The sequence below is a fragment of the Curtobacterium sp. MCBA15_001 genome (assembly GCF_001864835.1).
Lineage (GTDB): Bacteria > Actinomycetota > Actinomycetes > Actinomycetales > Microbacteriaceae > Curtobacterium.
This window is the reverse complement of sequence record NZ_MJGI01000023.1, coordinates 11673-69191: the sequence shown is the minus strand read 5'-3', so window position 1 is coordinate 69191 and position 57519 is coordinate 11673. Positions and strand designations below refer to the sequence as shown.

Annotated in this window: 51 protein-coding genes (1 of these 51 cut by a window edge); 24 read left to right on the top strand and 27 right to left on the bottom strand. The window is 72.6% G+C overall.

What is annotated here, in order from left to right:
* Positions 1-177, top strand: partial view of a LacI family DNA-binding transcriptional regulator gene (locus tag BIU90_RS09715; RefSeq protein WP_071300032.1) — the end only. Its footprint begins 849 nt before the window's first position; the window shows 177 of its 1026 coding nt (coding positions 850-1026); its start codon lies beyond the left edge, outside the window; it ends in the stop codon at positions 175-177.
* Positions 178-334: 157 nt separating this feature from the next.
* On the opposite strand, the gene BIU90_RS09710 is transcribed toward BIU90_RS09715, so the two are convergent.
* The gene (locus BIU90_RS09710) at positions 335-1063 is read right to left on the bottom strand and encodes a triacylglycerol lipase (RefSeq protein ID WP_254787000.1); all 729 of its coding nucleotides are present in this window, start codon (positions 1061-1063) and stop codon (positions 335-337) included.
* Positions 1060-1833 carry an alpha/beta fold hydrolase gene (locus BIU90_RS09705; RefSeq protein WP_175470181.1) on the bottom strand — a complete coding sequence of 258 codons (774 nt, stop codon included), beginning with the start codon at positions 1831-1833 and terminating at the stop codon, positions 1060-1062. The genes BIU90_RS09710 and BIU90_RS09705 overlap by 4 nt, the downstream gene beginning before the upstream one ends.
* Before the next feature lie 87 nt (positions 1834-1920).
* Here BIU90_RS09705 and BIU90_RS09700 point away from each other — a divergent pair, with 87 nt between their 5' ends.
* The 3 genes from BIU90_RS09700 to BIU90_RS09690 all read left to right on the top strand — a co-directional run bounded on the left by BIU90_RS09700 (position 1921) and on the right by BIU90_RS09690 (position 4396).
* The gene (locus tag BIU90_RS09700; RefSeq protein ID WP_139195212.1) at positions 1921-2427 is read left to right on the top strand and encodes a hypothetical protein; all 507 of its coding nucleotides are present in this window, start codon (positions 1921-1923) and stop codon (positions 2425-2427) included.
* 16 nt (positions 2428-2443) lie between these two features.
* The gene (locus tag BIU90_RS09695; protein WP_071300030.1) at positions 2444-2992 is read left to right on the top strand and encodes a dihydrofolate reductase family protein; all 549 of its coding nucleotides are present in this window, start codon (positions 2444-2446) and stop codon (positions 2990-2992) included.
* Positions 2993-3097: 105 nt separating this feature from the next.
* A complete protein-coding gene (locus BIU90_RS09690) occupies positions 3098-4396 on the top strand; it encodes an NAD(P)/FAD-dependent oxidoreductase (protein ID WP_071300029.1) in 1299 nt (432 codons plus the stop codon).
* 243 nt (positions 4397-4639) lie between these two features.
* Here the strand turns inward: BIU90_RS09690 and BIU90_RS09685 are convergent, their stop codons facing one another.
* Positions 4640-5545 (bottom strand): SDR family oxidoreductase, encoded by a 906-nt coding sequence (locus tag BIU90_RS09685; protein ID WP_071300028.1) that lies wholly within the window; start codon positions 5543-5545, stop codon positions 4640-4642.
* A 130-nt stretch (positions 5546-5675) separates the two neighbouring features.
* Here BIU90_RS09685 and BIU90_RS09680 point away from each other — a divergent pair, with 130 nt between their 5' ends.
* The 3 genes from BIU90_RS09680 (at position 5676) to BIU90_RS09670 (ending at position 8780) form a co-directional block, all read left to right on the top strand.
* On the top strand, positions 5676-6248 hold the full coding sequence (locus BIU90_RS09680) for a TetR/AcrR family transcriptional regulator (protein WP_071300027.1): 573 nt from the start codon (positions 5676-5678) through the stop codon (positions 6246-6248).
* A 34-nt stretch (positions 6249-6282) separates the two neighbouring features.
* Positions 6283-7542, top strand: a complete 1260-nt coding sequence (locus tag BIU90_RS09675; RefSeq protein WP_071300026.1) for an acyltransferase — start codon at positions 6283-6285, stop codon at positions 7540-7542.
* A gap of 77 nt (positions 7543-7619) precedes the next feature.
* Complete coding sequence (locus tag BIU90_RS09670) at positions 7620-8780, top strand: NAD(P)/FAD-dependent oxidoreductase (protein ID WP_175470180.1); 1161 nt, start codon at positions 7620-7622, stop codon at positions 8778-8780.
* 12 nt (positions 8781-8792) lie between these two features.
* Here BIU90_RS09670 and BIU90_RS09665 read toward each other — a convergent pair whose 3' ends face one another.
* Together BIU90_RS09665 and BIU90_RS09660 are read right to left on the bottom strand one after the other, a co-directional pair.
* Entirely contained in the window at positions 8793-9647 is an 855-nt protein-coding gene (locus BIU90_RS09665) for a UbiA family prenyltransferase (protein WP_071300025.1), read from the bottom strand.
* A gap of 108 nt (positions 9648-9755) precedes the next feature.
* On the bottom strand, positions 9756-10124 hold the full coding sequence (locus BIU90_RS09660) for a VOC family protein (RefSeq protein WP_071300024.1): 369 nt from the start codon (positions 10122-10124) through the stop codon (positions 9756-9758).
* A 62-nt stretch (positions 10125-10186) separates the two neighbouring features.
* Between BIU90_RS09660 and BIU90_RS09655 the strand changes: the two genes are divergently transcribed.
* The 4 genes from BIU90_RS09655 to BIU90_RS09640 all read left to right on the top strand — a co-directional run bounded on the left by BIU90_RS09655 (position 10187) and on the right by BIU90_RS09640 (position 12897).
* Positions 10187-10726, top strand: a complete 540-nt coding sequence (locus tag BIU90_RS09655; protein WP_071300023.1) for a MarR family winged helix-turn-helix transcriptional regulator — start codon at positions 10187-10189, stop codon at positions 10724-10726.
* 76 nt (positions 10727-10802) lie between these two features.
* Positions 10803-11474, top strand: coding sequence for a CoA pyrophosphatase (locus tag BIU90_RS09650; RefSeq protein WP_254786999.1), 672 nt, complete (start codon positions 10803-10805; stop codon positions 11472-11474).
* Between the two features lie 41 nt (positions 11475-11515).
* On the top strand, positions 11516-12064 hold the full coding sequence (locus BIU90_RS18310) for a hypothetical protein (protein ID WP_139195211.1): 549 nt from the start codon (positions 11516-11518) through the stop codon (positions 12062-12064).
* Positions 12061-12897, top strand: coding sequence for a zeta toxin family protein (locus BIU90_RS09640; RefSeq protein WP_071300021.1), 837 nt, complete (start codon positions 12061-12063; stop codon positions 12895-12897). Before BIU90_RS18310 ends, BIU90_RS09640 begins: the two co-directional genes overlap by 4 nt.
* A gap of 188 nt (positions 12898-13085) precedes the next feature.
* Here the strand turns inward: BIU90_RS09640 and BIU90_RS09635 are convergent, their stop codons facing one another.
* Positions 13086-14006, bottom strand: coding sequence for a DMT family transporter (locus tag BIU90_RS09635; RefSeq protein ID WP_071300020.1), 921 nt, complete (start codon positions 14004-14006; stop codon positions 13086-13088).
* A gap of 70 nt (positions 14007-14076) precedes the next feature.
* Between BIU90_RS09635 and BIU90_RS09630 the strand changes: the two genes are divergently transcribed.
* The 6 genes from BIU90_RS09630 to BIU90_RS09605 all read left to right on the top strand — a co-directional run bounded on the left by BIU90_RS09630 (position 14077) and on the right by BIU90_RS09605 (position 20941).
* Positions 14077-14925, top strand: a complete 849-nt coding sequence (locus BIU90_RS09630; RefSeq protein ID WP_071300019.1) for a LysR family transcriptional regulator — start codon at positions 14077-14079, stop codon at positions 14923-14925.
* Positions 14926-14959: 34 nt separating this feature from the next.
* The gene (locus BIU90_RS09625; RefSeq protein WP_071300018.1) at positions 14960-15772 is read left to right on the top strand and encodes a fructosamine kinase family protein; all 813 of its coding nucleotides are present in this window, start codon (positions 14960-14962) and stop codon (positions 15770-15772) included.
* Positions 15773-15876: 104 nt separating this feature from the next.
* Positions 15877-18024 (top strand): glycosyltransferase family 39 protein, encoded by a 2148-nt coding sequence (locus BIU90_RS09620; RefSeq protein ID WP_254786998.1) that lies wholly within the window; start codon positions 15877-15879, stop codon positions 18022-18024.
* 11 nt (positions 18025-18035) lie between these two features.
* On the top strand, positions 18036-18752 hold the full coding sequence (locus tag BIU90_RS09615; RefSeq protein ID WP_071300017.1) for a response regulator transcription factor: 717 nt from the start codon (positions 18036-18038) through the stop codon (positions 18750-18752).
* A gap of 65 nt (positions 18753-18817) precedes the next feature.
* Positions 18818-20299 (top strand): cell wall metabolism sensor histidine kinase WalK, encoded by a 1482-nt coding sequence (locus tag BIU90_RS09610; RefSeq protein ID WP_139195210.1) that lies wholly within the window; start codon positions 18818-18820, stop codon positions 20297-20299.
* Positions 20300-20392: 93 nt separating this feature from the next.
* Positions 20393-20941 carry a hypothetical protein gene (locus BIU90_RS09605; protein WP_254786997.1) on the top strand — a complete coding sequence of 183 codons (549 nt, stop codon included), beginning with the start codon at positions 20393-20395 and terminating at the stop codon, positions 20939-20941.
* Between the two features lie 73 nt (positions 20942-21014).
* Here BIU90_RS09605 and BIU90_RS09600 read toward each other — a convergent pair whose 3' ends face one another.
* Entirely contained in the window at positions 21015-21758 is a 744-nt protein-coding gene (locus tag BIU90_RS09600) for a helix-turn-helix transcriptional regulator (RefSeq protein WP_071300015.1), read from the bottom strand.
* A 179-nt stretch (positions 21759-21937) separates the two neighbouring features.
* On the opposite strand from BIU90_RS09600, the gene BIU90_RS09595 reads away from it, so the two are divergent.
* The 4 genes from BIU90_RS09595 to BIU90_RS09585 all read left to right on the top strand — a co-directional run bounded on the left by BIU90_RS09595 (position 21938) and on the right by BIU90_RS09585 (position 31203).
* Complete coding sequence (locus tag BIU90_RS09595; protein WP_071300014.1) at positions 21938-23212, top strand: glycosyltransferase; 1275 nt, start codon at positions 21938-21940, stop codon at positions 23210-23212.
* A 284-nt stretch (positions 23213-23496) separates the two neighbouring features.
* Positions 23497-23652 (top strand): hypothetical protein, encoded by a 156-nt coding sequence (locus BIU90_RS18680; protein WP_175470179.1) that lies wholly within the window; start codon positions 23497-23499, stop codon positions 23650-23652.
* 211 nt (positions 23653-23863) lie between these two features.
* Positions 23864-29425, top strand: a complete 5562-nt coding sequence (locus BIU90_RS09590) for a glutamate synthase-related protein (protein WP_071300013.1) — start codon at positions 23864-23866, stop codon at positions 29423-29425.
* Positions 29422-31203: a sulfite reductase subunit alpha gene (locus BIU90_RS09585; protein ID WP_083403841.1), complete on the top strand. Its 1782-nt coding sequence runs from the start codon at positions 29422-29424 to the stop codon at positions 31201-31203. Before BIU90_RS09590 ends, BIU90_RS09585 begins: the two co-directional genes overlap by 4 nt.
* Before the next feature lie 285 nt (positions 31204-31488).
* On the opposite strand, the gene BIU90_RS09580 is transcribed toward BIU90_RS09585, so the two are convergent.
* Genes BIU90_RS09580 through mvk form a run of 6 tightly spaced genes read right to left on the bottom strand, consistent with a single transcriptional unit; the run spans position 31489 to position 37239 of the window.
* Complete coding sequence (locus BIU90_RS09580; RefSeq protein WP_071300012.1) at positions 31489-31872, bottom strand: ATP-dependent DNA ligase; 384 nt, start codon at positions 31870-31872, stop codon at positions 31489-31491.
* Between the two features lie 8 nt (positions 31873-31880).
* Positions 31881-33110, bottom strand: coding sequence for a hydroxymethylglutaryl-CoA synthase (locus BIU90_RS09575; protein WP_083403840.1), 1230 nt, complete (start codon positions 33108-33110; stop codon positions 31881-31883).
* Positions 33107-34189 carry a hydroxymethylglutaryl-CoA reductase gene (locus BIU90_RS09570; RefSeq protein WP_071300011.1) on the bottom strand — a complete coding sequence of 361 codons (1083 nt, stop codon included), beginning with the start codon at positions 34187-34189 and terminating at the stop codon, positions 33107-33109. The genes BIU90_RS09575 and BIU90_RS09570 overlap by 4 nt, the downstream gene beginning before the upstream one ends.
* Positions 34182-35264: a phosphomevalonate kinase gene (locus tag BIU90_RS09565; RefSeq protein ID WP_071300010.1), complete on the bottom strand. Its 1083-nt coding sequence runs from the start codon at positions 35262-35264 to the stop codon at positions 34182-34184. Before BIU90_RS09565 ends, BIU90_RS09570 begins: the two co-directional genes overlap by 8 nt.
* Positions 35261-36262 carry a diphosphomevalonate decarboxylase gene (gene mvaD / locus BIU90_RS09560; RefSeq protein WP_071300009.1) on the bottom strand — a complete coding sequence of 334 codons (1002 nt, stop codon included), beginning with the start codon at positions 36260-36262 and terminating at the stop codon, positions 35261-35263. The genes BIU90_RS09565 and mvaD overlap by 4 nt, the downstream gene beginning before the upstream one ends.
* A complete protein-coding gene (mvk, locus tag BIU90_RS09555) occupies positions 36262-37239 on the bottom strand; it encodes a mevalonate kinase (RefSeq protein WP_083403839.1) in 978 nt (325 codons plus the stop codon). The genes mvaD and mvk overlap by 1 nt, the downstream gene beginning before the upstream one ends.
* Before the next feature lie 95 nt (positions 37240-37334).
* On the opposite strand from mvk, the gene BIU90_RS09550 reads away from it, so the two are divergent.
* From BIU90_RS09550 to BIU90_RS09540, 3 genes are read left to right on the top strand one after another with little or no spacing between them, the layout of a single operon-like run.
* The gene (locus BIU90_RS09550) at positions 37335-37793 is read left to right on the top strand and encodes a MarR family winged helix-turn-helix transcriptional regulator (protein WP_175470178.1); all 459 of its coding nucleotides are present in this window, start codon (positions 37335-37337) and stop codon (positions 37791-37793) included.
* Positions 37794-37815: 22 nt separating this feature from the next.
* Entirely contained in the window at positions 37816-38238 is a 423-nt protein-coding gene (locus BIU90_RS09545; RefSeq protein WP_071300008.1) for an organic hydroperoxide resistance protein, read from the top strand.
* 27 nt (positions 38239-38265) lie between these two features.
* Positions 38266-39240, top strand: a complete 975-nt coding sequence (locus tag BIU90_RS09540) for a zinc-binding dehydrogenase (RefSeq protein WP_071300328.1) — start codon at positions 38266-38268, stop codon at positions 39238-39240.
* Positions 39241-39297: 57 nt separating this feature from the next.
* On the opposite strand, the gene BIU90_RS09535 is transcribed toward BIU90_RS09540, so the two are convergent.
* From BIU90_RS09535 to BIU90_RS09470, 14 genes are all read right to left on the bottom strand, one after another.
* Positions 39298-41070: a chloride channel protein gene (locus BIU90_RS09535; protein ID WP_217640910.1), complete on the bottom strand. Its 1773-nt coding sequence runs from the start codon at positions 41068-41070 to the stop codon at positions 39298-39300.
* A gap of 60 nt (positions 41071-41130) precedes the next feature.
* Positions 41131-41595: a MarR family winged helix-turn-helix transcriptional regulator gene (locus BIU90_RS09530; protein WP_071300007.1), complete on the bottom strand. Its 465-nt coding sequence runs from the start codon at positions 41593-41595 to the stop codon at positions 41131-41133.
* 74 nt (positions 41596-41669) lie between these two features.
* A complete protein-coding gene (locus BIU90_RS09525) occupies positions 41670-43127 on the bottom strand; it encodes a sugar porter family MFS transporter (RefSeq protein ID WP_071300006.1) in 1458 nt (485 codons plus the stop codon).
* 142 nt (positions 43128-43269) lie between these two features.
* The gene (locus tag BIU90_RS09520; RefSeq protein WP_071300005.1) at positions 43270-43803 is read right to left on the bottom strand and encodes a hypothetical protein; all 534 of its coding nucleotides are present in this window, start codon (positions 43801-43803) and stop codon (positions 43270-43272) included.
* A 46-nt stretch (positions 43804-43849) separates the two neighbouring features.
* A complete protein-coding gene (locus BIU90_RS09515; protein ID WP_071300004.1) occupies positions 43850-44758 on the bottom strand; it encodes an NmrA family NAD(P)-binding protein in 909 nt (302 codons plus the stop codon).
* 48 nt (positions 44759-44806) lie between these two features.
* Complete coding sequence (locus BIU90_RS09510) at positions 44807-45874, bottom strand: formylglycine-generating enzyme family protein (protein WP_254786996.1); 1068 nt, start codon at positions 45872-45874, stop codon at positions 44807-44809.
* 119 nt (positions 45875-45993) lie between these two features.
* Positions 45994-46863 carry an ATP-binding cassette domain-containing protein gene (locus tag BIU90_RS09505; RefSeq protein ID WP_071300003.1) on the bottom strand — a complete coding sequence of 290 codons (870 nt, stop codon included), beginning with the start codon at positions 46861-46863 and terminating at the stop codon, positions 45994-45996.
* On the bottom strand, positions 46860-48683 hold the full coding sequence (locus BIU90_RS09500) for a dipeptide/oligopeptide/nickel ABC transporter permease/ATP-binding protein (RefSeq protein WP_071300002.1): 1824 nt from the start codon (positions 48681-48683) through the stop codon (positions 46860-46862). Before BIU90_RS09500 ends, BIU90_RS09505 begins: the two co-directional genes overlap by 4 nt.
* Positions 48680-49621, bottom strand: coding sequence for an ABC transporter permease (locus BIU90_RS09495; protein ID WP_071300001.1), 942 nt, complete (start codon positions 49619-49621; stop codon positions 48680-48682). The genes BIU90_RS09500 and BIU90_RS09495 overlap by 4 nt, the downstream gene beginning before the upstream one ends.
* 72 nt (positions 49622-49693) lie before the next feature.
* Positions 49694-51223 carry an ABC transporter substrate-binding protein gene (locus tag BIU90_RS09490; RefSeq protein ID WP_071300000.1) on the bottom strand — a complete coding sequence of 510 codons (1530 nt, stop codon included), beginning with the start codon at positions 51221-51223 and terminating at the stop codon, positions 49694-49696.
* A 59-nt stretch (positions 51224-51282) separates the two neighbouring features.
* On the bottom strand, positions 51283-53115 hold the full coding sequence (locus tag BIU90_RS09485) for a sulfatase (RefSeq protein WP_071299999.1): 1833 nt from the start codon (positions 53113-53115) through the stop codon (positions 51283-51285).
* Between the two features lie 158 nt (positions 53116-53273).
* Entirely contained in the window at positions 53274-53876 is a 603-nt protein-coding gene (locus BIU90_RS09480) for a TetR/AcrR family transcriptional regulator (RefSeq protein ID WP_071299998.1), read from the bottom strand.
* A 39-nt stretch (positions 53877-53915) separates the two neighbouring features.
* Positions 53916-54917 (bottom strand): NAD(P)-dependent oxidoreductase, encoded by a 1002-nt coding sequence (locus BIU90_RS09475; RefSeq protein WP_254786995.1) that lies wholly within the window; start codon positions 54915-54917, stop codon positions 53916-53918.
* A partial coding sequence (locus BIU90_RS09470; protein WP_071299997.1) for an alpha/beta fold hydrolase occupies positions 54914-57519 on the bottom strand: 2606 nt, incomplete at its 5' end. The genes BIU90_RS09470 and BIU90_RS09475, both read right to left, overlap by 4 nt.

Sequence of the window (57519 nt, the reverse complement as noted above, 5' to 3'; positions counted from 1 at the left end):
GTCGACGGTGCGGCGTTCGCGATCCCCGCCCTGACGACGGTGGCCTTCGACCGCCGGGCCTTCGCGGACGCCGCCCTCGACCTGCTGGCGTCGCGCATCGCCGACCGCGACGCTCCCCCGTCCACGGTCGTCATCCCGCACCGCATCGTCGAGCGCGCGAGCGTCCGCCCGCGCTGAGCGCGCTCGCACCGTGCAGATTCCCGCCGTGCGAGGTCGCACCGTGCGAGGTTGCGCGGGTGGTGCGAGGTACCGACGCCGCACCACCCGATCACGCTCGCACGGGCCCGCAACCACGCACCGTGCAGAGTCTCGCCGGCCCGCGCGGCAGCGCGGGCTAGCGCGCGGCGGCGAGCACAGCGTCGCGGGTCCGCCGGTCGCCGAGGATCCGGAAGTGCCCCCCGACGGGCACCCGCACGTTCGTGGCCCCCGCCAGCTCGCTGCCGCCCGGGATGAGCGTGTCGAACACCCCGTACACCGAGGTGATCCGCCCGTTCACGTCGCGCTCCTGCGCCAGCGCCGCCAACACGGGGTCCGCGGCCCGGAACACCCGCAGGTGCGCCACGGGTGCCAGGTTCGCGTACACCGACCCCGCGAACGGCGTCGACACCGCGACCATGCGGTCGATCCGGCCGTCGGGGTCCAGCTCCGCCATCGCGTACTTGCCGATCAGCCCGCCCTTGCTGTGGGTCACGAGCAGCACGCCGCGCAGGTCGAGCTCGTCGATCGAGGCCATCACCTCGGCGGCCGAGACCGGCACGGGTCGCAGGTTGTGCCGCAGCGAGGCCAGCACGTGCACCGGGTGCCCGGCGTCGTGCAGCGCGTCCATCAGGGGCCGCATGAAGTGCCACGTCTCGTACACGCCCGGCACCACCACCACGGGTGCGCCGTCGCCGCTCAGGTAGTCGTCGGCGGTCGTCGGTCCCAGGCTGCGGACCTGCCACACCGCGGCGTAGACCCAGTCCAGGACAGCCCACCAGGACCGCCGCACCACGCCCACCCGGGTGGGAGGCTTGACCCACCCCGTCCGCGTCGGCTCGCCACCGTCCGTGGCCGGGCCGGTCATCGGGTCGCCTGCAGCGACTGCGCGCGGCGGAACTCGTCGACCAACTCGGCGAACGCTCCGGGCTGGTGCTCCTGCACGTGGTGCGCCCCGTACAGCTCGACCATCGCGCCGTCGCGGGCGGCCCGCGCCAGACGTCCCGCCCACGCGCTGCGCGCGATCGGGTCCCGGGTGCCACGCACGACGAGCACCGGGACGCGCAGTGAACCGACGGCGTCGGCCATCGGCCACCGGAGCATCGGGCGGAGTTCACGGACGTACTGCCGCAGGCTCCGGAAGTAGTCGGTGAGGAGCACGACGTTCATCCGGGCGTCCTCGACCAGGCCGTCGCGCCCGAGTGCGCCCGCGAGCCAGAGGAGCGAACGGTGTCGGTCGTCCACGACGGGCCCGACGAGGACCACGGCGAGGACCTCGTCCGGGTGGTGCAGCGCCGCCGCGACGACGACCTGCGAGCCCATCGACTGTCCGACCAGCACGCTCTCGCGGACACCGACGGCTCTGATCGCCCGCATCACGACGTCCCCGAGCTCCGGTACCTCGAGCCGTCGCCCCACCGCGGGCAGGCCACCGAAGCCCGGCAGGTCGACCGCGACGGTGCGGTGCTTCCGGGCGAGGACCCGCTGCGACCGGGCGAAGGACCGGTGCGACATCCCGATCCCGTGCACCAGGACGATCGTCGGCGCGAGCGCGTCACGACGACGGCCCGCGGGCGCCATCGTCCGGAGCCGCACGGGCATGCCGTCCACCGAGACCGTCTCCACCAGCGCGCGCACACCTCGAGCGTACGCAGGCGCTCCTCCCCAGGTGCTCGACAGCTTCGTCATCGGGTCCTCTTGCCTGGAGGGCGTGGGATGTCGGGCATGAACGACCTCCCCCGCGCGGACGCCCCCGCTCCCCAGGACCACGAACCCGTCCGCACCGACGCGGGCTGGGGAAGCACCCCCACCGGGCCGAGCGACCGGTACGGCACCGCCGCGCCGGCCGCGCCGAGCGCCTGGTACGGCACCGGGGCGCCGGCCGGGCCGAGCGCCTGGAACGGCGCCGCCGGGCCGGCCGGTCCACAGGCAGCACCGCAGGCAGGGCCGCCGGCCGGTCCGTACGCCGGGCCGCCTGCCTGGTCGACCTGGTCGGGTGCGCCGACACAGCGCACGACGAAGCCCCGGCCGCCGTGGTTCTGGCCGGTGGTGGCGGTGGCCGTCGGCGTCGCCGCGGTGCTGACCGGCGGTGGTGTCGGCTTCGCGATCGGGCACGCCATCGGCTCCCACCAGTCGCAGTCGACCCCGCAGTTCCCCGGCGGCACGAACCGGTTCCCCGGGCAGGGCGGCGGCACCGAGCGGTTCCCGGGCAGTTCCGGTCAGGACGGCTGAGCGCTACCCTCCGAGCATGCGCAAGGTGACATCGGGGTTGTTCGCGTCGGTCGACGGCGTCGTGCAGGACCCGTACAACTTCCAGTACGACAGCTTTGACGACGAGCTCGGCGCGGCGATGGGCACGTTCATGGGCCGGACGGACACGGTGCTGCTCGGACGCAACAGCTACGCGGAGTGGTCCGAGTGGTGGCCCGCCCACCCCGACGACCCCTTCGGCCAGTGGATCAACCCGATCGAGAAGCACGTCGCCTCGACCACGCTGACCGGCGACCTGACGTGGCAGAACGCCGCGCTCATCCAGGGCGACGTCCACGCCTTCGTGCGGGACCTGAAGCAGCAGGACGGCGGCGACATCGCGGTGTGCGGCAGCGTCACGCTCGTCCGCAGCCTGCTGTTCGCCGGGCTGCTGGACGAACTGCAGCTCATGGTGCACCCGGCGATCGCCGGCTCGGGACGGAAGCTCTTCGAGCCGACCGACCCGCCCACGCGCCTGCGCCTGGTCGGCAGCACCGTGACGAGCAAGGGCAACGTCCTGAGCACCTACGGGCCGTTCGGGGACTGACGGAGGCGAGCCGGGCCTCCCGTCCGTCGCCCGCGCGTCATCGGGAGGTGCCGGACGCGCGTACCGTTGGTGCTGCCGTTGACCGCATCACCCACGGAGCCCACCATGCCGCAGGACACCCGCCCGCACGTCGTCATCGTCGGCGGTGGATTCGCCGGCATCGCCGCGATGCGCGAGCTCGCCGACGCACCGGTCCGCATCACGCTCGTCGACCGGCACGTCTACAACATGTTCCAGCCCCTCATGTACCAGGTGGCGACGGGCGGCCTGAACGCCGGCGACGTGACCTACTTCCTGCGCTCGCTGCGGGCACGACAGGACAACGCCGAGTTCCGGCACGGGCTGCTGACGAACATCCGGCCGGCCGAGAAGATCGCCGAGATGTCCGACGGCGAGCACCTGACGTACGACCACCTCATCCTGGCGAACGGCGTCAACACGAGCTACTTCGGCACCCCGGGCGCCTACGAGTACGCGTACTCGATGTACTCCCGGTCGCAGGCGCTCCGCATCCGTGACGAGCTCTTCACCCGGCTCGAGCAGGCCGCCGCCAAGCAGGGTCCCGACGAGATCCGCGTCGTCATCGTCGGCGGCGGCGCGACCGGCGTCGAGATGGCGGGGGCGCTCGCCGAGCTGCGCGACCAGGCGCTCGAGGGTGCGTACCCGGAGATCCTCCGCGGCAACATCACCATCACGCTCGTGCACCGGAGCGGTGAGCTGCTGAAGCCCTTCGCACCGCGGCTGCGGCGGTACGCGGCGAAGGTGCTGCGGAAGCGCGGGGTCGTGCTGCGCCTGAACACCGGCGTGTCCGAGGTCCGCCCCGACGGCGTGATGACGGCGAGCGGCGAGTTCATCCCCGCCTCGCAGGTGATCTGGGCGACGGGCGTGGCCGCGCACAAGGAGGTCTCGAACTGGGGCATGCCGCAGACCCATGGCGGACGCATCCAGGTGAACGACGACCTGAGCGTGAAGGGCGTCGAGGGCATCTGGGCCGCCGGCGACATCGCCGCGCAGGACGACGCCCTCGCGCAGCTTGCCCAACCGGCGCTGCAGGGCGGCAAGCACATCGCCAAGCAGATCGTCCGCACGCTGCACGGCAAGCCGACCGAGCACCTGAAGTACTTCGACAAGGGCACGATGGCGACGATCGGCACGAACGCCGCCGTCGCGCAGCTGCGCGGTGGGATCACGATGGTGGGGCCGGTGGCGTGGGCCGCCTGGGTCGCCGTGCACATCGCGTCGCTGCTCGGCAACGGCAACCGGCTGTCGACGCTGTCGCACTTCTTCGTCCGCTACCTGTGGTTCATGCGGAAGCGCTCGATCCCGATCGTGGGCGACGTCCGGCCGGTGCGGCCCAACGGCGACCGCGAGCCCGAGCCCTGGCAGATGCAGAAGGCCGAGTAGGGGCGCTGCGGGCGCGGGCGCGCTGCGGGCGCTGCGGGCGCGAGGCGGGGCGGGCGCTGCCGACTCGGAACGACATCACCGCTGTCGTACGACATCGATGATGTCGCGAGGGTCGTGCGGCGCCGGGCGTGGGCGGGTGCCGCGACAGATCCGACGTCGTACGACATCGAATCTGTCGTTCGGGGTCAGCGCTGGCGCCGCCCGCCCGCCCGCCCTACCGCCCGCCCGCCCTACCGCCCGTCCCTACCGCGCGGCCGCACCCGCGTACGCACCGGCGGCGATGTCCTCGACGAGCGTCGGCCCGACCGGATCCCACCCGAGCAGCGACCGCGTCGCGGTGGAGTCGCCCGACATCTCCATCCCGAAGAACTGCCCGACGAACCCGAAGTGCGCCACGGCATCGGCCGGGTCGATCGACCGCACGGGCAGCCCGAGCGACGCACCGATGGCCTCGGCGATCTCCCGCGTGGGGACCGCGGTCTCCGCCGTGGCGTGCAGCCGGGTGCCGGCAGGAGCCTGCTCGACTCCGAGCCGCACCAACCGCGCCGCATCCGAGCGGTGCACGGCGGACCAGGAGTTCGTGCCGTCCCCGACGTACGCGGCGAACCCGTGCGTCCGGGCGGCAGCGGTGATGAGCGCGATGAAGCCGTGGTCGCCGACGCCGTGCACCGTCGGGGCGAACCGGGCCGCGATGGTGCGGACGCCGTCGGCGACGAAGTCGAACGCCCGGGCCTCACTGCCACCGCGCGGCGCGTCCGGACCGGTGAAGGGCGAGGCGTCGGACTCGACGGCGGGCCGGTCGGGTGCCAGGCCAGCGATGCCCGAGGCGACGACGAACGGTCGGTCCGTGCCGACGAGCGTCTCGCCGATGGCCTCGACCGCGGCACGCTCGGCGGCGTTCGTCGCAGCCGAGTTCGACCAGTCGTGCTTGTTGGCGAGGTGCACCACGGCGTCGGCCTCGGACGCACCCCGGCGCAGGGCCTCGAGGTCGTCGAGGTCACCGCGCAGCGGGGTCGCCCCCGCTGCCGAAACGGCTCGGGCGGAAGCGTCCGACCGGGCGAGCCCGACGACGTGGTGTCCGGCGGCGACCAGGTCGTCGACGGTGGCTGAGCCGATCCAGCCGGAGGCTCCGGTGACGAACACGTGCATGCTGCAGTCCTTCCAGGTGCCGCGTCACGCCGCTCATGAGTGCGAGACGCGGGGTGTGCACAACCTGATGTCATGCACTGACATCACCGTACACCCGGATGTCAGCCGCTGTCATCAGTAGACTCTCCCCATGGCCCGTTGGCAACCCGGCACCCGAGATCGCCTGCAGGCCGTCTCCCTGCAGCTGTTCGCCGAGCACGGGTTCGAGCAGACCACCGTCGCCGAGATCGCCGCAGCGGCCGAGGTCACCGAACGCACCTTCTTCCGGCACTTCGCCGACAAGCGCGAGGTGCTGTTCGCCGGCCAGGACGACTTCGTCGCCCTGTTCACCGACCCGATCGACCAGGCGCCGGCGGACACGCCTCCGTTCGACCTGGTCGCCCGGGCCCTGCAGCACACCGGTGCGTTCTTCGCGGACGACCGCCGAGCGTGGTCGCGCCTGCGGCAACCGATCATCGAGGCCGAACCGTCCCTGAGGGAACGTGAACTCGGCAAGCTGGCGATGGCCACGGTCCGGATCGGCGAGGTCCTGCGCGCACGGGGTGTCCCCGAGCCGGCCGCCACACTCGCCGCGGAGACGGGGATCACGGTGTTCCACCTGTCGTTCCAGCAGTGGATCGCGCCGGGTGAGACGCGGTCGATGGAGGCCATCACGCACGAACGCCTCAGCGCGCTGACGGAGCTCGTGCACCCCGGACACTGAGGTCGCTCATGGGCGGGCGGAGCATCCTGGGCCGATGTCCTCGAGCACGCTGGAGAACGGCACCGCGACCACGCGGACCATCGCGCCCGCACCGACCACGCGGACCATCGCGCCCGCACCGACCACCGCGCCCGCGACCGGCACGGGCACGACCACCGGCAAGGGCACGGCCGCGCCCCTGGCCACCCGCGCCACCGCACTCGACGGGCTGCGCACCGTCGCGATCGTCATCGTGATGCTCTACCACCTGCACGTCACCGGGTTCGAGGGCGGCTTCATCGGCGTCACCGTCTTCTTCGTGCTGTCCGGCTTCCTCATCACCACCCTGCTGCTGGGCGAGCACCGTCGCACGGGAACGGTCCGGCTCGGCTCGTTCTGGGTGAAGCGCCTGCTCCGCCTGTACCCAGCGCTGCTCGTGATGGTGGCCGCGGGCCTCGCCCTGTGGTCCTGGGTCGGCGGCTACAAGGGTGCGTCGTTCTCCCCCGGCGAGGCCGCCTTCATCGCGCTGAGCTACACCGGCAACCTGTTCCGCTCGTTCTGGGACACCACGCAGGGCGTCTTCGCACACACGTGGAGCCTGTCGATGGAGGAGCAGTTCTACCTCGTCTGGCCGCCGGTCCTGGTGCTGCTCTTCGCACTCCGCGCCCGTCGCCGCGTGCTGATGGCCGGCCTGGCCGTGGTGATCGTGGCCGCGTCGATCGGGTCGTGGGCGAGCTACCGCACGCCGAACGGCGGCTCCACCCCGGACGTGTACTTCTCCCCCGTGCTCGGCCTGGTGCCGCTCGCGACCGGGTGCCTGTTGGCGCTGCTGCTCGACGACGAGCGGGTCCGCACCTGGGCTGCCGGCATCGCCGGACACCTCGGGACCTGGCTCGGGATCGGCATGCTCGCCGCGGTGCAGTTCTGGATCGACGACGACTGGACGCAGCACGCGTGGACCTTCGGCGTGCTGCTGCCGGCGACCGGGCTGGTGTCCGCGCTGCTGATCGGCGGCCTGGTGTCGGTGCGCAGCCCGCTGTCGATCGCGCTGTCGTGGACGCCGATGGCCTGGTTCGGCCGGCGCGTGTCGTACTCCGCGTACCTGTGGCACCCGCTCGTGATCGCCCTGCTCGGGACGGTCACGTCGAGCCTGTTCGGCGCGTTCGACTGGGTCTGGCTGCTCGGCGCAGCGGTCCTGGTGGCCGTCGGCGCGGCCTACGCGGTCGAGGTCCCGGTGGAGAAGCTCCGCCGTCGGTTCCGGGAGGCCCGGCGCCTGATGGCAGCGGAACGCTCGGCCCGCCACACCGCCAGCTGAGGCGCGGGGCGCCCCGCACCGGCTCCGCCGGGCCGCCACCTGCGTCCCGGCGTGGACCGGTCCGTAGGCTCGGGCGCGTGACCGTTGCGCGGACCGGAGTCCTGGTGGTCGGCGGCGGCCCCGTCGGGGTGTTCCTCAGCGCACTCCTCGCCCACGCGGGGGTCGACGTGCAGGTGTGGGAGCGTCGCGATGCCGCGCCGTCGGGGTCGCGGGCGATCGGCATCCACCCGCCGTCGCTCGACGCCTTCGCCGCGATCGAGGCCGCCGTGCCGCTGCTCGCCGAGGCCGTCCTCGTCCGTCGGGGCGTCGCCACGAGCCGCGGGCGGACCCTCGGCACCCTGTCGTTCGCCGGCGCCTCGGACACCCACCCCTACGTCGCGACGCTCGACCAGCACCGGACGGAGTCGGTGCTGCGAGGACGACTGGCTGCCCTGGCTCCCGGAGCACTGCTGCCCGGGACGCAGGTCACGGCACTGCACCGGCACCGCGACCACGTCGACGCGGTCGGCACCGGCCCCGAGGGGACGCCCGCGACCGTGCGGGCGTCGTTCGTCATCGGCGCGGACGGCGCACGGAGCACCGTGCGGGACCTGCTCGGCATCGGCACGACCGGCCGCGAGTACCCGGGCCGGTACCTGATGGGCGACTTCGCCGACCCGGAGCCGTCCGCGGCACGGTCGGACGCGCTCGTCGACGTCGGACCGGCAGGCGTGGTCGAGTCCTTCCCGCTGCCCGGCGGGCGGCGGCGCTTCGTCACGCTGGCGGGTCGTGGCGACCCCGCGACGCCGGACGCCGCGGGCGTCGCGGACACCGTGCAGCGTCGAACCGGAGCTACCGTGGACGCGTCGACCAGCACGATGACGAGCGCGTTCCGGATCCGTCGTCGACAGGCCGTGCGGGTCGGCGTCGGCCGGGTCGTCCTGGTCGGGGACGCCGCGCACGAGATCAGTCCGATCGGCGGACAGGGCATGAACCTCGGGTGGCTCGACGCCGCGGAACTCGCACCGCTGCTCGTCGAGGCCGTCCGCACCGGTGCTGCCGGGCCGTGGCCGGCGTACGCCGCGCGCCGCCAGGCCGCGGCGCGCCGGGCCGCGTGGCAGGCCGAGGCGAACATGGCACTCGGCGCGCGGGCCGTGGGACCGGCCGTCCTGGGACGCGAGCTGCTGTTGCGGGCGGTGTTGGGCCTCCCGGCTGGTGGCGGTCTGCTCGCGCGGCAGTACGCGATGCGCTGGGCGTGAACGACGCCGCGCCTAGGCCACGAGCCGTGCGCCGGCGAGGCCGAGCTCGACGACCAGCACCAGCGAGGACGCGATGACCAGCCGGAACAGCGTGCGGGTCGGCGGCCCGGTCAGCACGAGACGGATCCCGACGGCCGCCAGCACGACGACCACCACCGTCCCCACCACCGCGAGGACGACGCCAGAGCCGCGCACCGGGTCGCCACTCGTCAGCTGGCCGACGAGGACCAGGCCGGCCGCGACCACCAGCGCACCGAAGGCGACGACGCCCGACGCGTGCAGGCCGAGCCGGTGCGGGAAGCCCCGGACCCCGGTGGCCGCGTCGTCGACCAGGTCGGGCAGCACGTTCGTGCAGTGGATGGCGACGCCGAACACCGCACCCGTCGCGATCGCCCAAGCCGCCGGCAGCTGCGCCTCGGGACCGGCCGCGACCGCCACGACGGGCAGCAGCCCGAAGGCGACGACGAACGGCACGACCGACGCGACCGACCGCTTGAGCCCGGCGTCGTACGCCCAGCCGGCCGCCACCAGGACCAGGTGCGCGACCGCGGCGAGCGGGCCGAGGAACAGCGACAGCACGACCGAGGCGGCCGCCGTGCCGAAGGCCGCGTTCCGGACGGTGCTCGCGGCGATCAGCCCGCGTGCGACGGGCTTGTCCGACCGCCCGACGGCTCGGTCCCGGTCGGCGTCGATCCAGTCGTTCGCCAGGCCGATCGACAGCTGTCCCGCCACCACCGTCAGCGCGACGAGGACGACGAGTCCGACCGGGTGCCCGACCGCGGCGGCGATCACCGCGGCGAGGACCGTGACCGTGACCGTCGGGCCGGGGTGCGACGAGGCGAGGAGCAGGCGCACCGGTGACGACATGGTCCGAGCCTACGGACGCAGCATCAACGCGGGGCGTCGGACGCGGCGGGTCGGCGGCGCGCGGTGGCGCGGGCGGCGGGTCGGCGCGGCGCTCCGCCTGCGCGCTGGTCAGGCGCGGTCGTGGAGCGTGACGTGGTACCCGTCGGGGTCGGCGAAGGTGAACGTGCGGCCGAAGGGGCCGTCGATCGGATCGGCGACGATGCGGTGCCCGTCGGCCACGAGTGCGTCGTGGATCGCCTGGACGTCCGTGGCGTGGAGCCAGAGCGCCGCACCGATGCCGGGCTGTGCCTGTCCGGCGATGTCGGTGCCGGCGACGACGTCGCGCAGCGCGAAGGCGATCGGGCTGGTGGTGAAGACCACGGCGTGCGGCGGGCCGGCCGGTGAGCGGACCAGGCCGAGGTACTGCTCGTAGAACGCCTGCGAGGCGTCGAGGTCGGTGACCTGCAGCGAGATGAAGTCGGGGCCGGTGGCGGGCATGAGGTGCTCCTTCGATCTGTGTCAGTTGTCTGACACAGGAAAACCTATGTCAGACTACTGACATGCGTCAAGACCGTGCGGGGATCGACCTGGACCACTCGATGGGCTACCTGCTGAAGGAGGCCGCGAGTGCGCTGCGAACGGCGATGGAGGCAGCCCTCCGACCGCTCGACATGACCATCACGCACTACTCGTGCCTGGAGCTCCTGGCGCAGCGGCCCGGCCTGTCGAACTCGGACCTCGCCCGCGGCGCCTTCGTCACCCGGCAGTCGATGAACGTGCTGCTGCAGGCACTCGAGCGTGCCGGCGAGGTCACCCGGCCCGCCGAGGCCCCGGTCGGCAAGGCCCTGCCGGCACGCCTGACCCCGGCGGGGGAACGGAAGCTCGCGCAGGCGACGGCAGCGGTGCGTGCGGTCGAGGTGCGCATGCTCGGCGGGATGAGCCCGGACGAGCAGACCGTCGCGACGGCGGCGCTGCGGAGCATGGTCCACGCGCTGCGCACCGACGGGGTCACCGGGGACGCCGGGGGCGCTGGGGTCGCCGAGGGTGCGGGGGGCGCCGGGGTCGCCGGGGGCGCCGGCTCGGACGCTGGCAGGTCGTAGGCTCCGGACGTGACCACCGCACATCCGCACCGGGCGACCGCACGCAGCGCACGGGCCGAGCTCGCCGCCCTCGCTCGTGACGACCGGCGCGCGCTCGTCACCGACGTGCCGGCGGCCGAGTCACCCCGTCGCGCCGGCGGCCGAGTCACCCCGTCGCGCCGCGGTGCTCATGCTGTTCGGCGTCCTGGACGACGTCCCGAGTGACCGCCCTGCCGACCACGACGCGGTCTCGCGGGACCTCGACGTCCTGCTGCTCGCGCGGGCAACGACCCTCCGTGCCCACCCAGGGCAGGTCGCGTTCCCCGGCGGACGCATCGACCCCGGGGACACGGACGCCACAGCGGCCGCCCTGCGCGAGGCCCGGGAGGAGACCGGGCTGGACCCCGCCGGCGTCGAGGTGCTCGGTGCGATGCCCGCCGTGCCGCTGGCGTTCTCGCGCCACCTGGTCACGCCGGTGCTCGGCTGGTGGCGTGCTCCCTCGCCGGTCCGGGTCGTGGACGCTGCAGAGTCCGCCGCGGTGTTCCGGGCTCCGGTGGCCGACCTGCTCGACCCGGCACACCGCGGGGTCACGGTGCTGCGCCAGGACGGCCGGGAGTGGCGTGGACCGGCGTTCACGGTCGACTCGGACTCCGGGCAGCACGTCGTCTGGGGGTTCACCGCCTCGTTGCTCGACGCGCTGTTCACCCGACTCGGGTGGGCCGAGCCGTGGGACCGGTCGCGCGAGATCGCGCTGCCGCCGGGCGCTTGAGACCTGACGGTACGATCGGCGGCAGCGGGAACGGAGCCAGCATGGAGCACCTCGACCCCCGACGCGGAGCCGGGCGACGGACACGACACGACGTTGAGACACTGGTCGATGCCCTGACCACGCGGATGGACGGCGACACCGCCTCGGTCCGCGCGGCGGTGTTGAGCGTGCTGCACAGCCGCGAGCAGCAGCACCTGGCCGAGATGGAACTGCGGCGCGGCATCTTCGAGCTGGCCGACCTCGGGGTGGCCGAGCGCGACATCGCCCGACTCGCCGGCATCTCGCAGGCCGAGGTCGCACGGCGGCTGACCCGCCGGGGGCTCACCGCATCACGCCCGAGTCCGCGCGAGGTGATCTCGCAGCGACAGGCGGGACTGATCGACTCCGACACCATGGTGCGCGAGCTGTCGACGATGGCGATGACGCACCGCATCCCGGCCCGCGACTCCGGGTACGACAGCGCCGCCGCACAGACGGGCACCGCGAAGGAACTCGCGGCCGCGTTCCAGGACGGCCTCATCAGCGAGGGCGAGTACGAGACCGTCCGCAAGGCCATCGCCGGGCGCCTCGGCCGGGCCCGCACCCGGTGAGCGCGGCGCAGCAGTCCGAGGATGCGGACCGTGTCCTGCGCGACCGGACGGCCGCCGACCTCGCCGCGTTCCTGCAGGCGTCCTGCCTCGACGACCCCTGGACCGAGGACCCGAGCGGCAGCACCCGCCTGCGGTACGCCCCGGACGGGTTCCTGTACACCGCCGAGCGCCTGCGGCTGCACGAGTCGCTGCTCGCCGCGCACGCTGCGCGGACGCCGGCCCCGTCGGACGACGGCACCCTGGCGGTGGTGGTGACGGCCGGGCCTCCGGGCGCGGGCAAGACGACGGCCCTCGCGCGGATGCCCGAGCTCGACACCTACCGTCACATCGACGCCGACGACTTCAAGGACGCACTGCTCGAACGCGCTGCGGCCGACGGGCTGCTCGACGCCTGGACCGCGCACGAGCTGGCCGACGGCGCCCCGGTCCGGCCGCGCGAACTCGCCGCCTTCGTGCACGCCGAGTCCACCGCCGTCGCGGACACCCTGCGCCGGCGGTCCCTGCGCGACGGCGAGAACGTCGTCGTGCACGGCACCCTGTCGAGCGTGGACTACCTGGACGACCTGCTGTCCGAGCTCGACGACGCGGGCTACGACCGGCTGCGGATCGTCGACGTCGAGGTGTCCTTCGACGCCGCGCTCGAACAGGCCACGGCGCGGTGGTGGCAGGTGCGCCGGACGGACGACCCGTTGGGCGGCCGGTTCGTGCCCGCATCGGCCATCCGTCGGTACTACCCCGGCGCGGGGTCGTCGTTGTGTCGGTCGAACGTCTCCGAGCTCGAGCGTCGCGCCGTCGACCTCGGCTGGGACGTCCGGGTCGAGCGGGTCGGCTGACGCGCCGCGGTCACACGGTCGCGCCGTCGTACCTCGCACCGTGCGAGATGCGTCAGCCGACCGTGCGAGGTTGCGGCCTCCGTGCGGAGTCGCTGCCTCGCACGGAGCGCAGAACCTCGCACCGAGCGCCAACAGACTGAGCGCCAGCGCTCCGACCGCCAACACACCGAGCGCCAGCGCACCGGCCGTCAGGCGCCGCGGGCCGCCGCCGGCACCTCGACCGCCGCACGGCGCCGGAGCAGCACCCCGGACGCCAGGGCGATCCCGACCAGGATCACGACCCCACCGACCGGCTCGTTCCACCGCACGCGCTCCCCGAGCACCAGCACGCCGAGCACCACGCCCACGACGGGCGTCAGGTACGTGACCGTCGAGGCCCGCGCCGCGCCCCACGCCTGCACCAGCCCCGTGTTCCACATGTAGGCCAGCCCCGTGCCGACGCAACCGAGGGCGACCATCGCGGCCACGATCCTCCAGTCCAGCTGCATCGGCGCGGTCGCGGTCACCGGCGCGATCAGCAGCATCAACCCGGCGGCCAGCGTCAGCTGGACCGCGGTGAGCGTGACCGCGTCGTGTCCGCTGCCCGCGACGAAGCGCCGCATGTACGCCAGACCGAACCCGTAGCAGGCGGTCATGCCGAGCAGTGCGACCTGGGCGGGGACCGTCGCCAGCACCGCCGGGTCGCCGATCAGGTCCCACGGGCCGACCAGCACGAGCACGCCGACGATCCCGATCAGGACACCAGCGAGCTGCCGCCCGCGCAGGCGTTCCGCGGGCAGCAGCAACGGCAGCGCCAGCAGCACCATGATCGGCGTCGTGGCGTTGTAGATGCTCGCCAGCCCGCTCGGCACGGTCTGCTCCGCCCACGCCACGAGCGACGACGGCACCGCGTTGAGGAACACCGCGAGCACGAGCAGGTGCCCCCAGAGCGCCTTCGTTCGGGGCCACCGACGCCGCGTCGCGAACAGGATCACGAGCAGGGTGAGCGCCCCGAGGAGCACGCGTCCGAGCGCGACCTGCTGCGGTGAGAGGCCCTCGAGACCGATCTTCATGAAGAGGAAGCTCGACCCCCAGGTCAGCGCCACGAGGACGAACAGGATGCCGTTCATGCCGCTAGTGTCGAGCCACCGACCGACATGAGGCAAACGCATCCGCCTCATGTCCCCATGAGGAGGACGCATGGCCGTCACGATCGCGCAGCTCCGGGCCCTGGTGACCACCGTGGACTCCGGTTCGTTCACCGCTGCGGCGCGCGACCTCGGCGTCGGCCAGTCCGCGGTCTCGCACGCCGTCGCCGGGCTCGAGCGCGAACTGGGCGGCCCCGTCGTGGTCCGCGGCGCGGTCGCCGCCGCCACACCCCTCGGCGAGCGCCTGCTCGGTCACGCCCGCAGCGCGCTCGCCTCGGTCGACGCCCTGGAGGCCGTGGTCCGGCCCGGCACGGCGCGCGGCACCGTGCGGCTCGCCGCCGTCCCCACCGTCTGCCAGGGCCTGCTGCCGCGGCTGCGCGAACTCTGGGCGGTCGTGTTGCCCGACGTCGACGTCCAGGTCTACGAGGGTGACGACGACGAGATGCCCGAGTGGCTCGAGGCCGGCACCGTGGACGCGGCGGTCCTGGTCGACCCGTCCGTCGTGCCCGACGGCGGCGTCGTCGTCGCGAAGGACGAGATGGCCGCGGTCGTCCGGCGGGACCACCCGCTCGCCGACGCGGCGGCCCTGACGCTCGACGACCTGCACGAGGACGGCCTGGTCGCCGGGGGCGGCGGCTGCGAGTACCAGATCGAGCGGATGCACGAGCTGGCCGGGCAGCCGTTCCGGTACGCCCACCGCGTGCGGGAGATGAGCACGATGTTCGGCATGATCCAGCGCGGCGAGGGGGTGTCGATCGTGCCGTCGCTCGGCCGGGTGATGCTGCCGGACGACCTGGTGATGGTTCCGACGACGCCGCGACTCGAGCGGACGCTGGTGTTGAGCGGGCCGTCGTCGCGGCCGTGGCACCCGCTGGCGAAGGCCCTCGTCGACGCGGTCTGACGATCCGCGGAGGGTGGGTCGGCAGGATGGAGTGATGCCCGAGACCTACGTCAAGACCTTCACCGACCCGGACGAAGCCGCTGCCGAGGCCGCTGGGCTCGAGTGGCTCGCCGAGGCGTCGGACGCCGGCGGGACCCGTGTCGCCCGGGTGCTCGGCAGGCCGCGACCGACCGTGCTCGAGCTGGAGTTCGTCTCCGACACCGCGCCCACCGCTGCCCAGGCAGAGCGCTTCGGACGGTCGCTCGCGCACACCCACGCAGCCGGTGCCTCGCACTGGGGCGCACCCTCGCCGGGGTTCCCCGCGGTCGGGGCGCTGCGGGTCGGGCGCTCCCGGACGCCGTTCGTCGCCGCGGTCGACGCCCCGGACACCTGGGGCGCGTTCTTCGCCGAGTACCGGATCCGGGACTTCGTGGCGCGCATCGTCGACGCCGGCGGGTACGACGGCGCCGAGGCCGCGGTGTTCGAACGAGTGTGCGCCCGGCTCGAGGACGGCACGCTCGGTTCCCCGCAGCCGGCGCTGGTGGGCGACGGCCCCGCGCGGCTGCACGGCGACCTCTGGGCGGGGAACGTCCTGTGGCCGCGGGACCAAACCGAGCCGACGGGAGCCGTGCTCATCGACGCGACCCCGCACGGTGGGCACGCCGAGACGGACCTGGCACTGCTGGCGCTGTTCGGGCTCCCCCGACTGGAGACCGTCCTCGCCGCGTACGACGCCGAGTCGCGGTTGGCCCCGGGGTGGCAGGAGCGCGTCGAGCTGCACCAGCTGGCACCCCTGCTGCTGCACGTGCTGCTGTTCGGCGGCTCGTACACCGACGCTGCCCTGCGCGCAGCACGTCGCTACGCCTGACGCGCGCACCGTGTGCGCGCGGGCAGCATTCTGCGCCACACTCCTTACCCGGCCCACAGCAGGCGCATGGCCGCGTTCGGGGAACGCCCCGGATGCTCACTGCCATGACCACGTACCCGATCCCCGTGACCGACCGTCGCGACCGCCGGCACCCGTCGGAGCCGACCCGTCGCCGAGCCGTCCCCCGGCTCTTCCTCGGCGAGCGCACCGACGCCCGCTGGCTCCGTCCGGCGTTCTGGCTGCTCCTCGTCGTGACCGCCGTCGTGTACTGCTGGGACATCGGCATGTCCGGGTACGCGAACTCCTTCTACGCCGCCGCCGTGCAGGCCGGCACGAAGTCGTGGGAGGCGTTCTTCTTCGGCTCGCTCGACTCGTCGAACTTCATCACCGTCGACAAGCCCCCGGCGTCGCTGTGGGTGATGGTGCTGTCGGCCCGGCTGTTCGGCTTCTCGAGCACGAGTCTGCTGCTCCCCCAGGCGCTGATGGCCGTCGGGTCGGTGGCGCTGGTCTGGGGCACGGTCCGCCGCACCCTCGCACGCACCGGCTCCACCACTGCGAACGTCGGTGCGCTCCTCGCCGGGTTCGTCGTCGCGGCCACCCCGGCCGCCGCGCTGATGTTCCGGTTCGACAACCCGGACGCGCTCCTCGTGATGCTGATGACCGCCGGCGCGTACTGCACGGTGCGGGCACTCCCCCGCGGCAGCTGGCGGTGGATCGCCCTCGCCGGTGTCGCCCTCGGGTTCGCGTTCCTGACGAAGATGCTGCAGGGACTGCTCGTGCTGCCGGCGTTCGGCCTGGTCTCCCTGGTCGCTGCCCGCACCACGTGGCCGAAACGCATCGTCGGTCTGCTGATCGCAGCGGGTTCGCTCGTGGTCGCCGCCGGGTGGTGGGTGCTCGCCGTCGCACTCTGGCCGGCGTCCGCCCGGCCGTACATCGGCGGGTCGACGAACAACACCGTGCTCGACCTGGTGTTCGGCTACAACGGTCTCGGCCGGATCTTCGGCGGCTCGGGCAACGGCGGCGGAGGAGGCGGCGGCACGACCGGCGGCACCGCTGGATCGTCGTTCGGCGGATCGACCGGCCTGGACCGGCTGTTCTCGTCCGAGATGGGCCTCGAGGTCTCGTGGCTGCTGCCCGCTGCCCTCGTCGCACTCGTCCTCGGCCTGGTCGTCATCGGCCGTCGACACCTCGCCGATCCGGCCCGCGCCGGACTCGTCCTCTGGGGCGGCTGGCTCCTGGTGACCGGGCTCGTGTTCTCGTACATGTCCGGCACGATCCACCCGTACTACACGGTCGCCCTCGTCCCCGCGATCGCCGGACTCGTCGGCACCGGCGGCGCACTCCTCTGGAACGCCAGGAACCGGATGACCGGACGGCTCGGCCTCGCCGCGATGATCGGCAGCACGGCGTTCTGGGGCTGGTGCCTGCTCAACGAGAACCCGACCTGGCTGCCGTGGCTCCGGTGGGTGATGCTCGCAGGAGGCCTGCTCTCCGCCATCGCCGTCGTCGTCGGCAGCGTCCCGTCGCTCCGCAAGCTCGTCGCCGTCGGCGTCCTCGCGGGGACCCTCTTCGGACTCACCGGCACCACCGCCTCCGCGCTGGCCACCACGACCGTCGCGCACTCCGGCTCGATCCCGAGTGTCGGCCCGTCGGGCTCGTCCGGTGGCGGGATGGGCGGCGGCATGCCGGGAGGCTCGGGTGAACCCGGCGGGACCACGTCCGGTTCCGACAGCGACCGTTCCGACAGCACGGACTCCGGTTCGCAAGCGGGTCCCGGTGGGACGCCTCCCGGCGGCACCTCCGGCACAGCGCCGGACGGCACAGCGCCGGACGGGACGACCGAGGACGGGACGTCCGGGTCGGAGTCGGGGACGAGCCTCCCGTCCGGTGGTGGGATCGGCGGCGGCGAGGGCGCCTCGACGTCCTCGGCCCTCACGAAGCTGCTCGCCGCGACGGCCACGAAGTGGGCGGCAGCGGTCAACGGATCGCAGTCCGCGGCGCAGCTCGAACTCGACTCCGACACCGCGGTGATGGCGATCGGCGGCTGGTCGAGCGACCCGACGCCGACCCTGGCCGAGTTCCAGGCGGACGTCGCTGCTGGCGACATCAGCTACTACATCGCCTCCGGGAACGGCGGCGGCATGGGCGGCGGGTCCTCCACGGCGAGCGCCATCCAGGAGTGGGTCGCGGCGAACTACGCGTCATCCACAGTCGGCGGGCAGACCGTCTACGACCTGACGAGCGGGAAGTAGGCTCGGCGCCGATGGCCGACCGACCCCTGCAGCGCACCGACGGATCCCCCGTCCGTGCCCTCGTCGTGGACGACGAGCACGCGCTCGCCGAAGCCGTCCGCCTCGCGTTCGAGGCGGACGGCTGGTCCGTGCGCGCGGTGCACCGTGGGCGGGACGTCCTGTTCGCCGCGCGGGAGTTCCAGCCGGACGTCATCGTGCTCGACGTGATGCTGCCGGACCTCGACGGGTTCCAGGTGCTCGACCGGTTGCGTGCGGGGCGCGACGACGTCCGGGTGCTGTTCCTCACCGCGCGGGACGCGTCCGAGGACCGTCTCGCCGGACTCACCCGTGGTGGCGACGACTACCTGACGAAGCCATTCGGCGTCGCGGAGCTGCTGGTGCGGGCGCGGATCCTGGCGCGGACCTCGGCCCGGGTCGCGGCTGCTGCCAGTGGGATCCAGGTCGGCGACATGGTGCTCGACGAGGACAGCCGGACCGTGACGCGTGCGGGTTCCCCCGTCGACCTGACCCCGACGGAGTTCGCGTTGCTGCGCTACCTCGCCAGGAACGCGAACCGGGTGCTGTCGCGCGAGAACATCCTGACGAACGTGTGGGGCATGGACTTCGGGTCATCGTCCAACCTCGTGGACATGTACGTGTCGTACCTCCGGAAGAAGCTCGACGCCGGGCGGACGCCACTCGTGCAGACCGTGCGCGGGGCCGGGTACGTGCTGCGGCCGGCGCCGTGACGCGTGTCGGGGCCTCCGCCGGAACCCGGCGGGTGCCGTCGCTGCGGTGGCGGATCGTCGGGGCGGTGGCGCTGCTGCTCGTGCTGACGAACGTCGTCGTGGGGGTCGTCACCGTCGTCGCCTACCGGGGGTACCTGGTGGGACGGCTCGACGCCGAGCTCGCGACGGCGGCCGGTCGGACCCTGGGCCCCGGGAACGGGCAGCCGCCGCCGGAGAGCGGGTCGTCGTCGTCCGGGTCGTCGTCGTCCGGTTCCGCGTCGTCCGACCGGCCGGACCCGGGGAACGACGTCATCGGGGCGCCCGGTCAGTCCGCCGACACCGTCATCGCGATCTTCCGCGGAGCGCGCACCGTGCTCGCCGGGTACACCGACGCGCACGGGCAGCAGCACAGCCTCACCACCGCGCAGGAACGGACCCTGGCGGCGGTCGCCACCGACGGCGAGCCGGTCACGGTGTCGCTCGGGTCGCTGGGGTCCTACCGCGCCGAGGCCGTCGGCTCGGACGGGGACGTCTTCGTGACGGCGCTGCCGCTCGGGGACCTGCGGGCCTCGGTCGTGCAGCTCGTGGTGGTGGTCGGCAGCGTGACCCTCGTCGGACTGCTCGTCGCCGTCTGGGCGGGCGCGATGCTCGTCCGACGCTCGCTCCGGCCGCTGGAGCACGTCGCTGCCGTCGCGTCGAGCGTCACCGCGCTCGACCTCGAGCGCGGGGACACCGACATCGCCGCCCGGGTGGCGGACTCCGACCTCGTGCGCAACCGCGAGGTGGGCGCCGTCGGCACCGCCCTGAACCGGCTGCTCGGGCACGTCGGGCGGGCGCTCCGGGTGCGCAGCGACGCCGAGGCCGGGATGCGGACCTTCGTCGCCGACGCCTCCCACGAGCTCCGGACGCCCATCGCCACCGTGCGTGCGTACGCCGAGCTGTCCGCCACCTCGTCGGACGTCGACGCGATCCACCGCAACGTCGCGGGGATCGAGCGGGCAGCCGTGCGGATGGGCGACCTGGTCGAGGAGCTGCTGCTGCTCGCGCGTCTCGATGCCGCAGCGCTCGCGGCGGGGCCGAGCACGGCCTCCCGTCCGGACCGCGCCGGACCGGTCGACCTGACCTCGATCGTGGTGGAGGCGACCATGGACGCCCGCGCGACCGCGCCCACGCACCGGTGGACGCTGCAGGTCGACGACGAGCCGCTCGTCGTGCCGGGCGACGCCGGCGAGCTGCACCGGGTCGTCACGAACCTGCTCGCCAACGCCCGGACGCACACTCCGCCGGACACGGCCGTCGTGGTGTCGCTGCGACGGTCCCACGAACCGGACGGCACGGCGACGGTCCGGTTCGTCGTGACGAACGACGGGCCGACGATCTCCGCCGACGCCCTGCCGACGCTGTTCGACCGGTTCACCCGGGGCGCTGCCTCGCGCTCACGGGAGGTCGGCACGAGCGGCCTGGGCCTGGCGATCGTCCGCGCGGTCGTCGAGGCGCACGGCGGCACGGTGCGGGTGTCCTCCGAGCCCGGGCGGACCGCGTTCACGGTGGCGTTGCCCGCGCAGTAGCACGCCGCGGGCGCCGTCGCCCCGGTGTCAGACGATCGTCCAACGTCCGGGCCGATCACGTGCACCGGCGCCGGGCGGCTCGCAGGATGGGTCATGTCCGAGCACGACGGCCACACCGGCCACACCTGCAGAGATGGGAACCAGATCATGAACTCCTTCCAGTCGAAGACAATGAAGACCCTCGCCGGCACCGCCCTCGGCGGCGCACTGGTCGCTGGCGCGTTCGTCGCCGCACCGGCCCACGCGGCAGAGCCCGCACCCACGTCCTCCCCCTCGAGCAGCGTCGGCGGGAGCGTCAACGTCAACCTCGACCCGGTGGCGATCGTCAACGCCATCAAGGACGCGGTGAACGACCAGAGCGACCGCAGCGGGGCCGTCCAGGCGGCGCTCGACGTCGGCTACTGGAACGCCGGCAACCCCGACCGCCTGACGGTCGCGGTCGTGAACAAGGACCAGCCGATCACCGTCGAGGGCGACGTCGCCGACGCGCAGTCGATCGACATCAAGGGCGGCAACTACGTCATCTACTGGTTCAAGGGCCCCGGCAAGGTCACGAACAACGGCGACGGCGGCTACCTCAACTGGGGCGTCTTCGGGAACATCTCGCGCACCGACAACGTCATCAGCGTCAACGGCGGCTGACCCGCGCACCACGCCGACACCCCCTGGGGCCTCGCGGTCCCAGGGGGTGTCCGTGCGTCCGGAGCGCCGGGTCTCACGGGGTGTCCGTGCGTCCGGGGCGTCGCCGGGCCCGGAGCCAGCCCCGACAGAACGCCACCGAGACCAGGGCGGTGCGGTTCGGAGCCCCGCAGGCACGCATCAGGCGTCCGAGGTGCCACGCGACCGCCTGCCGGCTGTACGCGGTCTCCTGCGCGATGGCATCGTTCGACATCCCCTCGGCGGCGAGCGCCAGCATCTGCTCCTCGGTGGCGTCGAGCCCGGGCACCCGCGCGACCAGGTCGACCGTGGTCTCCGCCGCGTCCGCGACCGGTGCCCGCCGGCGCTCGTGAATCCACGCCTCGAACCAGCAGGTCCCGAGCTCGTGCGCGACCAGGGAGGCACGGCCCATCGCCAGCATCGAGCGGCCGACGTGCTCGTGTCCGGCCGAGCGCATCACCAGGGTGAAGACGCGCAGGGCGGGCAGTGCACCACGGAGCGCGACGGGGGCGGCCGCCCGGGGGTCCGATGCCCGGTCGGCCGCGAGTGCTCGGAGCGCCAGGACGGCCTCCGGCGCCACCGGCGTGCCATGCTCCACCGCGTGCAGCGCCGCCGGCAGGACCACCGGGACGATCTCGGCGTACCGCTCGTGGAGCCAGGCTCGGCCGTCCGGGTCGATGCCGTCGAGGGGCGGTTCGAGCAGCAGGCGCGCGAACTCGTCGCACCGGTCGTCGAGCCCGAGGCCCAGGCGTTCCCCCGGCAGCAGCGCCGGTGTCCGGCGGTCGTCGTCTGGTGCGGCCACGGTGCCCCTCCGTCAGCACCTGCCCGCTGATCGACAGGTGTCGCATGTCGGAGCGTACCGATCGGTCCACCCCCTGTCCGCGCGGCAGGTGAACACCGGCGGAACGGTCGCTCGGCGTTCTTACCGCCACCACAGCCGGGTGCTCCGGTCCCCACTGCCCCGCTGCCGAGCATCGGGACATGACGGAGACGGACCAGACCCTCGACATCGACATCGTCGTCCCCTGCCACGACGAACAGGACACCCTGGCGGCGCACGTCCGCCGGCTCCACGCGTTCTGCCGGAGCTCGTTGCCCGGATCGTGGCGGATCACGATCGCCGACAACGCCTCGACGGACGACACGCCCCGCATCGCGGACGACCTGGCGGCGATGCTCGACGGCGTCCACGCCGTCCACCTGCCGCTCAAGGGCCGCGGTCGCGCGCTCAAGGCCGTGTGGGGAGCGTCCCCGGCGCGGGTGCTCGTGTACCTCGACGAGGACCTGTCGACGGACCTGGCCGCGCTCGAGCCCCTGGTGGCCCCGCTGCTGTCCGGTCACTCGGACCTGGCGATCGGCACGCGGCTGGCCGGGTCGTCGCGGGTCGTCCGCGGTGGGAAGCGGGAGTTCATCTCGCGCTCGTACAACCTGTTGCTGCGGAGCACGATGGGCGTCTCGTTCTCCGACGCGCAGTGCGGCTTCAAGGCGATCACGCGCGAAGCCGCCGAGCACCTCCTGCCGCTGTGCGAGGACGACGCGTGGTTCTTCGACACCGAGTTGCTCGTGCTCGCCGAACACGCCGGACTGCGCGTGCACGAGGTGCCGGTGGACTGGGTGGACGACGTGGACTCCTCGGTCGACATCACCTCGACCGCGACCGAGGACCTGCGCGGCATGTGGCGGGTGTCCCGGGGACTGGCGACCGGGCGCATCCCCATCGCACCGGTGTACCGGGCGATCGGGCGGCAGCCGTTCTCCACGCCGCACGTCGGGATCCTCGAGCAGGTGCTGCGCTTCGGCGCGATCGGGGTCGTCTCGACGATCGCGTTCGCGCTGCTCTACGCGCTGTTCCGCCCGGCGATCGGCGCGCAGACGGCGGACTTCGTGGCGCTGCTGGTCACCGCCGTGGGGAACACCGCGCTCAACCGCCGGTTCACCTTCGGGATGCGCGGCCGAGCTGGCGCCGGACGGCACCAGGTGCAGGGGCTCGTCGTCTTCGGGATCGCGTGGGCCATCACGGCGGGGTCGTTGGTCGTGTTGCACGCCACGGCGCCGGGAGCCTCGCACGGTGCGGAGATCGCCGTGCTGACGGCAGCGAACCTGCTCGCCACGCTGGTCCGGTTCGTGCTGTTCAAGGCCTGGGTCTTCCGGACGCGGCGGCGGCCGGAGCTCGTGACGCCCGGGACGGCAGCCGCGGCCCCGGTGACCGTCGTGGCGGACCCGGCCACGGCCTCCCGTCCGGCCCCGCGCGCCTGAGGACCGCGCACCGTGCGAGGTCGGCGCCCCCGTGCGGAGCGCGCACGGTGCGGGGTTCTCCATCGGTGCGCGGTTGGCGGCCCCGTGCACGGGAACGACCTCGCACCGAGCCGCTCAGCGCGCACCAGAGGGCAACCGCGCACGGTGCGACCCCGTGCGATCCCGCCCGATCTCGCACCGTGCGAGGTCCGGCCACCCACGCAGCGGAACAGGCACCGCGCAGCACCCCGGCAGCACGGCTGAGTACCGTGGCGGCTCCACCCCTCGCAGCGAAGGAGCCGCACATGACCGACACGAGCACACCCGACCCGGACGGCACCGAGAAGCCCGGCGGCCTGGGGAAGGACAGCACGATCCCGGACCACCCCGAGGGCGTCGCGGCCGGGTTCTCCGACGACGACTCGCACTTCAACCAGGAGGAGGACGAGGGCTCCGAGTAGCCCCTGTCCGACCGGCGCCGGTCCGCCTCGCGAACTCCGCGAGGTGGACCGGCGTCACTGTGTTGCGGCGGCGGTATACCAAGCCGTAGCATCGCCTCACCGCACCACACCCCCACAGGGCCACGCCGTCACCACCGGTCCGCCCGCGGCGAGCGCTCCAGAGTTGCAGCCTCCGTCGTCCGCTGCCGGCACACGCCAACTGGACCCGCTCGTGAACCCCTCCCCCTTCGGTCTCTACGACCCTGCCCGCGAATCCTCCGACTGCGGCGTCGGCTTCATCACGCGCCTGGACGGCACCCCGAGCCACGACGTCATCCGCAAGGGCGACGAGGCGCTGTGCTCGATCCCGCACCGCGGTGGCAAGTCGGCCGAGGGTGTCGGTGACGGCGCCGGGATCAGTGTCGACCTGTCGGTGGAGTTCTTCAGCGCCCTGACCGGTGTCGAGCTGGTCAGCGGCCACTTCGGCGTCGCGAACTGCTTCGTCCCGAGCGAGACGCGCGAGCGCGACCGCGCCGTGCAGACCGTCACCGAGCAGCTGGCAGCCCAGGGCTTCGAGCTCCTGCTGGTCCGCGACGTCCCGGTCGACCACACCGTCGCCCGTCCCGAGGCCGAGCAGTACCAACTGCCGATCGTGCAGTGGGTCTTCCGCGCCCCGTCGGACTGGACCCGCACCGAGGTGGACGCCGCCGCGAACCGTGCCCTGCTGGCGATCGAGTCGATCGCGTACGGCGAGGCCGCCGAGCGCCACCTGCCGCACGCCGCCCTGTCGCCGCTGTCGTTGAGCGCCCGGACGCAGGTGCTCAAGGGCCGCCTCAACTCGAGCGAGGTCATCGGCTACTTCACCGACCTCGCCGACCCACGGCACTCGGTCCGCACCCTGTACTTCCACACGCGCTTCTCGACGAACACCGAACCGCACCCGACGATGGCGCAGCCGTTCCGCCTGATGGCGCACAACGGCGAGCTCAACACCGACCGCAAGAACCGGCTCTCCGACGAGGCGCTCGCGCAGGCCCGCACGCGCAGCATCGTCCGGCCGCCCGGGCAGTCGGACTCCAGCCGGCTCGACCAGATCCTGCAGAGCCGCGTGTTCGACGACGGCCTCGAGATCGTCGAGGCCGTGGTGTCGCTCATGCCGCCGGCGTGGGAGAACGACCGGACCCTGACCGACGACGTCCGCGCGATGCTCGAGTACTTCTCGCTGTACGAGGAGAAGAACGACGGCCCGGCAGCGGTCATCTTCAGCGACGGCGACGTGGTCGGCGCCCGCCTGGACCGACTCGGACTCCGTCCGCTGCGCACCGTGCAGACGGACGAGTACCTCATCGTGGCGTCCGAGGCCGGCCAGGTGACGTTCGCGGACGACGAGGTCACGCACCGCGGCCGCATCGAGGCCGGCGGCATGCTCGTCGTCGACCACCGCACGGGCACGCTCATGCGCACCGACGAGGTCCTGGCGATGCTCGCCGCCCGCCGTGACTACGGCACGCTGCTCGAGGCCGCTCGGGTGGACCTGGACGACCTGCCCGCACCGGACTACGACCGGACGACGAACACGCTCGGCTACGACGGCGACCTGACGCTGCAGGGCCGGTACGTGGCGTGGTCGCTGAACCAGGAGAGCTTCCGGTTCATGCTCGACCCGATGCTGCAGAACGGGTCGGAGCGGATCTCGGCGATGGGCTACGGCAACGCCATCAACGCCCTGAGCGACACCGAGGGCGGCATGGCGAAGTACTTCTCGCAGCGCTTCGCCCAGGTCACGAACCCGCCGCTGGACTCCATCCGCGAAGCCGACGGCATGAGCATGCGGGTGGCCCTCGGGAGCAAGCCGGACGGCACGGGCACGGGCACCCCCTCCCGCCAGCTCGTGGTGCAGTCGCCGATCCTCGGCCACCTCGACATGGTGCGCCTGCGTGACCAGACCATCGTCCCGCTCGAGCGCTTCGACATGCTCTACGTCCCGGTCCTCGGCGACGAACAGGCGAACGCCGACGCCGTCCGCGACGCCGTGACCGCACTGAGTGACGCCGTCGAGCGTTTCGCCCGCACCAGCGGTGGCATCGCCGTCGTCACCGACCGCAGCGTGTCGAGCACGCACGCCGCCCTGCCGGTGATCCTGGCGGTCGCGGCCGTCAACCAGCGGCTCATCGAGACCGGGCTCCGGCTGCGCGTCTCGGTCGTCGCCGAGAGCGGGCAGCTGCCGTCCTCGCACCACGTCGCCACCGCGCTCGGGTTCGGTGCGTCGGCCGTCTACAGCCTGTCCGCCAGGCTCCGCGCCGAGGAGCAGTACCCCGCCGCCCCGGCCCCGGCCGGCGAGCTGACCGCCACCGACGAGGCCCTGAAGCGCTTCCGCAAGGCCGCCGAGAAGGCCCTCGCCAAGACGATGGGCCGCGTCGGGCTGTGCACCGCCGAGAGCTACATCGGCGGCGAGTTCTTCGAGCCGAACTACCTCGACACCCGCGACGACCTGTTCGCGACGGTCTTCCCGCACATGGACGCCCCGGTCGGTGGGGTCGGGTTCGCCCGGATCGCCCAGGCCGCGACCGAGTGGCACGAGCGGGCGCGGAGCGTGCAGAACGACGCCCAGGTGCCGCTGCTCGGCCTGTTCAAGGAGCGCTCGGACGGGGCGGGACACTCGTTCGGCGTCGCGAGCGTCCGCGGCTTCGGCGGCATGACCGAGGAGCGCCCCACCTTCGAGCGCTCCGGCGACAGCGAAGCCCTCCGGCTCCTGACGCTCGGCCAGCTCGACGACGCGTTCGGCATCACCGACGCCGCCTACCGCAACACCGGGTACGACCGGCTCAGTGACGCCGAGATCGACGCCTTCCGCATCACGCCCGGCTACCGGACGTTCCTGCAGACCACGCACGACGAGCGGTCCCGCCGCCCGAGCGCGCTCCGCGACGTGCTCGCGCTGCCCGCCGACGTCACCGGCATCGACACCGCCGAGGACTTCGCGCGCGAGCTCGGCCGGTTCTCGCTCACCGGCAACACCAGCGTCACGGTGCGCGGCCTGCTCGGATCACGCGTCGGTTCCGGTGACACCCAGCCGGGAGGCCCGGTGCGGTTCCGCCTGCGGCTCACGTCCACGGGGTCGCTGGGCACGGAGCGCCACACGGCCCTCGCGGACGCCCTCGCCCTGCTCTTCCCCGGTCAGGTCGACGTCGACTCCGTCGACGCGGACCAGGTGACGCTCCGCGCCACCGGCTCGGCGGTCGCGCTGCTGGCCCTGCTCGAGAGCGCTCCCGCGAGCGTCGACCTGGCCGACGTGCAGCCGGCGCACGAGGTCACGCGGACCCTGGCGTCCGGGGCGATGAGCCACGGCGCGCTCGTCGCCACCGCGCACGAGGCCGTTGCGCACGGCACGAACATGGTCGGCGGCATGTCGAACTCCGGCGAGGGCGGCGAGCACCACTCCCGCTACGGCACGATCCGCGGCTCGCGCATCAAGCAGTTCGCGTCCGGCCGGTTCGGCATCTGGGCGGGCTACCTGGCCGACCCGATGCTCGAGGAGCTCGAGATCAAGATCGGCCAGGGCGCCAAGCCCGGCGAGGGCGGACAGCTGCCCGCGCCGAAGGTCACGGTCGACATCGCCGCAGCACGTGGCGGCACCCCGGGCGTGGAGCTCATCTCGCCGCCGCCGCACCACGACACGTACTCGATCGAGGACCTGGCGCAGCTGATCCACGACTGCAAGGCCGCCCGTGTCCGGGTGGTCGTGAAGCTGGTCTCGTCGGAGGGCATCGGCACCATCGCCGTCGGCGTGGCGAAGGCCGGCGCCGACGTCATCAACGTCGCCGGGAACACCGGCGGCACGGGTGCCGCCGCGGTCACGAGCCTGAAGTACGCGGGGCGCTCGGCGGAGATCGGCGTGGCCGAGGTCCACCAGGCCCTCGTCGCGAACGGCCTGCGCCAGAAGGTCACCCTGCGGTGCTCCGGAGCCCACCAGACCGGGTCGGACGTCGTCACGAGTGCGCTGCTCGGCGGCGACTCGTTCGAGTTCGGCACGACCGCGCTGATGATGCTCGGCTGCGTGATGGCGAAGAACTGCAACGTGAAGTGCCCGGCGGGCCTGACCACGAACGCCGAGGCGTTCGAGGGCGACCCCCGCGCGCTCGCGCAGTACCTGCTCAACATCGCCCACGACGTCCGGCAGATCCTGGCCCGCCTCGGCCTGCGGTCGCTGCGCGAGGCGCGCGGACGCACCGACCTGCTGCAGCTGCTCGACCACCCGGCGAGCGTCGGGCGGCTCGACGTGCGGAACCTGCTCGCGCGGGTGCCCGAGAAGGTCGTCACCGACCCGGAGTACCTGGAGAAGGACTACCGCACCGACGACGCCCTGATCGAGCAGGTCCGGACGGCGCTGCTGACCCGGCACGAGCACAGCGTCACGATCGACGGCGTGGTGCTCGGCAACGCCGACAAGTCCGTCGGCGGGCAGCTCGGGATCGACCTCGAGCGGCTCCTCAACCACGAGCTCGACGCCGCGGCGGTGCAGGACGCCCCCGCGGTCAGCACCGACGACCGTGGCCGCCGACGTCTGGTCGACGGCGCGGTGACGATCCACACGAGCGGCTCGGCGGGCCAGTCCTACGGCGTCTTCACGAACGACGGCGTGACGCTGACGCACACCGGCACCGCGAACGACGGCCTCGGCAAGAGCCAGAGCGGCGGTCGGATCGTCGTGCGCGCGCCCGGTGGCGGCAGCACGGCACGCGGCGGCAACGTCCTGGTGGGCAACTTCGCGCTGTTCGGCGCGACGGGCGGCCGCACGTTCGTCGAGGGCGAGGCCGGCGACCGGTTCGCCGTCCGGAACTCCGGCGCCACCGCGGTGGTCGAGGGCTTCGGCGACTTCGGCTGCGAGTACATGACCGGCGGCGCGGTGTTCAACACGGGCGGCTTCGGCAAGGGCCTGGGCAACGGCATGTCCGGCGGCTTCCTGTACCAGTACGACCCGAGCGGGCAGGTCACCGAGCGCGCCAGCACCGACTCGCTGCTGGTCTTCCCGCTCACGGACACCGCGTACGGCGCGTTCCACGAGGACGCCGCACGACTGCTGCTCGAGTGGCACCACGACGCGACGGGATCGCCGCTCGCCGGACGGCTGCTCGCCGACTGGGCCGCCACGCGGACGCACGTCTACGTCGGCATGCCCCGCGCGCTCCTGCTCGCACAGGACGCCGAGGCGATCACGGCCGCCAGCACCCGCGCCGAGCTGCTCGACGAACTGGCGACCGGGGCCGCGACGGACAAGCTCCGCGCGTTCAAGACCGACTACCGCGACCGCCGCACGGTGCTCGACGGGCGGGCCCCGGCGCTCGGCGACCAGGGCGCGGACATGTTCTCGCTCCTGTCGTCGTACACGGTGCTCGGTGTCGCCCAGGACCTGGCGCTCGAGCGGGTCCCCGGTGCGACCGACCCGGCGGACCCCCGCGTCGCCGCGGCCGTGCGGAACCTGGTCCTGACCGAGGACTTCTTCGTCAAGCAGCGCGTCGTGAAGTACCTGCGCGGGACCCTCGACCGCTTCGGCGACGACGAGCTCGCGACGTTGATCGCGGTCAAGCGCCTCGACGACCACAAGCGTGCGCTCACGCAGCGGAACAACCGCAGCATGGACGCACCCGGCACCACCGGTTGGATCATGCACCAGAACGCCAAGAACGACGGACGTCTGCGGGCGGCCCGCCTCGACGAGCTGCTCGCGACCGCGGCGCTCGACGACATCGCCCGGCGCGCCCCGCAGGCGCCGGTCGAGGCGGTGTCCGCGTGAGCCTGCTGCCCCCGACCGGCGCCCTGATCCCGGTCGACGCCCCGTTCTCCGCCGCGCAGGAGTCCTGGCTCGCCGGGTTCATCGCCGGGATCGCCGCTGCGGGGAAGAAGACCGCCGCGCCCGCTCCCACGACGACGATCGACGTCCTGTTCGGCACCCAGACCGGCACCGCGGAGTCCCTCGCCGACGCGTTGGTCTCGGGTGCGAAGGCCCGCGGACTCGGCGCCCGTGCCACCGCGCTCGACGACGTCTCCCCCGAGCAGCTCGCCACGATGTCGCACGTCCTCGTCGTCACCTCGACGTACGGCGAGGGCGAGATGCCCGACAACGCCGCCCTGTTCTGGGACGCGGTGCAGGCATCGACCGTGCCGCGGCTCGAGGGCCTGCAGTACGCGGTGCTCGGGCTCGGCGACACCGGCTACGACGAGTTCTGCCAGGCCGGCAAGCTCATCGACACCCGCTTCGAGCAGCTCGGCGCGACCCGCGTCCACGACCGCGTCGACTGCGACGTGGACTTCGAGGACCCCGCCGCGATGTGGACCGCCGCCGTCCTCGACCGGATCGCCACCACGGTCGGGGCGACCGGAGCGTCCGCCCCCGGCGGCGCCGCGGCCACGGGTGCCACCGCAGCCGACGTGGCGGGGACGAGCCGGGCCTCCCGGCCGGGGTCGCAGTGGACCAAGCGCAACCCGTACCCGGCGCGTCTGGTCGCGAACCGGCTGCTCTCCGGCCCGCGCAGCGCGAAGGAGATCCGGCACTACGAGTTCGACCTGGGCGACAGCGGCATCCAGTACGCGGCGGGCGACGCGCTGGCCGTCGTGCCCCAGAACGACGACGGCCTGGTCGACGAGCTCCTGACGCACCTCGCTGCGACCGGGGACGAGACGTTCGACGGACGCACCGTGCGCGAGCTGCTCCGGACGGACCGCGAGGTCCGGACGCCGTCGAAGGACCTGATCGCGGACCTGGTGCAGCGCGCGCCGGCGAGCGAGCTGGCCGCGGTCGTCGCGCACGGCGACAAGCACGAGCTGGACCGGTGGCTCTGGGGCCGTGACGTCCTCGACCTGCTCCGTGACGCCGGGACGGACGCGCCGGGACTCGATGCGCTGCTGCCGTTCCTCCGTCCGTTGCAGGCCCGGCAGTACTCGATCTCGTCGAGCCCGCTCGCGCACCCCGGTCACGTCCACCTGACCGTGGCGTCGGTCCGGTACGGGGACGTCAACCGCCGGCACGCCGGTGTCGCGTCCACCCACCTGGCGGACCGCGTGGCCGTCGGGGACCAGGTCGGCGTGTACCTGCAGCCGAACGCCGCCTTCAGCGTGCCGGCCGACGACGCGCCGCTCGTCATGGTCGGGCCGGGGACGGGCATCGCGCCGTTCCGGGGCTTCCTGCACGAGCGGGCCGCCCGCGGGGCGACGGGGGCGAACTGGCTGTTCTTCGGCGACCAGCACCGGGACACCGACTTCGTCTACCGCGACGAGCTCGAGCAACTGCAGGACCAGGGCGTGCTGACCCGCCTGGACCTGGCGTTCTCGCGCGATCAGGCCGAGAAGGTCTACGTGCAGACGCGCATGCGCGAGCAGTCCCGCGAGCTGTACGCGTGGCTGGAGGACGGCGCGACCTTCACGGTGTGCGGTGACGCCTCGCGGATGGCGAAGGACGTCGAGACGGCGTTGTTGGCGGTCATCGCCGAGCAGCGCGGGAAGGGCGACGACGACGCGGCCGAGTACCTGGCGGACCTGCGCCGGGCGAAGCGCTACGTGCGGGACGTCTACTGACGCGGCCCTGACCCGGATGGGTGGTCGCCGTCCCACCGTCTGGAACCCGAATCCGCGGGTGGGGCGGCGACCTGACCACTCGAGTCCGTGAGAATCCCCTGATCCAGGATTCCCGTGTCCGCGCGGCGCCCTGAGCCGGGAACGGAGCCGTACTGCGGAGTGGTCCTCATGAATGTACGCGATCTGCGCGCTTCGCGGGTACCCGTTGACTGGGAATCCTTGGTCCTGCTGTACGAGTCGGAGCGCCGCGGCGCGACCGGTCCGCGACCTGGCGGTCCGTTCCTGCTAGCCGTCGGCCCCGTGTTGCAGGTCCTCGGTCCCGCCCGGGGCGACCGCGCGCGACCACGGGGAGTCCTCGCCGACGCTCGTGTCGTTCGGCTCGGGCGTCAGGACCAGCCCGGCCCCGGAGGACGCCGAGGCGTAGAGCTCCTCGAGCCACGACCGGTTGATCGACGGCGTCCGGCTGCCCGCGAACTTGAAGTGCAGGCTGACGTTCGGGTGCAACCAGATGCTCGACCGACCGTCGCCGTGCAGCGCGTCGTCCTTCCACGAGAACACGAAGCGGTGATCGCGGCGGAGCATGTTGACGATGACGATCTGCAGGTGCGTCAGGGCACGGTCGTCGATGTGCAGGTCGAGCGCCTGCCCGGAGTAGATGAGCTGACCCATGGGTCTGTCTACTCCCCCGCGGTGCCCGCCGCCTCCGTCGCTGTCGTCGCGGTCGCTGCCGCCGTCGCTGTCGTCGCGGTCGCTGCCGCCGTCGCCTCGTAGTGCCGTGCGCCGCCGAGCACGCCGCTGAACCGGAACGGCGCCGCCGTCACGCGCGGTCGCTCGGTGTCCTCGCTCGTCGCGGCACCCGCGGCGTGCAGGGCCCGGTACTCAGGCACGGAGAGCCGGACCCGCGCGTCGAGGTCGGCACGGACCGCACCCACCCGACGGTGGCGCTGGTGGTCGGGTCGGACGACGCCGGTCACGAGCTCGCCGACGCTGCCGGAGCCGTAGCTGAACATGCCGATGCGCTTGCCCGCCAGGTCGTCGTCCAGGTCGAGCACCGCGGCCAGCGCGATCCAGAGCGAGGCCGTGTAGGTGTTGCCGACCTGCCGGTTGTACGTGAAGCCGGTGCGGAGCTCGGTCTCGTCGAAGTCGGCCCCGACGTGCTGCGTGAGCTTCCGGTGCGCCTTGAGCGCCATCTTGGTGAAGGGCTGGTGGTGCACCCACCGGTCGATCGTGTCGTACGCCGGACCGCCGCGCGACGCCAGGTCGTCCCACGCGCCGATGAACGCGTCGACGTAGGCGCTGACCGACAGCCGGCCGTCGACCAGCGCGGTCGAGCGGTCGTTCGGCCGCCAGAAGTCGTCGACGTCCGCGGTGAAGAGCCCCGCGACCGGCTCGATCTCGATCAGGTCGGGGTCGGCGCTCACCAGGATCGCCACGGCCCCGGCACCCTGCGTGGGCTCGGCGGCGGTGTCGACGTCGTACCGGGCGACGTCGGCGGCGATGACGAGCACGCGCTCGGCGGGGTTCCGCGCGACGATGCCGAGCGCGAGCTGCAGCGCGGCGGTCCCGCCGTAGCAGGCCTGCTTCAGCTCGACCGTGCGGACGTTCTGCGGCAGGCCGAGCAGCCCGTGCACGAACACCCCGGCCGCCTTGGACTGGTCGATGCCGGACTCGGTCGCGAACAGCACCGTGCGGATGCCCTCCACCCCGTGCCGGTCGACGACCTGCTTGGCCGCGGCGGCGCCCATCGTGACGATGTCCTCGTCCGGGGCCGGCACGCTGAAGGCGTCCTGTCCGATGCCGACGTGGTACTTCGCGGGGTCCACCCCGAGCTGCACCGCGAGGTCGTCGAGCTCGAGCACGTGGTGCCCGGTCGCGACCGCGATGTCGTGGATGCCGATGCCGGTCATGCCTGACCACCCTTCCTGCCGCCGCGCTCGAGGGCGACGTGTGCCGCCATCAGCTCGCCGGGGTTCGTCTGCGCGGCGAGCAGGGACAGCTCGCCGCAGAGGACCGTCGCTGCGCAGAGTGCTGCGAGGCGACGGGCGTTCGCGCCGGGTTCCCGGTCTTCGCGGCAGCCGAGGCGCACGAGGGCGTCCTCGACGACGGGCAGGTCGTTGCCCTTGCCGTTGCCGACCGTGCCGACGATGAGGTGCGGGAGGGAGCACGAGAAGTACAGGTCGTCGCCGCGGGCCTCGGCGAACGTGATGCCCTGGGAGCCCTCGACGATGTTCGCCGCGTCCTGCCCCGTCGCCAGGTAGAACCCGAGCAGCATGTTGGCGTAGTGCGCGTTCGCGGAGCGCAGGGCCCCGGCGATCGTCGACCCGACCAGGTTCTTCGCCGTGTTGAGGTCGACGATGCGCTCGGTCGAGGACTTCAGGAACCGCTCGACGACCTGCCCGGGCAGCACGATCTCGGCGATGGTGTTGCGCCCGCGCCCGCGGATGCCGTTCACCGCGGTGGCCTTCTTGTCCGAGCAGAAGTTGCCGGAGATCGACACGTAGGACAGGTCGGGGTGCCAGCCGAGGATCGTCGGCAGGAGCGTGTCCGCCGCCTGGGTGACCATGTTGTGGCCGGAGGCGTCGCCCGTGGTGAACGCGAACCGCAGGAACAGCAGGTCCCCGACGATCTCCGGGTGCACCTCGATGAGCTTGGCGAACCGGCTCTGCCCGGCGACGACGGCCTCGAGCTCGGCCTGCCGCGCCAGGATCTGCCCGGCCGCGATGTGGGCGGCCGCTGCGCTGGTCGCGCGGACGACGACGGACCGGGTCATGCGCTCGTCGACGACGGTCGCGACGATGCCGCCCTCGACCATGCGCGAGATGCGGGCACCACGGCCGACGGAGGGCCACAGCGGCGTCTCGTAGGTGGCCAGCGGCACGGCGTGCTCGCCCTGCACCGCGTTGCCGCTGACGCGCAGCGGGCCGACCCAGCGCGTGGGGATCGGGGTCTGGGTGACGGTCTTGTCGACCGTGGTCGTGTCAGTCATCGAGCGGCCCTTCCGGGGGTTGGACGGCGACCGAGAGGTGCCGGATGTCGTGGGCCTCCCACTCGCGGAAGACGGCGGCCGTGTCGAGGTCGGCCGGGACGAGCGCGATGCCGCAGTCGCCGCCGCCGGCACCGGACGGCTTCGCCGCCCCGCCGGAGCGTTCGACGACGTCGCACAGGGTGGTCAGGCGGTCGGTCTCGATGCGGGAGCCGACGCTGTCGCCCAGCCGCTGCATGAGCACGCGGGCACGGCGGAGCGCGTCGAGCGTCTGCTCGGCGTCGCCGGTCTGGAGGCCCGTGGTCAGGTCGTCGACGCAGGCCCGGCTGTCGTCGAGGAACGTCCCGTACCCGCCGTTGCGGTGCCGACGCACGGCACCCACGAGCTTCGTGGTGGACGCCGGCGAGCCGGTCCAGCCGACCAGCAGCCGCAGGTCCGTCGGGGCGGGCAGCCGCTCGACGTCGAACCCGGTCCAGGCGTCGGCGTCGTCCAGGATCGCGGACACCGAGCTGGTGCCGAGCTGCTCGACCAGGCGTTCGCGGTCCGGGGCGCTGTAGCGGAGCCACCCGCCGAACGTGCTCGCCGCCAGGTCCCCGCCGGACGCGCGCGGGTTGACCCGGACCGTCGCGAGCAGGGCGACCTGGAAGCGCTGCCGCTGGGACAGGCCGATGCCGTAGAAGCGGTCGAGGGCGCCGACCGTGGCCACGGTGACGGCCGCCGAGGACCCGAGCCCGAACTTCCGCCCGCTGGCGTCGTCGAGCTGGCTCATGATCCGCAGGTCGTGGAAGCGCGGTGCGATCCCGCGCTCGGCCCGGAGCTTCTCGACGAGGTCGATCGTCGCCATCACGTAGTCGTAGGGGTGGTGCTCACGGTCGAGCGCCAGGCCGTCCTCGTCGCGGGTCCACGTCAGCGGCAGGTGGCCGTACTCCTCGGAGTGCACGCTGCCGGACCCGTGGCCCTCGGTGACGCGGGCCGTGATGGCGCGGTCGAGGGCGATGAGCACGGAGGGCTGCCCCGGCTCGACGACGGCGTACTCCCCCGCGACGAACAACTTGCCGTGGGCGCGGAACTCGATCACTCGGCGGACTCCTCCTGGACGGGTCGATGTGTCCCCGTTCCTTCGGAGCCGACCAGACGGGCGGCAGGTCCGGTGCCGGACTCGATGACGGTGCCCAGGTGCGCCAGGGCGGCGGCGACGACGACGCGGTCCTGCGGCTGCACGAGCACCACGACGTTCGGACCGGCATCGGCGGTGGCGTAGGCCTCGGTCCCGGCGGCACGGAGGGCGGCCACGGCGTCGAACACGGCGACGCTGCGGGCGTTCAGGTAGCGGATCGGCGGGAAGGCACCCTCGATCGTGGCGTGCATCCGGAGCGCGTTGCTCTCGGTCAGCTCGCCGATCCGGGTGAAGTCACCGGCGGCGCACGCGGTCAGCATGTCGCCGACGGTCTCGGTGGTCGAGGTGACCCAGGCGGGGTAGAACGGCGACGTCGCGATCGTGCGGCGCATGGCCTCGCGCGAGCCGATCGCCTTCGGGCCGTCGTCGATCGTCACGACGACCATCGCCATCGGCGGAGCGGGGACGGTCTCGGCGAACGAGCCCTGGTCGTCACCGGCGTGCCAGACCGCGACGCCGCCGGGGATCGACCGCGTGGCCGATCCCGAACCGCGCCGGGCCAGTCGGCTCAGGTCACGCATCGACAGGTCGAGTCCGTAGGCGGCAGCAGCGGCAGTGGCGAGCGCCGCGAAGCCGGACGCGCTCGAGGCGAGTCCGGCACCCGTCGGCACCGTGTTCGTCGAGTCGACGTGGGCACGGACGTCGCTGCCCGCGAGCTGTCGGACCAGGTCCAGGAACTGCTCGACACGCGTCAGGGCACCGTCCTCGACAGCGCGACCGTTCAGGACGAACCCGTCACGGGCCTCCTGGCTGTCCAGCAGGGTGACGGACGTCGTGGTCGGGAAGACGTCGAGGCCCATCGAGACGCTGCCCGTCGCGGGCAGCGCGAGCTCGGCGTCGGCCTTGCCCCAGTACTTGACGAGGGCGATGTTGGGGTGCGCGACGGCGGTGGCGGTCATCAGGCACGGTCTCCGATCCGAGTGGTCCAGGTGGCGGCGGCGCCGGCGCCGCGGAGTGCGGCGGCGATCCGGTCCGCGTGCTCGCCGTCGGTGGCGAGGGCGAGGACGCACCCGCCGCGTCCGCCACCGGTGAGCTTGGCGCCCAGGGCGCCTGCGGCGCGTGCCGCGTGGACCAGGTGGTCCAGGTCGTCGCTCGACACGTCGAGTGTGGTCAGCAGTGCGTGCGCGGCGTCCATGGTGGCACCCAGGCCCTGGGCGTCGCCGTCCACCAGTGTCCCCCGTGCCCGTCGTGCCAGGTCGCCGATCTGTCCGATGACCGCATCGATGCGCGTCGGGTTGCCGTCACGTCGGGCGCGGACGGCGGCGACGGCCTGTCGGGTGTGGCCCGGGACGCCGGTGTCCGCGACGACGAAGGCGAACGCGCCGGAGAGCTGCACGGGCTCGATCCGACCACCCTCGAACCAGACGGGCACGTCTGCCACGACCCCGCGGGCGTCGAGCCCGGACGGCCGGCCGTGGGCGACGCGCTCGCACTCCTGCACGAGCTCGTGGTGGGTCTCCGGGTCGAGGACGACCCCGAACGCATCGGCGACCGCGGCCGTCACGGCAGCGGCAACGGCGGCGCTCGACCCCATCCCCCGGGCGGTCGGCACGTCGCTGTCGACGCGGACGTGCACGTGCTGGTGCTCGGCGTGCAGGTGCCGCAGCGTCGCGGTGACGGCGGTGACGGTCGGCATCACGGCCGCCGGAGCCAGGTCGAACGGGCCGGTGTGCACGGCGGACTGCAGGCCACTGCCGGCGCTGTCGGCCACGGGCGTGACCGTCGCGGCGACCCGGACGTCGTTGACCGGCAGCACGAGTGCGGGTTCGCCGTACACCACGGCGTGCTCGCCGATCAGGATCGTCTTGCCGTGGGACGACGCGGACCCGACTCGGGGTCCCGTTGGTCGTGCATCGGCTGGGTGGTTGCTGGTCATCGTTGGTCCGGCCAGCCTAACGGGCCACACCGACGCCGGTCCGCTCGACGCCCATGTGGGTTGTGCACAACTGAGTTGCGTGCAACACTTGTCGTATGCCGGTGACCGACGAGATGGTGTGCTTCTCGCTCTACGCGGCGACCCGGGCGACCACCCAGGCCTACCGCACGATGCTCGAACCCTGGGGACTGACGTACCCGCAGTACCTCGTCCTCGTGACCCTCTGGGTCGAGGGCGACCAGACCGTCTCCACCCTGGGCGAGCACCTGCAGCTCGACTCCGGCACCCTGTCGCCGCTGCTCCGCCGCATGGAGCAGGCCGACCTGGTCCGCCGGGAACGCCGCAGCAGCGACGAGCGCGTCGTGACCGTGACCACCGGTGAACGCGGCCGGTCGATCCGCGCCGAGCTCGCCGACGTCCCCGGGCGCATCGCCGCCGGCATGGGACTCACCGACGCCGAGGCCGCCACCGACCTCATCCGCACGCTGCAACGCCTCACCGAGACGATGCACGCGGTCGCCAGCCCCGCGGCGACCGCCCCCGCGGACCACTGACCTCACGAAGGAAAGGAACCACATGGACGTCCTCTACACCGCAGAGGCCCTCGCCACCGGCGAAGGCCGCAACGGCCACGTGACCACCAGCGACGGCACGGTCGACTTCGACCTGGCCATCCCGAAGGAGATGGGCGGCTCCGGCAACGGCGCCAACCCCGAGCAGCTGTTCGCCGCCGGCTACAGCGCGTGCTTCCACTCCGCGCTGCAGGGCGTCGCCCGCGCGCAGAAGGTGAAGATCACCGACTCGTCCGTCGGCGGCCGCGTGCAGATCGGCCCGAACGGCCAGGGCGGCTACCAGCTCGCCGTCACGCTCGAGGTCGTCATCCCCGGCATGGACCACGACCAGGCCCAGGCCCTCGCCGACGCCGCCCACCAGGTGTGCCCGTACTCGAACGCGACGCGCGGCAACATCGACGTCACCATCACCGTCTCGGAGGACTAGTCCATGACCGACACCACCTCCACCACCATGCGCGCCGTGGTCCACCCCGAGTTCGGCGAGCCCGCCGACGTCCTGACCGTCGAGCAGCGCCCCGTCCCGACCCCCGGCCCCGGCCAGGTGCTGGTCCGGACCGTCCTCTCGCCGATCCACAACCACGACCTGTGGACCATCCGCGGCACCTACGGCTTCAAGCCCGAGCTGCCCGCCGCCAGCGGCACCGAGGCGCTCGGCGTCGTCGAGGCCCTCGGTGACGGCGTCGACCGCCTGCAGGTCGGCCAGCGCGTCGCCGGCGGGACCTTCGGCGTCTGGGCCGAGTACTACGTCGCCGACGCGGCCGGGCTCGTCCCCGTCCCCGACGCGATGCCCGACGAGGCCGCGGCGCAGCTCGTGTCGATGCCGTTCAGCGCCATCAGCCTGCTGCACTCGCTCGACCTGCACGAGGGCGACTGGATCATCCAGAACGCCGCCAACGGAGCGGTCGGCCGCATGGTCGCGCAGCTCGGCAAGGCCCGTGGCATCAACGTCATCGGGCTGGTCCGCCGCGCCGAGGGCGTCGAGGAGCTCCGCGAGCAGGGCATCGACCGCATCGTCGCCACCGACGCGGACGACTGGAAGGACCAGGTCGCCGCGATCACCGGCGGCGCGCCGATCATCGCCGGCGTCGAGTCCGTCGGTGGCAAGGCCGCTGGTGACATCGCCTCAGTGATGGGCGAGAACGGCACCCTCGTCGTGTTCGGCGCCATGGCGTCCCCCACGCTCGAGATCCCGTCCGGCAAGGTCATCTTCGGCCAGCTCACCATCAAGGGCTTCTGGGGCGCCGTCGTCAGCAAGACGATGCCCGGCGAGCTCAAGGGCCAGCTCTTCGGTGAGCTGATCACCCGCGTGCTCGACGGCTCGCTGACGCTCCCCGTCTCCGAGACCTTCGTCTTCGAGGACGCCCGCGACGCTGCTCGCGCCAGCGACACCGCCGGCCGCGTCGGCAAGGTGCTCCTGCGCCCGTAGCGCGCTCACCACACGGACGGGAGGCCCGGTGCCAGCTGGCACCGGGCCTCCCGTCCGTCACGTGGTGACCGGGACCAGGGCCCGCAGGACGTCGGCCTGGCCGAGCCACCCCACCGGCCGGCCGGCCGCGTCGACGACGGGCAGGCCCGAGGTCTCGTCCGCGTCGAGGACGTCGGTGACGACCTCCTCGAGCGCGGCCGAGGCGAGCACCGGACGGACGTCCGCGACCACGTCGAGCACCGGTCGCGACGCGGAACCGGAGTCCCCCAGCACGGCGTCCCCGACGCTCCGCGCGGAGACGACCCCGGCGAACCGCCCGTCCTCGTCGACCACCACGACGGGGTGACCGGCGTGGTCCTCGAGCATCCCCAGCGCATGCGCCGCAGACGCCTCGGTGGTGACGACGGCTCCGAGCGGCCGTGCGGACACCCCGGCGCTCACGCCCGTCCGCTGCGGGCCACTGGGAGCTGAGTCGGTCAGGTCGACGCCGCGACGGCTGAGCTTGAGCGTGTAGATCGTGTCGCGGGACAGCGCTCGGGACACGGCGGTGGCGATCACCACGGCGACGACCACCGGCAGGATCAGCGACTCGTCCCCGGTGAGCTCGAACAGCATGATCCCCGCGGTGATGGGCGCCCGCGTCGATCCGGCGAACACCGCCGCCATGCCGACCACGGCGAACGCACCGATCTGCCCGTGCATCCCCGGGACGAGCGCACCGATCACCTCACCGAACGCCGCACCCGTCATCGCGCCGACGAACAGCGACGGTGCGAACACGCCCCCGGAGCCCCCGATGCCCAGGGTCAGCGACGTGGCGAGCACCTTGCCGACGACGAGCACCGCCAGGAACCCGAGCGCGTACTGCCCGGCGACCCCACGTTCCAGCACGGGGTACCCGACGCCGTACATCTGCGGCAGCGCGAGCAGCAGCGCCCCGAGCAGCACCCCACCGGCGACCGGGCGGAGCCACTCGGGACCGCGGGTCGCCCTCCAGCGGACGTCGCACAGGTCCTCGACCAGGTAGAGCACCCGCGTGAAGCCGATGCCGATCGCCCCGGCGAGGAGTCCCAGCAGGGCGAACAGGAGGTACTCCGACGGGGTGACCCCGCCGATCACCGGCAGGTGCAGGAACGCGGTGTCGCCGAAGACCGCCCGACCGATGAGTGCCGCGGTCACGCTCGCGATGGCGACGGCACCGAACGACGTCGGCGTGAAGTCCCGCAGCAGCAGTTCGAGTGCGAAGAACACGCCGGCGACGGGTGCGTTGAAGGTGGCCGAGATCCCACCGGCCGCGCCGCAGGCCACCAGGGTCTTCAGGCGGACCTCGGGCATCCGCATCCAGCGGCCGATCGTCGAGCCGAGGGCGGACCCGATCTGGATGATCGGCCCCTCGCGCCCGACCGAACCGCCCGCACCGATGCAGATCGCGCTCGCCAGGGCCTTCACCACCGCCACGCTGCCGCGGATGCGCCCGCCCTTCCGCGACACGGCGAACATCACCTCGGGGACGCCGTGGCCCCGGGCCTCACGCGCGAACCGCTGGATGAGCGGCCCGTAGAGCAGACCGCCGACCACCGGGGCCAGGACCACGAACGCAGGCCCCAGCCACGGCACCCAGGGGTTCGCCGGGTGTCCGGAGACGGCTGCGTAGTCCGCGTGGCCCGTGAAGAGCAGCGTCGCGTGTTCGATCAGCCACCGGAAGACGACGGCCGCCACCCCGGCTCCGGCGCCGACGACCAGCGCCGGCAGGGCGAGTCGTGCGGCAGCGCTCCCGAAGCGGGTGCTGGCGGTGTGCAGGTGCAGTCGGGTCGCAGTGGTCGCGGACACGGTCCTCCAGGGTTGCTTGCATGAACACAATCATTGTACTCATGCAAACAACCCGGGCAATCAGCCGCCGAAGGCCGAGATCTCCTCCGGCAACGGCTCGTTCATCGCGCGCCGCAGCGCGGCCATCCCGGCGATCGCAGCAGCACGGTCCGCGGCGGGCACCCGCTGCAACACGTCCTCGAGCTCGCGCCGACGCCGCGCGGTGACCTCGTCGACCAGTGCACTCCCGCGGGGCGTCGCCGCGATGAGGACCTCGCGACGGCTCTCCTCGCCGGGGCGGCGTTCGACCCAGCCACCCGAGACCAGACGGTCGACGTTCCGCGTCAGCGTCGACGGCCCGACCGCCAGCCGCTCCGCCAGGTCACCCGACCGCGTCGGCCCGAGCGTGACCACCAGGACGATGAGCCGGAACTGCGGCACCGTGACGTCCTCGAGCGCCGGCGCGAGCGACCGCGCGACGACACCGAGCAGCCCTCGTGATGCAGCGAGCAGTTCGTCGGTGCCCTGGGGCGCGGTGTCAGCCATGCCTCCATCCTGTCGGACGCACACCGGGCCCGGTGCCAGTCGGCACCGAGCCCGGTGTGCTTGCGCGACGACCGCTACGCGCGGCGACCGGCCTTGTCGACGGTGAAGATGTTGCCGGTCGTGACGCCTTCCTCGACCTGCTCGAGGGTGCGACCGCGGCTCTCCGGGACGAACTTCCAGATGAAGAACAGCGCCAGCAGACCGACGATGCCGAACCCGAAGAACGTGCCGGTGATGCCCGTCGCGGCGACGATCGTCGGGAAGTACAGCCCGAGGAACGCGTTCGCGATCCAGAGGCAGAAGACCGCGATGCCCATGCCGAGTGCTCGGATCTGCGTCGGGAAGATCTCGGACAGCACGACCCAGACCGCGATGTTGAGGAAGGTCTGCATCGACCCCACGAACGCGACGACCAGGAACAGGATCACCCACGGGCGGGCCGGGTTGCCCTCGGGCAGGGCGACCGACGCGATGCCGATCAGGAAGTGGCAGACCGTCGTGAGCGTGAAGCCGATGATGAGCGTCGTGCGCCGGTTGATCCGCTCCATGTTGGCGATCGCGATCACGCCACCGATCACCGCGATGACACCCGGAGCGATGTTGGCGATGAGCGCTGCTGATGCCTGGAAGCCGGACTCGATCAGGACGGTCTGGCCGTAGTACATGATCGAGTTGATGCCCGTCAGCTGCTGGGCGACCCCCAGGCCCGCGCCGATGAGCACGATGCGGATCAGCCACTTGTTGCCGAGCAGGACGCGCCAGCCACTCTCGCGCTGGATCTTCGCCTCGAAGTCGTTCGTGCGCTTGATGTCCTCGAGCTCGGCAGCGGCGCGCTCCCGCGTCCGGATCTGTCCGAGCACCTCGAGTGCTTCGTCGTTCCGACCCTTCGACGCCAGCCACCGCGGGGACTCCGGCACCCGGAGCATCCCGATGAACAGCGCGATCGCGGGCAGGGCGCAGACGGCGAGCATCACACGCCAGACGCCGTTGCCCTCGCCCCACAGGCTGCCGATGACGGCGTTGACCAGGAACGCGGCGAGCTGCCCGATCACGATCATGAGCTCGTTGCGGCCGGACAGCGACCCGCGGATCTCGTACGGCGCGAGCTCCGCCAGGAACACCGGCACGACGGTCGACGCACCACCCACCGCGAGGCCGAGCAGCACACGACCGACGACGATCACGCCGAAGGTCGGGGAGAACACGCAGATGAGCGTGCCGAGGAAGAAGGTGACGGCGAGGGCGATGATCGTCTTGCGGCGGCCCCAGCCGTCGGCGATCCGGCCACCGAGCATGGCGCCGATCGCCGCGCCGAACAGCAACGAGCTCGTCACGACGCCCTCGGTGAGGTTCGTCAGCCCGAGCTCCTGCTTCATCGGGAGCAGCGCTCCGTTGATCACGCCGGTGTCGTAGCCGAACAGCAGGCCGCCGAACGTGGCGACCAGTGCGAGGACGCCGAGGCGTCGGCGGTGTGCTCCCGTGCCGAGCGGCGGGAGTGCGGCACTCGTCGTTGCCGGCTTCATGTCGACCATTCGGTGACTCCTTCGTCCGTGATCACGCGTCGGTGCGTGTTGCCGATGGTAGTCGGATACTTTGTCCTGTCAACCGGTCATTCTCATGTCAGGCACAATGGACCGCTCCACGAAACCCCAGGTCAGCGGTGGAGCGGTCCGATCACGCCGGATCGCCCGACGGCTCCTGGCCCGACGGCCGCTGGTCCGACGGCCCCGGGTCCGACGGACGCTCGCTCGCCTGCTCGGCGAACAGGTCGCCGAGGGAAGCCATGTCGGCGCCGTGGTCGGTGTACCGCCGGACGGTCCGCCGCGCAGCCGAGCTGGCGGCACCGCTCAGGTTCGCGTTCCGCCGGGCGGCATCCGCGACCCGGCCCGCGTGGCTGGCGGTCGACAGCACGACGTTCGCCAGGGCCCGTCCAGCGCCGGGGTCGGGCACGCCCGCGACGGACCAGGCCGCGCGGACCTGCGCGTCCGGGGTGACGCCGCGTCGGGTGCCCATCCGGTGCCAGTCCGACGCCATGGCGCCTTCGGTCCGGTCGGCAGCGCGTCCGGACTCGTCCACGCGGCTGTGGTCGGCGGGGGCAGCCGCAGCGGCGTCGGCACGGTCGCGTGCGGCCGCGTCGTCACCACCGGCCGCGGCGATGCGTGCGGCGTGGGCGGCAGCGGCTGCTGCGAGGATCTCCGACCTGTCCATGCTCCGACGGTACCGCCCACGGCCGACGAGGACGGACGCAGGCGGCTCAGCGTGCAGGCAGCACGCCGAGGTGGGCGGCGAGGACGTCCTCGACGGTGGTCCACGGGTGCGCGCCGTACCGGTCGTTCGCGACGTGGTGCAACTCGGCCTCCCCGCTGAACATGCTCACGAAGTACTGCATCCCCTGCCACGCCGGGAAGGGCTCGTCCGAGGGCCGTGACAGGCGTCGCCCGACACGGGCCATCGCGGACAGCGTCCCCGCGGTGCCGGCCCACTGCAGGCGGAAGGGCGTCCCCGTCAGCCGGGACATCGTGTCGGCGATGCTGCGGGAGGTCACCCGGTCCCCCGCCACCTCGACCACGCGCGGGGCGTCGGGGTCCAGTGCCACCTGGGCCGTCACCCACGCGACGTCGTCCTTGGTCGTGAAGTCGAGCACCTGGTCCGGCGACGACCAGAACAGCACGCGCTGCCGGTCGAACAGGACGAGGGGCGCCTGCCCGGTGAGCATGTCGGCGAAGGCGCCGTTGAGGACCGAGGTGGCACGGAGCGGCGCCGCGTCGACGGCGGCGGCGAACTCGCGGCGCAGCTCGAAGTTGCGGTTCGTCCCCGGGGTGACCGACCGGTAGTCGGCGGCGTAGTCGGACGGGATGAACCGCTGCACACCGGCGTCGACGGCGGCCGCGAGCAGGGCGCGCTGCGCGTCCACGATCACCGAGCGGGTGCCGCTGATCGCGGAGACGACGACGTCGACGTCCTGCATCGCCCGACGGAGCGCCGCGGGTTCGTCGTACGCGGCGACGACGACCTCGACGCGGTCCTGCTCGGCGAGGCCGGGCGCGACCGCGCCGGCCTGCCGGGTGAGGACGCGCACCGTCGTGTCGTGTCGCAGGAGTTCGCGGACGACACGTCCGCCGAGGTCGCCGGACGCGCCGGCAACGAGGACTGCAGTGGTCATGCCGGACACGGTACGGGTCCCGCCTCGGTACTGGGTCGGCGACGGTCGTCAGGCTGGGCTGCCGGACACGGGTACGGCTCGCGACACCGTGCGGAACCCGGCGTTCCCCATCGACGAGTCCGGCGTGTTCTGCGACCGGGCCGCGTTCCGGTACCGGTTGCAGTAGGAGTCGTGGCACAGGTACGAACCGCCGCGCATCACCCTCGGTGTCTCCGGTGTCGCCGCAGCAGGCCCCGACGGCTCCGTCACCGTGCCCGCGGCCGCGTCGCGCTCGTAGGTCCGGACGTCGAACACGTCCGAGCACCACTCCCACACGTTGCCGACGGTCTGCCAGACACCGTAGGCATTGGGCTGGTAGCTCCGCACCGGCGCCGTGGTGAGGTGGCCGTCGTCGAGTGTGTTCGACGTCGGGAACGTACCCTGGAAGACGTTGACCCGCCACGCGCGGCCGTCGCCGTCCGTTGCGCCGAGGTCGTCACCCCACGGGTACCGCGCCTGCTGCAGTCCACCTCGGGATGCCGCCTCCCACTGCGCCTCGGTCGGCAGCGCGCGCCCGGCCCAGTCGCAGTAGGCGACCGCGTCGTTCCACGACACGTGCACCACGGGGTGGTCACCCAGCCCGACGACCGACGATCGCGGTCCACCGGGGTGCCGCCAGTCCGCGCCACGCACGCCGAACCACCACGGGGTCTGCGGTGGCTGTCCCAGGACGTCCACCTGGTCGGCGGCGAGCGCGAGGTGGAACACCGCTGAGTACCCGAAGGTCTCGGCCTCGGTCCGGAAGCCGGTGTCGGCGACGAAGCGCCCGAAGTCGTCGTTGGTCACGCTCGTGGCGTCGACGTCGAACGCGTCGAGGGCCACCGCGTGCACCGGGGTCTCCCCGTCGCCCCACCGGCCGTCGCCGTGCGCGTCCCCCATCAGGAACGTCTGCGCCGGGACCCGGACCTGCTCGACCGCGTGGCCGCCCTCGGCGCCCGGCAGCACGGCCACGACGGGCTGTACCGCTGGCTCGGCATCCGGCGGCGCGGTCGGCATCCGTCCGTCCGTCGTGACGGCAGCACGGCCGATCGGCGCGCAGCAGTCGTGTCCGTGGTCATCGTGGAGGTCCGTCACCATGTCATCTTCCCTCCTCCCCCGTCACGTCCCCGTGGGAACGCCGTGACGCTCGCGCTGCTGCCGGACACCGGACGGGAGGCACGGTGCCGGCCCGCCACCGGCCTCCTGTCCGATCCGGGTCACCGCTCGTGCGTCGTCTCCGCCGACACGGACGCCAGCCGCTGGCGCGCGTCGCGACGCCGCGCTTGTTGCGCCGGGTCCGGAACCGGCGCCGCCAGCAGCAGCCGCCGCGTGTACGGGTGGTCCGGCTCGCTCGTGACCTTGTCCCCTGGCCCCGTCTCCACGATCTCGCCGTGGTACATGACGGCGACCCGGTGACTGATGTGTCGGACGACCTGTAGGTCGTGCGACACGAACAGGTACGCCACTCCGGTGCGCTCCTGGATCTCGATGAACAGGTCGAGGACCCGGGCCTGGGTCGACAGGTCGAGCGCCGAGACGGGCTCGTCGCAGACGATGAGCCGTGGGCGGAGCGCCAGCGACCGAGCGATCGCCACGCGCTGCCGTTGCCCGCCGGAGAACTCCCGTGGCAGGCGCGACGCAGCGTCCGCCGGCAGGTTCACCGCCTCGAGCAGCTCGGCGATGCGGGAACGGGCGTCACGGCGTGACACCCCCGACGCGGTGAGGGGCTCGGCCAGGATGTCCCCGACCGACATCGACGGATTGAGCGAGGTGTACGGGTCCTGGAACACGACCTGGATCTCACTGCTCAGGCGTCGGCGCTCCCGCCGCGGCATCCCGTCCAGCCGACCACCGTCGAACTCGATCGACCCGGCTGCCGCCGGGACGAGACCGAGGATCGCGCGGCCGAGCGTCGTCTTGCCCGACCCCGACTCCCCCACGAGTCCGAGGCACTCACCCGGCGCGATGTCGATGCTGACGTCACGGAGGGCGCGCAACGGTTCGGCGCGCCATCCGCGTCCGGGGAACTCCACGTCGAGGTGCTCGACGCGGAGCAACGGGTCCGTGCCGGTCGTCGTGTCGGTCATGCGTGCCTCCCGGCGGTGGTGGACGCGAGCGGGGGCCGTGGGACGGCGTCGTCCAGCATCGACCCGAGCAGCATCCTGGTGTACTCGTGATGCGGTGCGGAGAACACCGTGGCGACGTCGTTCTCCTCGACGACACGGCCGTTCTGCATCACGACGACCCGGTCGCAGATGTCCGCCACGACGCCGAAGTCGTGCGTGACGAGAAGCAGCGCCATGCCGCGGTCCCGTTGCAGTCGGCGCAGCAGGTCGAGGATCTCGGCCTGCACGGTCACGTCGAGCGCGGTGGTCGGCTCGTCGGCGATGAGCAGCTCCGGGTCGCACGAGATCGCACCGGCGATGAGCACGCGTTGCGCCATCCCACCGCTCACCTGGTGGGGGTAGGCACGGAAGGTCCGCGCCGGGTCGACGATGCCGACCGTGGCGAGCAGCTCGAGCGCGCGCTCCTTGGCGGCCGGACGCGAGATGCCGAGGGCGGCACGCATCGGCTCGACGAGCTGGTGTCCGATCGTGAACGACGGGTCGAGGTTCGACATCGGCTCCTGGGGGACGTACGCGATCCGCCGCCCCCTGAGTGCAGCGCGTGCCCGCCGGTCGAGCGTCCCCAGTTCGGTGTCATCGAAGCGGATCGACCCCGCCGCCACGTGAGCCTCGCCAGGCAGCAGTCCGAGGACGGCGAAAGCGGTCTGCGTCTTGCCCGATCCGGACTCTCCGACCACCCCGAGCACCTGCCCGCGGTCGATCGCCAGGTCGACGTCGGAGACCACGGCCCGTTCGCCGTCCGCCGCCGGGTAGGCGATCGTCAGGCCACGCACCGAGAGCAGTGGGGCCTCGTCGCCGATGGGCTGCCGACGCTCGGCCGATCGATCGGCACGCGCGGAGGCGGTTGCGGTCACGGACGACACGGCCTGCCCCGGGCGTCGACGTCGCCGCCGAACCGGTCGGTCCTGCAGGGCGTCGCGCAGCGCGTTGCCGAACAGCGCGAGAGCGGCCACCGTGACCGCGATGGTGAGGCCCGGGGAGAAGACCAGGTACGGCGCCGAGTAGATGTTGGTGAACGCGTCGGAGAGCATCTGCCCCCAGCTCGGCGTCCCCTGCTCGCCGAGCCCCAGGAACTGCAGTCCCGTCTGGATGAGGACGGCGGCCCCGGCGCTGATCGCTGCCTGGATGACGATGGGTCCGCGGACGACGCTCAGGACGTGCCGGGTGATGATCCGGGCATCGGAGAGTCCGGCGATCCGCGCGGCATCGACGTACAGCTCGTTCCGCACCGACTGGACCGCCGTCCGCACGAGTCGGAAGAAGCCCGGCGACAGCAGCACGCCGAAGACCGCCATGACGGGGATCGTCTGTGGGCCCACGGCGGCGATGAAGGCCAGCAGCAGGACCATCCCGGGGATGGCGATGATGATGTTCGCGAACCAGCTCGTCACGCCGTCGAACCACTTGCCGTGGTACCCGGCGACGAGGCCGGACGGGATGCCGACGAGCATCGCGACGACGACGGTCACCGCCGCTCCCGTCAGCGTCAGGCGACCCGCGAACACCAGTCGCGACAGGACGTCCCGACCGGCACCGTCGCCGCCGAACGGGTGCCCGGGACCGGGCGCCTTGCGGGCGAGCCCCGCGATGACCTCGTTCGGTCCGTACGGTGCGATCAGGGGTGCGGCGACGCTGACGACGACCACGGCCGCGAACACGATCACGGACGCGACCGCCAACGGGTTCCGCGCCAGCCGACCGATGACGCCGCGGTTCGTCGGGGCGCCGGTGGCCCGCTGTGTCCCGCCCGCCACCGGCACGACGTTCTCGTTCTCGCTCATCGCACGCGCACCTTCGGGTTGAGCCAGCCGTTGAGGAGGTCGATCACCAGGTTGACCAGGACCACCACGATCACCATCATCACGACGACCCCGAGCACCTGCGGGCTGTCGCCACCGACGGTCGCGTCGAGCACCATCGAGCCGATCCCGGGCAGCGCGAAGATCCGTTCGATGACCACCGTGCTGCCGAGCAGGCTGATGAACTCGAGCGAGATGACCGTCAGACCGGTGGGGGCCGCGTTGCGGAGCGCGTGCCGCAACACCACGCTCCGTTCGCTGAGCCCGCGACTCCTGAGCGTCCTGACGTAGTCGTTCTGCAGCACTTCGAGCATCGCGCTGCGTACCTGCTGCGCCGTCGACGCCACCGAACTGACGGCGATCGCGACGACCGGGAGCACGAGGGCGATCGCCCATCCGCTCAGGGACTGCGACGCCTGTACGTACCCGGTCGCGGGGAACCAGGCAAGCTTGATCGCGAACGCCAGGATCAGGATGAGCGCGAGCCAGACTCCCGGCATCGCGAAGCCGGCGATGCCGAGCACCTGGACGACCCGGTCGATCCAGCCGCGGCGGTACGCCGCCAGGACACCGAGGAGCACACTCACCACGGCGGTCAGGACGACCGCGCCGATCGCGATCGACAGCGTCACCGGCAGACGATCGACCAGCGCGGTCGTGACCGGCTGGTTCGTGAGCCAGGACGTCCCGAAGTCGCCGCGGACCGCGTGCGACAACCAGTCGCCGTACTGCACCAGGACGTTCCGGTCCAGCCCGAGCTCGTGCAGCTTCGCGGCGATCTGGTCCTGCGTCGCGGTCTCGCCGAGGAGCGTGCGGGCGACGTTCGTGCCCCCTGCACGGAGCAGGAAGAACGTCACGGTCGCGATCACCACGACCAGGGCGATGCCCGAGGCGACACGTCTGAGGACGAAGCCGATCATGTCACTCCTCCTGGTGCGGCGGGACGGGCAGGGCGCCCGTCCCGCGACGGGTTCGACAGGTGCGCATCCGGATCAGGACGCCGGCGCGTAGTTGGCGATCGACGGCACGATCTGCAGTGCCTGCGGCTTCACCGTGACGCTCGACTTCGCGAAGTACACGGCATCCGGGAAGTAGGCGGGGACGAACCACGCCTTGTCGACGTACAGCTTCGAGAGTGCGGTGAACGCGGCGACCTGATCGGCACCGGACGTCGCCTGCACCTGCTCGATGGCGGCCGAGATCTCCGGGTCCTCGTTGTGCAGCGGGTTCCACGGTGCGTCCTTCGAACCCCAGAAGTTGATCGCCTGCCAGGGGTCGCTGGACTGCAGCTGGTACCAGACGAGCGCGTACTTGCCGGAGAGGTACTCGTCGTTGACCGTCGCTTGCGGGACCTGCGCCCACTTCACGGTGATGCCCACCTTGCCGAGCTGCGCCGTGAGGAGCGGGTCCAGGTTCGGGTACACCGGCTCGGGGATGGTCAGGGTGAACCCGTCGGCGTACCCGGCGTCGGCGAGGAGCTGCTTCGCCTTCTTCGGGCTGTACGGGTACGTGCCCTCGAGCGACGCGTCGTACGCGTCGGACTTCGGGTTGAACGTCTGGTCCGTCACGGTGCCCTTGCCGTCGTACAGCGTCTTCAGGATGCTCTTGCGGTCGATGGCGTAGTTGAGCGCCTTCCGCACCCGCTCGTCAGCGAGGGGCTTCGCGATCGCACCGCCGCGGTCGAACAGGAACAGCCCTTGGAACCCCGGACCGGGCGACTGCGTCACCGTGAGCCCGGAGGACTTCGCCTGGTCGGCGTTCAGCGCGTCACCTGGGCCGGCGTCGACCTGCCCGCTCCGGACGGCGTTGAAGCGGGCCGTGCCGTCGGTGATCGGCTTGATGACGATCGTGTCGTACGGGTAGGCCTTCTTGTTCCAGTAGTCGTCGTTCCGCGTGAACGTGTACTGCACCGTCTTCGTCGTCTTCTTCTCGTCGAGGACGTACGGCCCGGATCCGACCGGCGCGTCCGCGAGCGTGCCCGCAGCGATCGCCTTCGGGCTCGCCATCGCGCCGCCGGGGAGCGCGAGCTGTCGGATGATCCCGGGGTCGGCCTGCCCGAGCGTGATGTCGACACTCGTCGCGGAGTCCACCGTGATGTCCGTGATGTTCTGGAACGCGGCGCTCGAGGTCCCGGTGCCGCCCCGCGTCGCCTCGAGGTTCGCCTTGACCGCGTCGCCGTCGAACGCCGTCCCGTCGGTGAACTCCACACCCTTCCGGAGCGTCAGGTGGAGCACGGTGTTGTCGTCGTTGTACGACCACTTCGTGGCGAGGTCCGGCTCGTAGTCACCGTTCGGCGCGATCTGCAGCAGGGTGTCGTAGACCGGCTGGTAGTACTGCACGTAGTAGGCGTCGCGGGAGTCAGCCGGGGCGAACGAGTTGATGTCGACGGCGTTGGCGAGGGTCAGCGTTGACGAGGACGACGACGACCCGGACGGACCGCCCGAGCCGGAACAGCCCGCCAGCGTGAGTGCGAGTGTCGCGGCGACTGCGCCCGAGACGAGGGCGAAGCGTGGTGTGCGCATGGGTACTCCTTTGTACGGATGGATCGGGTGCCCGAGTGGGACGGGATGGGGTGAGCGGGTCAGCGGTGCCCGGCGCCGGCGGTCTCCGTGCTCTCGGGGGTCGGTTCCTCGGTCGCCGGGAGGACCGCCGCCGCGAGCTGCGCGTCGATCGCCCGCAACCTGGTGGCGGCGAGCGCCGGCGTGAAGGGTGCGAGGTCGAGCAGCGTCGACGACCCCGTCTGCGTCGCGAGCCGCTCGACGACCGGCCCGACCGCGTCGACGAGGACGGCACGCGTCTCCGGCAGTGCCAGGAGCTCCGCGATCGCGGTCCGGACGCCCGCCCGGTCCGTCGGGAACTCGTCGGCCATGGGGAGGGGTTCGAGGGCGGCGAGGTACCGGTCGTGCTGCGTCCGAGCCAGCAGGTGCGCGTGGTCAGCCGCACCGGTCTCGGGCAACCCGAGGCGCGCGTACTGCGACAGGGGCGCCTCGTTCGCGCGCATGGCGTCCAGCAGGAGCCCGATCATCCGGAGCTCGAGGTCGTCGTCGAGCACCGGGTGCTCCTGCTCCGGGTCCGACTCGAGGTCGAAGAGGACGGTTCCGAACGACGACGCGTCGCTGAAGGCCGTGCCCCGGACGCGGAGGAGCGGCACTCCGCGGGTGAACCGGAACGGCGGGACGAGTTCCGCGCCCTCGAGCTCGTCGGGTGTGAAGCGCGAGTTCATGTGCGTCGGCATCAGCGTGTGCTCGTGGAGCGGCGCGTTGTCCGGTCCCGAGGCGGCACGCATGTACACGTACCGACCGTCCGTGACGTTGACGTGCCCGCCGAACGAGCCGAAGAGCGCGGTGTCGTGCCCCGCCGCGGCCGTCCGGATCACCGGCAGCACCGAGCGTCCCTGCATGCGCTCGGTCGGCGCGACCCCGAACAGGTCCAGGAGCGTCGGGCCGAGATCGATCGTCTGGACGAGCTGGTCGCGGGACTCGTCGGACCGGCCCGACACCGGGTCCCAGAGGAACAGCGGCGTGTGGATGGTCTCGTCGTACCAGGGCTGTGCGTTCTTGCCCCACCAGCCGTGCTCGCCGAGCAGGAACCCGTGGTCCGTGCAGACCATGAGCAGGGTGTCCTCCCACAGCCCCTCGTCGTCGAAACGGTCGAGGATCCGGCCCAGCGAGGCGTCGCACATGCTCAGGAGCGCCGCGTACTCGTCGCGGGTGCGCTCGACCGCCTCCGGAGGCTCGTCGACGCGCTTGTAGTCCGGCCAGTCGTTGTCCTGCGACCCGGACGCATCGAGCGACGGGTAGTGGCGGCGGTACTCGCGGTGGGAGAAGTACGGCTCGTGCGGGTCGAAGCACTCGATCTGGACCATCCAGGAGTCCGCTTCGCGGTTCGTCGCCATGAACTCCAACCCGGCGTCCACCGTCCGGGTCTGGGGATGGTCGGCTTCGTCCTGCAGGTACTGCCGGTTGACGAGGTCCTGCCGCCACAGGCCGTGGCGGACGCGCCTGCTGCTGTCGGGCACCGCCGGATCGGCCACGTGCCCCTTCCACGCGTCGCCCTCCTGCCCGCGGAAGAACTCGTACGTGTCGAACCGGTTGTGGTACGTCGCTCCCCCGTCCTCCCAGTAGTGCGGGTGGTCGGTGACGAGGTGGGTGTAGACGCCGGCCCCGGAGAGCATCTCGGGAACGGAGTCGTCGAACGGCTCGAGCGGACCCCAGGAGCGGTGCATGAAGTTCGGACGTGCGGTGTGCAGCTCACGGCGGGCCGGCATGCACGGCATGCTGCCCGCGTAGCAGTTGTCGAAGCGCACCGTCCGCCGGGCGAGACGCGCGAAGTTCGGCGCGTGCACCCAGTCGGCTCCGTAGGGCGGCAGGAACCGCCGGTTGAGGCTGTCGAACAGGACGACGACGGCGCGCATCAGACCACAGCCGTTGCGGGGTGGGTGTTCCGGGGGGCGGTCGTCGGTGACACGGGGCTCCTGTCGTCGTCGGCAGTGGTGCTGCGCAAGACTAACCTACTAAGCGTTCAGTAGGTTAGTCCTCGACAGCACGAGCTGTCGAGTCCAGCCCGCCGGAGTCAGCGGCGCAGGTAGGGCTCGAGGAGTCGCACGAAGGCCCGCACCGACTCGTGACGATCGACCGAGCCGGGGTTGAGCAACTGCTGGAGCCGGAGGCCGTCCGCAAGCCCCACCAGCCACTGGCTCACCGTCGTCGCCGTGATCCCCTCGGGGAGCTTCGCCGGGTCGAGCAGACCCGTCATCTCCCGCGCGGACTTCTCGGCGAGCGCTCGGTACCGGTCCACGAACCAGTCGTGCGCCGGGTGCTGCTGCGCGATGCTCTCCGCCGACAGCAGCGCGAACAGCTGGACGAGGGCGGGTTGCTCCTCGTTGTGCTCGAGCCGTTCGACGAAGGTCTCGAGCCAGTCCATGCCCTCGTCGCGCAGTCGTGCATCCGCCTGCTCGTTGCGCGCCTCACGCTCCTGCAGGACGGCGATGAGCAGCGCGTTCTTCGTCCCGAAGTGGTGCAGGAGTCCGGCAGGCGTGATGCCGACCTCGCCCGCGACGTCCGCGATGCTGACGTTCGTGAACCCCCGCTCGGCGAACAACCCGAGAGCCACGTCGAGGATCTGACGGCGCCGCTGCTGCCCGTGCGGTCGGGTCGGTCGGACCTCTTCGCTCACCCGACCAACACTAGACCGACACGCAGCAGCGGCGTCGCGTCAGGGTGTGGCGGCATCCCGCAGCCGAGCGAGCCCCTCGTCGATCGACACCGCCGGCTCCCACTGCAGGTCCTGCCGGGTCGGGCGCTGGTCGAACCAGTGCGATGTGGACAACTGCTCGGCGAGGAACCGCGTCATCGGCGGCTCGTCCACCCCGGGACGCACACGCCAGACGGCCTCGACCAGGGACCCGGCCGCGCGCGCGACCCCGGCGGGCACCTGCCACCGCGGCGTCGGCACGCCCGAGGCACGACAGATCCCGTCGAGCAGTTCGGCGACGGGCCGCGGCTCCCCGTTCGTCACCACGTAGGCGTTGCCGTGCACGGCGTCGTCGGCGGCGTGGCTGAGCGCAGCGACCATCGCGGACGCCGCGTTGTCGACGTAGCAGGAGTCGATGAGCGCGGCGCCGGAGTCGAGCAGCGGGAGTCGACCGCGGGCCGCACGGTCGACGATGCGCCCGACCAGCTGGGTGTCACCCGGTCCCCAGACCAGGTGCGGGCGGACGGCGACGACGGCGAACCCCGGGGCGTCGGCCTCCAGCGCCAGCAGTTCGGCCCGGGCCTTGGTCCGGGCGTAGTCCCCGCGGGCGTGCTCGGGGTCGGCCGGGGTGGCCCCTTCCCCGGCGATGGACGACCCGGTGTGCGCGACCGAGGGCGAGGAGACGAACACGAAACGGTCGACACCGGCACCCCGCGCGGCGGCGAGCAGCGACCGGGTGCCGTCGACGTTGACGCGGGCGAAGTCGGCCGGGTCGCCGGCGAGCGAGACCTTCGCGGCGAGGTGCACGACGGCCTGCACGCCGGACACCGCACGGGCGACGGCGTCGGCGTCCGTCATCGTCCCGAGCACGTCGGTCACGCCGGGCACCCCGGACGGTCGACGCTGGAACGTGCGGACCTCGTGCCCGGCATCGCGCACGGCCGCGGCGACGGCCCGCCCGAGGAAACCGCTCGCCCCCGTGACGAGCACGCGCCTGCCCACGGGCACGTCCGGATCGCTCACGGGCGGGTCATCCGTCCCCCGGCGAGCACGGCGGTCGCCCACCGTGACAGTCGGGCACGGTCGACCTTGGAGTTGTGGCGGACGTCGGTGGGCAGCACGGGCACCACGAGCACAGCAGCGACGGGCACGCCCGCCGCACCGCGGACCGCGGCGGCCAGGGCCGACGGCGCGAGGACCGGTCGACGCACCGCGGGCAGGGACTCGAGCACGACGACGACCTGCTGGGTGCCGGCGGGGCCGATCCCGGTCACGCCGACCCGGCCGACGCCGGGCAGCCGCTCGATGCGCTGCTCCGGCCCCACCGGGGTGACGACCCCGTCCGGGGTGGTCAGGACGTGCTGCAGGCGCCCCTCGACCCAGAGCCGTCCGTCGGCGTCCAGGTGCCCGACGTCGCCCGTGCGGTGCCCACGCGGGTCGGTCACCCCTCGCCGGGATGCCCGGTCGGTGCGCCAGAGCCGGTCGTACCGCTCGCGCACGTGGGGTGCCGCGACGACGACCTCGCCGGTCACGTCGGCCTCGGTGGTCAGCGCACCCGATGGCTCCCCGGACGGCGACAGCGGCGCGATGCGGACGTCGACGCCGGCAGCGGGCCGGCCGACGCAGACCCCGCCCACGTCCGACGAACCCGGGGCCGCAGCGAGGACCGTCGTCAGGTCGACGTCGGTCATGAGGAGCCCCTCGGTCATGCCGTAGGGCGTGTGCGCCGAGGCGTTCGGCATGAGCTCGGTCGCCCGCGCGAGCAACGACGCCGAGACCGGCGCCCCCGCGGACAGGAACAGGCGGACCCGCCCCAGTGCCTGCCGGTCGCCCGCGGTCAGGTCCAAAGCCGTCCGCACCACGTTCGCCAGCGCGGCCGGCGACAGGAAGACGACGGTGGCGTCCGCCGCGACGACCGCGTCCGCCACCGCACCCGCGGTGAGCGTGCGGGGTGCGGTGACGTCCATGTCGGGCGCCACAGAGCGGGCTCCGAGCGCCGGGCCGAGCAGCGCGAACGGTGCGAACCCGGCGACCAGTCCCGTGCCGACGCCGATGTCGTACTGCGCCGCGAGCACGTCACGGACGGCGCCGAGCTGGCCGTGCGTGTACACGACGCCCTTCGCCGGACCGGTCGACCCGGACGTGAACAGGACCGCGGCCGGGGTTTCCGGACCCGGGACGGCCGGCAGCGCGGCACCCTCGGCGAGCCGTCGCGCTCCTCGCCGGGCGACGGAGGCCAGCGTGTGCTCGACACGGAGCGCCGCCCGTGCGGGAGCGGGCAGCGCGAGCGTCGCGATCCGACGGCCCGGCCAACCGAGGGCGCGCGCCGCGGCCAGTCCCGGCAGCGCACCGATGACCCAGTCCGGACGCGCGCCCCGGACGGCTCGCGTGAGGCCGCGGAGCCCGAGACCCGCGTCCGCCACGACCACGGTCGCGCCGACGCGGATGCTGGCGTAGAGCGCCGCGGTCAGGTCGGCGCCCGGCGTCACGAGCAGGGAGACACGGTCGCCCGGGCGCACGCCGACGTCGACCAGGCCCGCGGCGACCTCGTCGATCCGTCGGGCCAGCAGCCGCCAGCTGATCGTGCGGGTGCCGCCCGGTGCCGCCATCTCGACGAGGGCCGGCTCGTCGGAGTCGCGGAGGTCGTCGAGTGCGGCCCAGAGCGGGCGGCTCGCGTCCGTCGCCACGGCCGGTGCGGACGGGAGGCCCAGCTCGGCCCCGGCAGGCGCGTGGCCGTCCGGCAGGCGGTCGCCCAGCCAGTCCAGGACCGTCCCGGCGACGTCGGCGTCCTCGGGCAGCAGGTGCCCGGCGCCCTCGAACCGGTGGACGTCGGCGTGCGGCAGGCGGGTGGTGAGGTCGTCCAGGTAGCGCTCGAGGAACACCGGGTCGCGCGGGCCCCACATCAGCAGTGCCGGGACGTCGAGCGCAGCGACCCCCGAGGAGATCCGCTCGAGCTCGGGCGCGGACGCGTGGTCGCCGTCGACGGGGATGTCCGCGACGAAGCCGCCGATGCCCCCACGGCGGGCGGCACCGCGGTACGGCGCGCGGAAGGCGTCGGCCACGGGTCGGTCGAGCTTCGGGTGTGCGATCGCCAGCGTCGTCTCGAGGAACGCGGGCGTCACGACGGTGGCGCGACCGAGCAGTTGCGGCCGGAGCGCAAGGCGCAGGGGTGCCGGGATCGGGGCGTCGTCGGGCTGGTGCACGGCGGTGTTGCACGTCGCGACGCCCACCACGAGGTCGGGGTGGTCGACGGCCCAGCCGAGCGACACCACACCGCCCCAGTCGTGCCCGAGGGTCACCACGGGTCCCGACAGGCCGAGTTCGTCGGTCAGGGCACCCAGGTCGGCGACGCGCTGGGCGAGCCTCCGGGCGGCCTCGGTGCGCTCCGAGAAACCCATGTCGAGCTGGTCGACGGCGACGACGCGCCACGCGGGGCCGCCGGCGGCAGCGACCTCGAGCGAGGTGCGCAGCACCGAGCGCCACAGGTACGACCACGTCGGGTTGCCGTGCACGCACAGCAGCGTGCCGACCGGTTCCACGCCGAGCGCGGCCAGGGACCCGGCCGTGTCGAGGAGGTGCCAGGTCCGCTCGACGCGATCCGTGCCTCCCGTGCGTCCCGTGCGTC

Bases quoted from the DNA above. Each gene is read 5' to 3' on its own strand.
- BIU90_RS09635 (WP_071300020.1), bottom strand. From the start codon at position 14,006: ATGAACGGCATCCTGTTCGTCCTCGTGGCGCTGACCTGGGGGTCGAGC.
- BIU90_RS09690 (WP_071300029.1), top strand. From the start codon at position 3,098: ATGCCGCAGGACACCCGCCCGCACGTCGTCATCGTCGGCGGTGGATTC.
- BIU90_RS09500 (WP_071300002.1), bottom strand. From the start codon at position 48,683: ATGAGCGAGAACGAGAACGTCGTGCCGGTGGCGGGCGGGACACAGCGG.
- BIU90_RS09675 (WP_071300026.1), top strand. From the start codon at position 6,283: ATGTCCTCGAGCACGCTGGAGAACGGCACCGCGACCACGCGGACCATC.
- BIU90_RS09495 (WP_071300001.1), bottom strand. From the start codon at position 49,621: ATGATCGGCTTCGTCCTCAGACGTGTCGCCTCGGGCATCGCCCTGGTC.
- BIU90_RS09620 (WP_254786998.1), top strand. From the start codon at position 15,877: ATGACCACGTACCCGATCCCCGTGACCGACCGTCGCGACCGCCGGCAC.
- BIU90_RS09575 (WP_083403840.1), bottom strand. From the start codon at position 33,110: ATGACCGGCATCGGCATCCACGACATCGCGGTCGCGACCGGGCACCAC.
- BIU90_RS09660 (WP_071300024.1), bottom strand. From the start codon at position 10,124: ATGCCCGCCACCGGCCCCGACTTCATCTCGCTGCAGGTCACCGACCTC.
- BIU90_RS09545 (WP_071300008.1), top strand. From the start codon at position 37,816: ATGGACGTCCTCTACACCGCAGAGGCCCTCGCCACCGGCGAAGGCCGC.
- BIU90_RS09695 (WP_071300030.1), top strand. From the start codon at position 2,444: ATGCGCAAGGTGACATCGGGGTTGTTCGCGTCGGTCGACGGCGTCGTG.
- BIU90_RS09595 (WP_071300014.1), top strand. From the start codon at position 21,938: ATGACGGAGACGGACCAGACCCTCGACATCGACATCGTCGTCCCCTGC.
- BIU90_RS09530 (WP_071300007.1), bottom strand. From the start codon at position 41,595: ATGGCTGACACCGCGCCCCAGGGCACCGACGAACTGCTCGCTGCATCA.
- BIU90_RS09550 (WP_175470178.1), top strand. From the start codon at position 37,335: ATGCCGGTGACCGACGAGATGGTGTGCTTCTCGCTCTACGCGGCGACC.
- BIU90_RS09700 (WP_139195212.1), top strand. From the start codon at position 1,921: ATGAACGACCTCCCCCGCGCGGACGCCCCCGCTCCCCAGGACCACGAA.
- BIU90_RS09665 (WP_071300025.1), bottom strand. From the start codon at position 9,647: ATGTCGTCACCGGTGCGCCTGCTCCTCGCCTCGTCGCACCCCGGCCCG.
- BIU90_RS09625 (WP_071300018.1), top strand. From the start codon at position 14,960: ATGCCCGAGACCTACGTCAAGACCTTCACCGACCCGGACGAAGCCGCT.
- BIU90_RS09580 (WP_071300012.1), bottom strand. From the start codon at position 31,872: ATGGGTCAGCTCATCTACTCCGGGCAGGCGCTCGACCTGCACATCGAC.
- BIU90_RS09570 (WP_071300011.1), bottom strand. From the start codon at position 34,189: ATGACTGACACGACCACGGTCGACAAGACCGTCACCCAGACCCCGATC.
- BIU90_RS18680 (WP_175470179.1), top strand. From the start codon at position 23,497: ATGACCGACACGAGCACACCCGACCCGGACGGCACCGAGAAGCCCGGC.
- BIU90_RS09510 (WP_254786996.1), bottom strand. From the start codon at position 45,874: ATGGTGACGGACCTCCACGATGACCACGGACACGACTGCTGCGCGCCG.
- BIU90_RS09680 (WP_071300027.1), top strand. From the start codon at position 5,676: ATGGCCCGTTGGCAACCCGGCACCCGAGATCGCCTGCAGGCCGTCTCC.
- BIU90_RS09685 (WP_071300028.1), bottom strand. From the start codon at position 5,545: ATGCACGTGTTCGTCACCGGAGCCTCCGGCTGGATCGGCTCAGCCACC.
- BIU90_RS09520 (WP_071300005.1), bottom strand. From the start codon at position 43,803: ATGGACAGGTCGGAGATCCTCGCAGCAGCCGCTGCCGCCCACGCCGCA.
- BIU90_RS09710 (WP_254787000.1), bottom strand. From the start codon at position 1,063: ATGACCGGCCCGGCCACGGACGGTGGCGAGCCGACGCGGACGGGGTGG.
- BIU90_RS18310 (WP_139195211.1), top strand. From the start codon at position 11,516: ATGGAGCACCTCGACCCCCGACGCGGAGCCGGGCGACGGACACGACAC.
- BIU90_RS09615 (WP_071300017.1), top strand. From the start codon at position 18,036: ATGGCCGACCGACCCCTGCAGCGCACCGACGGATCCCCCGTCCGTGCC.
- BIU90_RS09490 (WP_071300000.1), bottom strand. From the start codon at position 51,223: ATGCGCACACCACGCTTCGCCCTCGTCTCGGGCGCAGTCGCCGCGACA.
- BIU90_RS09655 (WP_071300023.1), top strand. From the start codon at position 10,187: ATGCGTCAAGACCGTGCGGGGATCGACCTGGACCACTCGATGGGCTAC.
- BIU90_RS09515 (WP_071300004.1), bottom strand. From the start codon at position 44,758: ATGACCACTGCAGTCCTCGTTGCCGGCGCGTCCGGCGACCTCGGCGGA.
- mvk (WP_083403839.1), bottom strand. From the start codon at position 37,239: ATGACCAGCAACCACCCAGCCGATGCACGACCAACGGGACCCCGAGTC.
- BIU90_RS09525 (WP_071300006.1), bottom strand. From the start codon at position 43,127: ATGGTCGACATGAAGCCGGCAACGACGAGTGCCGCACTCCCGCCGCTC.
- mvaD (WP_071300009.1), bottom strand. From the start codon at position 36,262: ATGACCGCCACCGCCGTCGCGCACCCCAACATCGCCCTCGTCAAGTAC.
- BIU90_RS09630 (WP_071300019.1), top strand. From the start codon at position 14,077: ATGGCCGTCACGATCGCGCAGCTCCGGGCCCTGGTGACCACCGTGGAC.
- BIU90_RS09505 (WP_071300003.1), bottom strand. From the start codon at position 46,863: ATGACCGACACGACGACCGGCACGGACCCGTTGCTCCGCGTCGAGCAC.
- BIU90_RS09605 (WP_254786997.1), top strand. From the start codon at position 20,393: ATGTCCGAGCACGACGGCCACACCGGCCACACCTGCAGAGATGGGAAC.
- BIU90_RS09485 (WP_071299999.1), bottom strand. From the start codon at position 53,115: ATGCGCGCCGTCGTCGTCCTGTTCGACAGCCTCAACCGGCGGTTCCTG.
- BIU90_RS09540 (WP_071300328.1), top strand. From the start codon at position 38,266: ATGCGCGCCGTGGTCCACCCCGAGTTCGGCGAGCCCGCCGACGTCCTG.